A 56,232-nucleotide genomic window follows, 5' to 3' on the forward strand; every position below is an offset into this window, starting at 1 on the left:
TGCAGGCCTTGCGGGCCGAGGGCATCAAGCTGCGTGATTGCGCCAGTTTTGGCTTGCCCGGCCATGTGCGCCTGTGTGTGCATGAACCGGCCGCGCAGCAGGCCTTGCAGCAGGCCTGGCTACGCCTGCAGGAGGTATCGGCATGACGACGAAGGCATTGGCACCCTGCGTGATGGTGCTGGGCTGCACCAGCGGTGCCGGCAAGAGCTGGCTGGCCGCGGCCTTGTGCCGTTTTTATGCGCGCCAGGGCCTGAAAGTGGCGCCGTTCAAGGCGCAGAACATGAGCAACAACGCACGCGTGGTGGCTGGTGGCGAGATTGGCAGCGCGCAGTATTTCCAGGCGCTGGCTGCCGGTGCGGAGCCGGATGTGCGCATGAATCCGCTGCTGCTCAAGCCTGAGGCCGATACGCGCAGCCAGGTGGTGCTGCTCGGCCAGGTGGACCAGGCGCTGGGCGCCATGGCCTGGCATGATCGCAAGCAGCATGTCTGGCCGCCGATTGCCGCGGCGCTGCACGATTTGCGCGCCAGCCACGATCTGGTGGTGATCGAGGGTGCAGGTTCGCCGGCCGAGATCAACCTGATGGCGACCGACGTGGTGAATCTGCGCGTGGCGCGCGAGGCTGATGCCGCCTGCCTGCTGCTGGCTGATATCGACCGGGGCGGAGCGTTTGCGCATCTGTACGGCACCTGGGCGCTGTTGCCCGAAGAGGACAGGGCGCGTATTCGTGGCTTTGTGTTGAACAAGTTCCGTGGTGATGCCGCCTTGCTGGAGCCGGCGCCGCAGATGCTGCAGGAGCTGACTGGTGTACCTGTATTTGGCACGCTGCCGATGTGGCGCGACCACGGCCTGCCGGAAGAAGATGGCGTGTTTGACGACAGCAGCCGCGGCCACGCTGATGACAGTGCCGTGCGCATCGCCATCATCGCGTATCCGCGCCTGAGCAACCTGGATGAATTCGAGCCGCTGCGCCAGCTGCCGGGCGTGCACCTGCGCTGGGTGCGCGATGCCGCCGCGCTGGCCGACTGGCGCGCGCAGGACTGGATCATCCTGCCGGGTAGCAAGCACACCATGGCCGACCTGCAATGGCTGCGCGAGCAGAAGCTGGATGCGGCGATCTGCAGCCATGCGGCGCGCGGAGGCTGTGTGCTCGGTATTTGCGGCGGCCTGCAGATGCTGGGCGAAGCCGTGATCGACATGGAAGGCGTGGAAGGCCTGCAGCCGGTCGGCAGCGGCAGTGCGCCAGGGCTGGGCCTGCTGCCCTTGGTGACGGTATTTGAGTCGCAGAAGACGGTGCGCCGTTCGCAGGGGCGTTTTGCCGATGCCATGCCCGGTGCCTGGCAGCCGCTGTCCGGCCTGCCGGCGCAGGGCTACGAGATCCATATGGGGCGCACGGCCGAGCATCCGGCGATGGTGCGCGCCGGCCATGTGGCGTTGCCGGTATTGCACGATGCCGATGGTGCGGCGATCGGCTGGACTAACGGCGCCGCCACGGCGCTGACGCCGCAGCCGGGCCAGGCGCTGGGACTGTACCTGCACGGCCTGCTGGAGCAGCCGGAAGTGACACAAGCGTTGCTCGGCAGTGCGCCGCCGTCCATCAATCAGGTGCTGGATCGCATGGCCGATTTCGTCGAGCTGCACCTGGGCCGTGCCGCCTTGCTGGCGCTGGCAGGAGTAGACTGTGGGCCTGATGGCCAGTTGCATGGTGCGGCTGGCGTAGCTGTTTCCGACACCATGACCCCTGATACCGAATCCCCTGTTTTTGTGCTCGATTGCGATGGCCTGGACGATGAAAAAGCCTTCTGGCAGCGCTACCTGCAACTGACGCAGGCTGCAGATGCCGAAGAATTTGGTCGCAATCTGGATGCCTTCTGGGATGCGCTGTCGGCCCAGGGGCCAGGCTATCCTGGCCCGTGCACGCTGCGCGTGGTGAATACCGAGGCGATCAAGCACTGGCGCGCCGGCGGCTTCCTGATGGCGCTGGAAGACATGGCCGAAGAACTGCCGGCCGGCCACGAGGTGCAGCTGGAACTGGTCGCCGCCGAATGAGGATGCCGATGCAAGAAGCCGATTTTTTCCCCGATATCGCTGATCTGGACAATCCGCAGCTGCAGGCCGAGCTGCAGGCGGTCAATGATGCCAAGACCAAGCCGCTGGGCTCGCTGGGCCGGCTCGAAGAGCTGGCGCTGCAGCTGGGCCGCATCCTGGGCACGACGCGTCCGGTGCTGGTGCAGCCGCAAATGGTGGTCTGCGCCGGCGACCATGGCCTGGTGAAGCGCGGCGTCTCGGCCTACCCGCAGGACGTGACCTGGCAGATGGTGGAGAACTTTCTGGCCGATGGCGCCGCGGTGAGCGTGATGGCGCGCCAGCACGGCATCGCGCTGACCGTGGTGGATTGCGGCGTGGCGCACGATTTTGCCCCGCGCCACCGGCTGCAGGTACGCAAGATCGCCCATGGCACGCAGGACTGCCTGGACGGCCCGGCGATGACGCACGAACAATGCCTGCAGGCGATCCGCAACGGCATGGAGCTGGTGCAGGCGCTGCCCGGCAACGTGCTGATGCTGGGCGAGATGGGTATCGGCAACACCTCGGCGGCCACGCTGATCCTGACGCGCCTGCTGGGCGCGAACCTGATCAATGCGACCGGCCCCGGTACCGGGCTGGACCAGGCCGGCATGCAGCGCAAGCTGGACGTGCTGCAGCAGGTGCTGGATGCGCATCCGCAGGCGGTGCAGCCGCTGGAGGTACTGGCCGCATTTGGTGGTTTCGAGATTGCGACCATGGTCGGTGCCTTGCTGCAGGCCGCGGCCGATCGGCGCGTGATCCTGGTCGATGGCGTGATCGTCAGCTCGGCGCTGCTGGTGGCCTCGCGCCTGGAGCCGCTGGTGCTGCAGCGCTGCGTCTATGCGCATCGCTCCGGCGAGCCGGGGCACCAGCTGATCCTGGACGCGCTGCATGCGCGTCCGCTGCTGGATTGGGGCATGCGTCTGGGCGAAGGCTCGGGCGCGGTGATTGCCTGGCCGCTGCTGGAATCGGCCTGCGTGATGCTGCGCGACATGGCCAGCTTTTCCAGTGCCGGCGTGGCTGAAAAGTCGGCCTGATGTCTGGCGCTGCCGTTCGTGTAGGACGGCACGCCATCGGCAGGTGGGATGTGCGCGCGACTAGCGCGGCAGGGGCTCCGGGCAGGATGAGGCGGCCCATAATGGCTTCGTCCCTGTGCTGCAGCGGCCTGGTCTGCGGATCACGTCAGGCAGCACGACATACAACCTGAAGGAGATTCCCATGCGCAAGAGCACTATCCGATCCATCACGACCGCTGCCATGATCGCCGTCGGTGGCCTGAGCCTGGCGGCCTGTACCACGACGCAGCCGCACCAGCAGCCCACCTCCGCGACCGAGCGCGCCTCGATCGATACGGCAACGAATGCCGCGCTGACCCGCCTGTACAACACGGTGCCGGGCTCGGCTGAGCTGGTGGCCAAGTCGGCTGGCGTGCTGGTGTTCCCGTCCGTGGTGGGCGGCAGCTTTGTGGTGGGTGCCGATTACGGCAAGGGTGCACTGCTGGTGGGTGGCAAGAATGCCGGCTACTACAGCACCAGCTCCGCTTCCATCGGCCTGCAGGCAGGTGCCCATTCCAAGAGCGTGATCTACGTGTTCAACACGGCCGAGTCGCTGGCCAAGTTCCGCGCCAGCAATGGCTGGACCGTGGGCGCTGACGCCAACGTGGCGGTCGCCACCCTGGGCGCCAATGGTTCCGTCGACACCCAGACGATCCAGGCACCGGTGGTGAGCTTTGTCATGAACAACGCGGGCGTGGATGCCGGCGTGTCGCTGCAAGGTTCCAAGATCACTCGCATCAACCCCTGATGCTGCCTGATCATCCGGTCTGAGTGACCGTCAGGGCCGGTGCCGCAAGGTGCCGGCCCTGTTCATTTCTTGGCCAGCGTCTTGGGCTTGAAGTCGCAGAACGGCGCCACGCTGCAGCGCCAGCATTCCGGCGTGCGCGCCTTGCAGACATAGCGCCCCTGCAGGATCAGCCAGTGGTGGGCGTGCAGCAGGAACTCTTTCGGGATGCGCCTGAGCAGCTTTTTCTCAACCTCGAGCACGGTCTTGCCCGGTGCCAGGCCGGTGCGGTTGCTGACGCGGAAGATATGCGTATCGACGGCCATGGTGGGTTCGCCAAAGGCGACGTTGAGTACCACGTTGGCGGTCTTGCGGCCTACGCCGGGCAGTTTTTCCAGCGCCTCGCGCGTGCGCGGTACCTCACCGGCGTGTTCATCCAGCAGGATGCGGCAGGTCTGCAGGATGTGCTTGGCCTTGCTGCGGTACAGGCCGATGGTCTTGATGTAGCTCTCCAGCCCCTCCAGGCCCAGGTCCAGGATCGCCTGCGGCGTGTTGGCGACTGGGTAGAGCAGGCGCGTGGCCTTGTTGACGCCGACGTCGGTGGCCTGCGCACTCAGCAGCACGGCAATCAGCAGCTCGAACGGCGTGTCGTATTCGAGTTCGGTTTCCGGCTCCGGGTTGGCGGCTTGCAGGGTGCTGAAGAAGGAGACGATGGCTTCTTTTTTCATGGGGGATACGGGGGCTGGCGTATAGTTGTTCTTTTCAGAATCACCGATTGTGGCATGGTCGTCCAAGTCTGCGCGCCGTGCTGTTTCAAGGAGAACCCCGTGCAATTCGCCCAACGCCTGCAACACTGTGAAACCTCGGCCATCCGCGAGCTGTTCAAGCTGCTCGGCAAGCCGGGCATCATCAGCTTTGCCGGCGGTTTTCCCGATCCGGCGCTGTTCGATGTCGATGGCCTACGCGCGGCCAGCGTCGATGCGCTGGCGCAGTGGCCGGGCACGGCGCTGCAGTATGGCGCCACCGAAGGCTTTGGCCCGCTGAAAGAGCAGATTGCGCTCTACAGCGCCAACAAGAGCGCGCCGCTGCAGGAACAGGATTTCATCGTCACCACCGGCAGCCAGCAGGCGCTGGACCTGATCGGCAAGTGCATGATCTCGCCCGGCGACAAGGTGATTGTCGAAGGTCCGACCTTTCTCGCCACCATCCAGTGCTTCCGCCTCTACGGCGCCGAAGTGATCAGCGCGCCCATCGATGCCGATGGCGTGCAGGTGGATGCGCTGGAGCAGCTGATCCGCGAACACCAGCCGAAACTGGTCTACCTGATCCCGACGTTTGGCAACCCGAGCGGCGCGCTGCTGTCGCTGGAGCGCCGCAAGCGCGTGCTGGAACTGGCGGCACAGTACCAGGTGTTGGTGGTGGAAGACGATCCTTATGGCGACCTCTACTTCGATGCGCCGCCGCCGCCCAGCCTGCTGGCGCTGAGCAAGGACGTGCCGGGCAGCCGTGACTGGCTGGCGCACTGCGGTAGCCTGAGCAAGATCATGTCGCCGGGTCTGCGCCTGGGCTGGCTGGCCGGTCCGCCGGCGCTGCTGGCCAATGCGGTGATGTGCAAGCAGTTCAGCGATGCCAATACCAGCACCTATGCCCAGGCCACGGCTGCGGCCTACCTGCAGAGCAACCGCCTGCCGCAGGCGGTCAACCAGGTGCGCCGTGTCTATGCCGAACGCGCTGCCTGCATGGCGCAGCAGTTACGCGCCCAATTGGGCGATGCCGTCAGCTTTACCCAGCCGGGCGGTGGCATGTTCTTCTGGGTGCGCCTGACCGGTGCCAACGGCGGCGAGCGCGATGCCGGCGCCTTCTCGAAGCGCGCCGTGGAACAGCTGGTGGCCTTTGTGCCCGGTGCGCCGTTCTTCGCTGAAAATGCCGACGCCAGTTGCTTCCGCATGAGCTTTGCCACCTCGGATTTGACCCGCATCCAGGAAGGGGTGGAGCGCATGGCACGCGCGCTGTAATTGGCATGTGCTAAGGTCGCGTTTCGGTCAAGAACTATATAGTTCTTGGCTGCGATGGATAAGAGTACAAAAAATACACAGGAGATATCTGCATGCATGCTGACGATGGCGTAGCCAGCAAGGAACAACCATTGATCGAGGACATCCGGCTGCTGGGCAAGCTGCTGGGTGACGTGATCCGCGAACAGGAAGGCGAGGCCACTTTCGAGCTGGTCGAGAACATCCGCCAGCTGTCGGTGGCCTACCGGCTGAAGCACGATGCCGGCGCCGGCGCACAGATGGACAGCCTGCTCAAGGGCCTGTCGCTGGAGCAGACGGTGCAGGTGGTGCGCGCCTTCAGCTACTTCTCGCACCTGGCGAATATTGCCGAGGACAACCACTACATCCGCCGCCGCGTCTACCACGAGCGTCGTGGCGATGTGCAGGCGGGATCGCTGCAGGGCACGCTGGAGCGGCTGCAGCAGCAGGGCGTGTCGGCGCAGCGCATTGCCGGCCTGCTGCAGACGGCGCATGTGTCGCCGGTGCTCACCGCGCACCCGACCGAGGTGCAGCGCACCATCATCCTGACGGCTGAGCGCGCGATTGCGCAGCTGGTCGCCGAGCGCGACCAGGGCCTGACGCCGCGCGAGCAGGAGCGCAACACGCTGCTGCTGAAAGCGCGCATCACCCAGCTGTGGCAGACGCGCATGCTGCGCGACGAAAAACTCAGCGTGGCCGACGAGATCCGCAACGCGCTGGCCTACTACCACAACACCTTTCTGCGCCAGCTGCCGCGCATGTACCAGGAGCTGGAGCAGGCGCTGCCGGGGCAGGCGATTGCGCCGTTCTTCCGCATGGGCCACTGGATGGGCGGTGACCGCGATGGCAACCCCTTTGTCGGCGCCGACACGATGGCACTGGCATTCCGGCTGCAGTGCGAGACGGCGCTGCTGCACTATCTGCATGAGCTGAATGCACTGGGGCTGGAGCTGTCCATGTCCACCGGGCTGGCGGGCGTGAGTCCCGAGTTGCAGCAGCTGGCCGATGCCGCTGGCGACACCAATCCGCACCGCAAGGACGAGCCTTATCGCCGTGCCGCGATCGGCATGTATGCGCGCGTCGCCGCGACGCTGAAGCAGCGCACCGGCATCGACGCGCCGCAGATTCCGGTGGTGTCCGGCCAGCCCTATGCCAGCGCCGACGAGCTGCTGGCCGATCTGCGCGTGCTGGAGCAGTCACTGCGCGCCCACCATGGCGTGCCGATGCTGGCACTGCGTCTGGGCGAGCTGCTGCGTGCGGTCGAGGTATTCGGCTTCCATCTGGCGACACTGGACCTGCGCCAGAACTCGGAGGAGCACGAGGCGGTCGTCGCCGAGTTGCTGCGCGTGGCACGCATGCAGGACGACTACAGCGCACTCGATGAAGCCGGCAAGCGAGACTGCCTGCTGGCCGTGCTGAACGATGTGCGCCCGCTACGCGTGCCGCATGCCGCCTATAGCGACAAGCTGCAGGCCGAGCTGGCGGTGTTCAGCACCGCGCTACAGCACCTGGAGCAGTACGGCCGCCATGCGCTGCGCCACTACATCATCTCGCACACGGAAGAGGTGAGCGACCTGCTGGAAGTGATGGTGCTGATGAAGGAAACCGGCCTGCTGCGCGACTTCGGTACGCCGCAGGTGCAGAACCGGCTGATCGTGTCGCCGCTGTTCGAGACGATTGGCGACCTGCAGGCGGCCACGCGCATCATGCGCGAGTGGTATGCGCTGCCGGGCGTGTTCGACATGGTTCTGGCCAGCGGCCGCGAGCAGGACATCATGCTCGGCTACAGCGACAGCAACAAGGACGGTGGCATGTTCACCAGCAACTGGAGCCTGTACCAGGCCGAGCAGGAACTGCTGACGCTGTTCGGGCCGCTGCGCGAGCAGCACGGCCTGCAGTTGCGCCTGTTCCATGGTCGTGGCGGCACGGTAGGTCGTGGTGGCGGCCCGAGCTACCAGGCGATCCTGGCACAGCCGCCGGGTACCGTGCATGGCCAGCTGCGCCTGACCGAGCAGGGCGAGGTGATCGCTTCCAAGTACGCGCATCCGGAGATTGGCCGACGCAACCTGGAAACCCTGGTCGCGGCCACGCTGGAAGCCAGCCTGCTGCCGCCTGACCATGCCTTGCCCGAGGCCTATCTGCAGGCGGCAGAACAGATCAGCGAGGCCAGCTTTCGCGCCTATCGCGCGCTGGTCTACGAATCGCCCGGTTTTGCCGATTACTTCTTTGCCGCCACGCCGCTGCGCGAGATTGCCGAGCTGAATATCGGTTCCCGCCCGGCCAGCCGCAAGGCGACGCGCAGCATTGATGACTTGCGCGCGATTCCCTGGAGCTTCAGCTGGGGCCAGGCGCGCGTGGCGCTGCCGGGCTGGGCCGGTTTTGGCAGCGGCGTGCGCCACTGGCTGCAGGACGATGCGCAACGCCTGCAGCTGCTGCAACAGATGTACCGCGACTGGCCGTTCTTTGCCATGCTGCTGTCCAACCTGGACATGGTGCTGTCCAAGACCGATCTGGGCCTGGCCGAGCGCTACGTGGAGCTGGTGGAAGACCGCGAACTGGGCCAGCGCATCTTTGGCGCCATCCGGGACGAATGGCAGGCGACGCAGGACATGCTGGCGCTGATTACCGGCGAGTCTGACCGGCTGGCTGCCAACCCGGCGCTGGCACGATCGATCGCGCACCGCTTCCCGTATATCGATCCGCTCAACCACTTGCAGGTCGAGCTGATGCGGCGTTACCGTGTCTGCAGCCAGGATCTGGCGGCGATGCAGCAAGAGGAGGAAGCGGCGCCGACCGATTGGCACCGCCAGTCCTCACGCCTGAAGCGTGGCATCCACCTGTCGGTCAACGGCATTGCCGCTGGCCTGCGCAACACCGGCTGAGCCAAGAAGGGACGACTGGCGGCTCAGCCCGCCAGCCGGGCGCGCCACAGGCGCAGGCGCAAGCCCCAGGGGCTGGTCAGGCCGACGGTGCTGCTGCTGATATTGCCCTGCGCATCGAGCACGACAAAGCTGGGCGTGGCGCTGATGCCGAAATGGCGCGCGATGCCGCCGTCGGGATCGACCACGCTGTTCCAGGCCAGGCCGTGCTGGCGCTCGTAAGCGAGCACGCTGGCGGCCGGGCCGGACTGCATGGCGATCGGCAGCACTGGCTGGCTCTGGATCAGGCCGTTGATCATCGGCTGCTCGATGCGGCAGATGGTGCACCAGGTGGCCCAGAAGTAGAGCACCACCGGTTCGCCGGCATGCTGCTGGCGCCAGCTGGCCAGGCTTTGCTGCTGCTGTGGCGTCAGGGCGCGCTGGAGGGTGACATCGGGTGCCTGGCCGCTGGCCATATGGCGCGTCTGCCAGGCCTGGATACCAAAGGCCACCGCCAGAAATACCGCCAGGTTGAGCAGCAGCGACTTGCGATGGCGCTGCCACCAGCCCGGCTGGTTCGATGCCGTCATGCCGGCAGTACTTCCAGCAGGCGATCCAGTCCGCCGGCGTTGATCGCTACCATGGCCTGGCGGCGCACTGTCGGCTTGGCGTGGTAGGCCACCGAGACACCGGCTTCGGCCATCATCTTCAGATCATTGGCACCATCGCCTACGGCGATGCAGCGCTGCGGGGCTATGCCCATCAGCGTGGCGACTTCGAGCAGGGTACGCGCCTTTTCCTGGCCGTCACAGATATCGCCCCAGGGCTGTTCCAGGATGCGGCCGGTGAGCTTGCCATCCTGCACCTCGAGCTGGTTGGAGCGGGTGAAATCCAGCCCCAGGCGTTCACGGATGCGCTCGGTGAAGAAGGTGAAACCGCCGGACACCAGCAGCGTCTTCAGGCCGGCCTGCTGGCAGGCGCGCACCAGGGTCTCGGCGCCAGGGTTGAGTTGCAGGCGCTGGTCATAAATCTGCTGCAGCGCGCTTTCCGGCACGCCTTCGAGCAGGGCGACGCGCTGGCGCAGGCTGTCCTTGAAGTCGGTGATGATGCCCTGCATGGCGGCTTCGGTGATGGCCGCGACTTCGGCCTTCTTGCCGACGGCATCGGCGATTTCGTCCACGCACTCGATATTGATCAGGGTCGAGTCCATGTCAAAGGCGATCAGGCGGTAATCGGCCAGGCGGGGAAAGGGCGGCTGTTCCTGGATGACCAGGCTGTCTTCTGTACTCATGATGGGTGCGTGGTGGGTGTTCAGTCTTGCCGGTCATTGTAGGGGCTCAGGCCTGCTACCGCAGCCGCGCCGGGCCGAGCAGGGCTTCGTTCAGGCCTTCCTGCAGCAGCAAGTCCGGCAGCGGCTGGCGGCGCAACAGTGCGGCGCTGGCCTGGCCCATGGCCGCACTGGTCTGGATGCCATAGCCACCTTGCGCGGCAAGCCAGAAAAAGTCCGGTACATCGGGGTCGTAACCGGCCACCAGGCCCCCATCGGCGACAAAGCTGCGCAACCCGGCCCAGGCATGGAACGGTCGCAGTACCTGCAGCGTGGTCTGCTCCTCCACATGCCAGATGCCGGTGGCGATATCGATTTCTTCCGGCTGCACATCCTGCGGCGGCACCGGATCGGCATTGGCGGGAGAGGCCAGCAGCTGGCCGGCATCGGGCTTGAAATACCACTGCTCGTGGATGTTCTCGACCATCGGCCAGTGGTGGAAATCCAGTCCGGGCGGCGCGGCAAAGGTGAAGGCGGTGCGGCGGCGGGGCTCCAGCCCGATGCGCGGCACGCCGGCCAGATCGGCGATGTCGTCGACCCAGGCACCGGCGGCGTTGACCAGCACGCTGGCGCTCCAGTCCTGGCCGCCCGCTGTCACCAGCCAGCGCCCGTCCACGCGCCGGATCGCACTGACCTCGGCATCGGTGCTGACACGGCCACCGGCCTGGTGCAGGCCGTGCAGATAGCCCTGGTGCAGCGCATGGGCATCGATATCGGCGGCATCGGGATCGAGAATGCCGCCCAGCACCCGCTCTGGCCGCAGCACCGGCACCAGCGCGCAGACTTCGGCCGCGCTCAGCAATTGCAGCTGCGGCGAGCGTTCGCGCAGGGTTTGCCACTCCTGTGCCAGCTTGTCTTCGTCGCCGGGGGCGGCCACCAGCACGCTGCCGCGCGGCTGCAGCAGCGGATGTTCGGCAAAGCCGGCTGGCGGCTGTTGCAGGAACGGCCGGCTGGCACGCGTCAGTGCGCGCACCTGGGCATTGCCGTAGCACTCCATGAACATGGCGGCGGAGCGACCGGTGGAATGGTATCCGGCTTGTGATTCGCGCTCCAGCAGCTGCACGCGGCCATGCGGTGCCAGCCAGTAGCCAGCAGAGGCACCGGCAATGCCGGCTCCGATGATCAGGTAATCGACATGTGGTGTGCCCATGTGTGGCTCCTGGTGATGCTGACAGGCACGATAGCACAGCGTTTGGCCCCTTGCCGGTGGGATTTTTCCGCAGGACAGACGCAAAAAAGCCCGGCAGGGCCGGGCTGTCAAGTGAGGTGAACGGTAGCGGTGGACTTACTGGCCGAAGACGCGGAAGCGTTCGGCATCATCCATATAGGTCTTGGCGCCGGCCGGGGCTTCGATGCTGCCAAACGGCATCTGCGCGCGCAGCGTCCAGCTGGCTGGCAGCTGCCAGCGGGCCTGGATCTGGGCATCGATCAGCGGGTTGTAGTGCTGCAGCGTGGCGCCGATGCCGCTGCTGGCCAGCGCGGTCCAGACCGCCAGCTGGGCCATGCCGGCGCTGTGTTCGGCAAAGGTCGGGAAGTTGTCTGCGTAGAGCGGGAACTGCTGTTGCAGGCCCTGGATCACGGCCTGGTCTTCAAAAAACAGCACGCTGCCAAAGCCGGCCTTGAAGCCGTTGATCTTCTTCTCGGTGGTTGGGAAGTTTTCTGCCGGTGTCACGGCGCGCAGCGCCTCCAGCACGATCTCGCCCCACAGTGCCTCATGTTCGGCACCGAACAGGATCACGGCACGCGAGCTTTGCGAGTTGAAGGAGGAGGGCGCCTGGCGCACCGCTTCCTGGATCAGCGCCGTCAGTTCGGCCGGGGACTGCTGGACCTGGCGGCCAATGGTGTAGATGCTGCGACGTTGTTGCAGGGCGCTGATGACGGGATGGCTCACGAAGAATCCTGATAGATGAAGAAGCACGCACGATGCGAAGGGTGTGCGCAAACTGGTTTCCTCACGCAACTTTAATGCATGGTGGATGGGAGGGTGATGGGAGCGATTTTTCCCTTGTGCTGCTCAGGGCTTTGCCTCGGTCTGCTGCAGAAACCAGGCGCGCAGACCCTCGTCATCCAGCGCGCAGAGCGCATCGACTGCATCGGGATCGAGATGGGTCAGAGCCTGGATCTCGCCATGGGCATCCAGGCCGACAATCGCTTCGCCGTCCTGGCTGCCGGCCCAGCAGCGTTCCACGGAACTGCACATGGCCTGCAGCACGCGCGTGGCGCGCTCGGCCAGGGCTTCGCGTGCGGCGATATAGGCATCGGCCTGATCGGCCGGAATCAGATAGGCATCGACCAGCACCATGCCGGCGACCGGGCTGCGCGTGAAAGCTTGTTCCATGGCGGACTTCTCCTGTGAAAGCTGGCAGGCAGTCTGGTGTCAGGCCGGCGCTTCGCCAGCCAGGGTGATGCAGATGCGCGTCCCCGTGCTGCCCGAGACAATATCCCATTGTCCACCGATACGCTCGATGCGGGCGCGCATGCTTTGCAGGCCGACGCCGGTACCAGACTGTTCCATGGCCACGACATCAAAGCCGCGCCCGTTGTCACTCACGCACAGCTGCAGGCCATGGGGATCGCTGAGTGGAATCATCGCGACTTCCACCTGGCTGGCCTGGCTGTGCTTGACGATATTTGTCAGCGCTTCTTCCAGTACCCGCGCGAGTGCCATGCAGGTACGTGCCTGTGGCTGGATCGGCCAGGCAGGAGGCATCTGCCAGCGGATGTCGATGCCGATCTCGTCGAACAGCATGCCAAAGCGGTGCCGGATCGGGGCCAGCCATAGTGCTGGCGTGGCAGCCGGCTTGCTGGTGGAGCTGGCTTCGGCATCGAGGATCTGGCGCAGGTCATCGCGCAGGACCTTGAGATAGCCGAGGAAGGCCTGGTTGCTCATCGGGCCCATGGCATGCTCCACGCTGCCGATGGCGCGTACCAGCGAACTGCCCAGACCATCGTGCAGGTCGTGCGTCAGGTCCATGCGCGCCTGCAGGCGGGAGCGCTCGCGCTCCATCACGATCTGGCGCTCGGTGACTGCCAGCAGCTCCTGGCGTGCTTCTTCCACGCGCTGCTTCAGTTGATGGTTGAAGTGCCGCACGCGTCGCATGTCGCGCGCCACGCGCGAGGCCATCAGCAGCCCCATGCACAGCAGCGTGATGATGCCCGAGTACGGGGTCAGCACGTTGTGCACGTGCGGGAAAAACACGATCACGATGAGGTCATAGATACCGATAAACAGCACGGCCAGCAGCCAGAGTGCCAGCAGCACATGGGGCAGTGAGCGCGGCTGCTTGCGCCAGAGCGGCCACTGCAGCAGCAGGCAGTTGAGCAGGACCAGGCAGGCACTCAGCAGGAACACGACCAGCGTGGCATAGCCCAGGTGGGACAGGGGCGTCAGCCAGAGCAGCAGGATCAGCAAGCCAGCCATGATCAGGGCGGCACGGCGCACGCGCGGCCAGATCAGATCGGCAAATGACCAGCTGAACAGGGCGAAGCAGACGCAATAGATGACCAGCGCGCTCAGGCTGAAGCGTTCCAGCGCAGCGGTATCGGGCAAGGGCCATGGGTCGGTCAGCAGCAGGGTGCCGGCAAAGATCACCCAGGAGCCGGTCAGCAGGCCGAACCAGCCAAACACCGTGGCACGCCGGTAGGACAGCCAGACCAGCAGGCTCAGGATGCTGAGGGTGAAGGAGAGCGCGATATCGGCCTGCAGCCAGGTGCGTTGCAGCACGATCTGGTCCTGGTGCAGCGCATATTGCGCTCCTGGTTCGCCCAGGCTGACACGTCCCAGGCCGGCTTGCTGGTAGTGCGCTCCGGTAACGCGGAACCACAAGGTGTTTTCGCCGATCTGCAGCGAACTGGCCGGCAGTATCCAGTAGTGCGGCAGGTTCCAGTTGCGTGGCAGCGGTTCGGTGAACCGTTGGTCGCTCCAGATCAGCTCCTCATTCAGGTAGAGCGCACCAGCCTGGCTGAGTGCATTGAGCGTGACGCCCACCGGCGTGGCACAGGCGTGCTGCCACTGGATGCGGTACCAGACGGTGCCGCTGTAGCCGATCCAGCGCTGCGTCCAGTGGTCGGGCAGGGTCACGCTTTCCCAGCCGCTGGTCGGACGCTGGTCAGGATGTTCGGGAGCACGCGCCGCCGCTACCGACAGGATCTGCGGGTCGCAGTGTGCGGTGCCCTGGTGTTCAGTCGCGGCAGGAATCGGAATCGTGAAGGCCGCTGCAGCCGGCTGCGGCAGCAGGAGCAGCAGCCAGCCGACGATCAGGACAGCAAGCCACGCGCACGCGCTTCGTAGACAGCACGTGTGCGTCCGGAAACGGCCAGCTTGCGGTAGATGTGCTTGATATGGCATTCGATCGTATGACGGGAGAGGAACAGGCGTTCGGCGATTTCGCGGTTGCTCAGGCCTTCGGCCACCAGTTGCAGGATGCCATATTCCCGCTTGGTCAGGGCCTCTTCGTCCGGATTCTGCCGGCTGCGCAGCGGTGGCGGGCTGGTTTTCTCGGGTTTCGGCGCATCTGTCAGCTGCTCCAGGATGCGTCTGGCGATGAAGGGATCGATCGGGGCACCGCCGCGCAGCACGCTGCGGATCGACAGCGCGATCTCCATATCGTCACGCTCCTTCAGCACATAGCCGGTGGCGCCGCACTTGAGCGCCTGCATGATGATGTCCTCGGTGCTCCAGGATGACACCACCAGGATGCTCAGTGCCGGATCCTGCTCGCGCATTTCGGTGATCAGATCCAGGCCGCTGCCATCCGGCAGGCCGAGATCGACCAGCGCCATGGCGGCCGGGTTCTGCGCCAGCCAGCGGCGTGCTTCGGCCAGGTTGGTGACAAATACCAGCGCCTCCTGGGTGTAGCCCAGCTGCAGCAACAGGCGCAGCAGCTTCTCGCGCATCAGCGACTCATCCTCCACGATCAGCACCGGGGCGGGCAGATAGTCAGTGGGCGTCAGGTTGAAGGGGGGCATGGGACTCTCGCAGGCAGAACAGACTTTGGACGGCATGGATGGCGCTCTGCAAGCGAGGACATCCATGCTGTTCACCATAGGTGATCGCCATGACGCATGCAATCCCCATAAACCGTGTATTCGGTCAGGCGGGGTTGGCCTCCTGCAGCGGCTGGCCCAGGCTCTTGAGGATGTCGCGCACCAGCAGGGCCCGGTCCAGCGGTTTTTCCAGCGCACGCTCGATGCGCAGCTTCTCGTTGCCGGCCAGCTTGATGTGCTTGTTCTTCTGGATCAGCTGGATGATAGCCATCGGGTCTACCGGCGGATTCGGCTTGAAGGTGATGGTGATCACGGTCGGCGCCGCCTCTACCTTGAGCACGCCGTAGGGCTGGCTCATCACGCGCAGCTTGTGTACGTAGACCAGGGTTTCGGCCTGCTGCGGCAGCTTGCCGAAGCGGTCCACCAGCTCTTCCAGCAGGCGATCGACCTGATCGGTGGTCTTGGCCGTGGCCAGCTTCTTGTAGAAGCTCAGGCGCAGGTGCACGTCTCCGCAGTAGTCATCCGGCAGCAGCGCCGGCGCATGCAGGTTGATCTCGGTCACGGCCTGCAGCGGCGACAGCAGATCCGGCTCCTTGCCGGCCTTGAGCTGTTCCACCGCCTCGGACAGCATCTCGTTGTAGAGCTGGAAGCCGATTTCCATCATGTTGCCGCTCTGGTTGTCACCCAGCACCTCGCCGGCACCGCGGATTTCCAGGTCGTGCATCGCCAGGTAGAAGCCGCTGCCCAGCTCCTCCATCTGCTGGATCGCTTCCAGCCGCTGCTGTGCCTGCTTGGTCAGGCTGTCGAGATCGGGCACCATCAGGTAGGCATAGGCCTGGTGGTGGCTGCGGCCGACTCGGCCACGCAGCTGGTGCAGCTGCGCCAGGCCGAACTTGTCGGCGCGGCTGATCAGGATGGTGTTGGCGCTCGGCACGTCGATGCCGGTCTCGATAATGGTCGAGCACAGCAGGATGTTGTGGCGTTGCGCCACGAATTCGCGCATCACGCGTTCCAGCTCACGCTCCGGCATCTGGCCGTGCGCCACCGCGATGCGTGCTTCGGGCAGGATTTCCTGCAGCCGCTGGCGCCGGTTTTCGATGGTATCGACCTCGTTGTGCAGGAAATAGACCTGGCCGCCGCGCATCAGTTCGCGCAGCACCGCTTCACGGATCACGCCGCTGCTTTCGCTGCGCACAAAGGTCTTGATCGCCAGCCGGCGCTGCGGCGCCGTGGCAATCACGCTCAGGTCGCGCAGGCCTTCCAGCGCCATGCCCATGGTGCGCGGGATCGGCGTCGCGGTCAGCGTCAGCACATCGACCTCGGCGCGCATCTGCTTCATCTGCTCCTTGTGGCGCACGCCAAAGCGGTGCTCTTCGTCGATGATCAGCAGGCCCAGGTTCTTGAAGCTGACCTCGCTCGACAGCAGCTTGTGCGTGCCGACCACGATATCGACCGTGCCATCGGCGATACCCTTGATGGCCGCTGTCACCTCCTTGCTGGAACGGAAGCGAGAAATTTCGGCAATGCGGATCGGCCACTTGGCGAAGCGGTCCTTCAGCGTCTGGAAATGCTGTTCCGCCAGCAGCGTGGTTGGCGCCAGGAAGGCGACCTGCTTGCCGCCGGTGACGGCAACAAAGGCGGCGCGCAACGCGACTTCGGTCTTGCCAAAGCCGACATCGCCGCAGACCAGCCGGTCCATCGGGCGCGGGCTGACCATGTCCTGGATCACGGCGTGGATAGCGGCCAGCTGGTCGGCAGTTTCGTCAAAGCCGAAATCGTTGGCAAACACCTCGTAGTCGGCGGCGCTGAAACGGAACGGGTAGCCTTCGCGCGCGGCACGGCGGGCATAGATATTGAGCAGTTCGGCAGCGGTATCGCGCACCTGTTCGGCGGCCTTGCGCTTGGCTTTCTCCCACTGCGTGCCGCCCAGCTTGTGCAGCGGCGCATCTTCCGCACTGACGCCGGAGTAGCGGCTGATCAGGTGCAGCTGGCTGACCGGCACGTAGAGCGTGGCATCGCCGGCGTATTCGAGGTGCAGGAATTCTTGCAATGCCGCCGAACCGTCCGGGTTCTTCTGGCCCACATCCATATTGATCAGGCCCTGGTAACGGCCAATGCCGTGCGCGCTGTGCACCACCGGGTCGCCAACCTTGAGCTCACTCAGGTCCTTGATCAGGGTATCGATATCGCTGACCTGCTCCTGGCGACGGCGGCGGCGATGCTGGATGCCGCCACTGCCGGCAAACAGCTCGGCTTCGGTAATCAGGTCAATGCCAAGCTCGTTCCAGGCAAAGCCTTCCATCAGCGGCGATGCTGCCAGGCCGACCTTCTCGCCGTTGTCGAGGAACTCCTGCAGGCTGTCGATCGCCACTGGCTGCAGATGGCTGGCGCGCAGGAAATCGAGCAGGCTTTCGCGGCGACCGGCACTTTCGGCCAGCAGCAGCACGCGGTGCGGACTGGCCTGCACATGGCCCTGCAGGCGCAGCAGCGGATCCTCGCTGCCACGCGCGGCCGATACGTCAGGCAGCGGGGCAAACTCGGGGTAGAGGCCAGTATCGCCGCCATGCGGGCGCAGCGACAGCTGCGGAAAGCGCCTGGCCGCGCCAAAGAACTGCTCCTCGCTCAGGAACAGTGCTTCCGGCGGCAGCGCTGGGCGCTCCGGATCGCCGGCCATCAGGCGATAGCGCTCGCGCGTGTCCTGCCAGAAGCGCTGGAACGGTTCCTCCAGTGCATCGTGCAGCACCAGCGTGCTGCCTTCGGGCAGGTAGTCGAACACGGTCGCGGTCTCGTCAAAGAACAGCGGCAGGTAGTACTCGATACCGGCGGTGGCCAGGCCTTCGCCCATATCCTTGTAGATGCGGCTGCGCGTCGGGTCGCCCTCCATCAGCTCGCGCCACTTGCTGCGAAAGCGCGAGCGTGCCGCATCGTCCATCGGGAACTCGCGCCCCGGCAGCAGGCGCACTTCCTGCACCGGCTCCAGGCTGCGCTGGCTGTCCGGGTCAAAGGTGCGGATGCTGTCAATCTCGTCATCGAACAGGTCGACGCGATACGGCTGTGCGGCACCCATCGGGTACAGGTCGATCAGGCTGCCGCGCACCGCGTATTCGCCGGGGCTGACCACCTGGCTCACATGGGCGTAGCCGGCCATGCCGAGCTGGCGCCGCAGCGCGGCCTCATCGAGCTGTTGGCCGGTCTTGAAATGGAAGGTGTAGCCGGCCAGGAAGGCAGGTGGACCCAGCCGGTACAGCGCCGTGCTGGCCGGGATCAGCACCACATCGGCGCCGTCATGCCTGTCATGCTGGCTGATGCGCCACAGCGTTGCCAGGCGCTCGCTGATCAGGTCCTGGTGCGGCGAAAAATGGTCGTAGGGCAGGGTTTCCCAGTCCGGAAACAGCACGCAGCGCAGCGCTGGATCAAAAAACGGCAGTTCGTCCAGCAGGCGCTGCGCATCGGCCGCGTCCGAGGTGACGATGGCCATGCAGCGGCCTTCGGCCTTGTCGCGCGCGGCGAATCGGGCCAGCAGGGCGGCATCGGCCGACGCCAGCGGGCGCGGCATGGCGTGGCGCTGGCCAGGAGTGAGCTTGGGGAGTTTCATGAGCGGTGCAGTACAAACAAGACTACCCATCGGCCTGGGCAGGGCGATGGGGAATCGTGCCATTTTAAAAGAGCCGCAGGGCAGCCGCATGACGTTCTGCGCAAGGCACAATGCAGGGCATGGACACCCCTCGCATGCATGCCCTGATTCCTTGTGCCGGCACCGGCAGTCGTTCCGGTGCCAGCATTCCCAAGCAATATGTCGTCGTGGCCGGCCAGCCCATGCTCTGGCACACCGTGGCCGCCTTCGATGCCTGCCCGCAGATTGATGCCATCCTGCTGGTACTGGCTCCGGACGATGCCCATGGTGACGCCGTGCCATTGCCGGCTGGCAAGCTGCAGCGTGCCCGTGTTGGCGGCAACAGCCGTGCCGAAAGTGTGCGCAACGGCCTGCGCCATTTGCGTGCCCAGGGCGTGCCCGATCACGACTGGGTGCTGGTACACGATGCGGCGCGCTGCCTGCTGACGCCGGCGCAGATCAGCCAGCTGATCACGGCCTGTGCCGATGATGCCGTGGGCGGCCTGCTGGCACTACCGCTGCCCGATACCCTCAAGCAGCAGGACGAGGCAGCCCGCGTGCAGGCCACCATCCCGCGCAGCGACAAGTGGCTGGCGCAGACGCCGCAGATGTTTCGCCTAGGCCTGCTGCTGCAGGCGCTTGAAGACAGCCTGCAGCGCGATCCGGACGCCATCACCGATGAATCCAGCGCGATCGAACTGGCCGGCCTGCAACCGCTGCTGGTGCAGGGCAGTGCCTGGAACTTCAAGGTCACCTATCCCGATGATTTTGCGCTGGCTGAAGCCGTGCTGCAGGCACGCGCCGCTGCCAGCCATGGGACAATCCAGCCATGACAACTGCCATTTTTCCTCCATTCCGTATCGGTGAAGGCTGGGACACGCACCAGCTGGTCGCCGGCCGCGAGCTCTGGCTCGGTGGCGTGCTGGTGCCGCATGACAAGGGTCTGCTCGGCCATTCCGATGCCGATGTGCTGCTGCATGCCATCACCGATGCGCTGCTTGGTGCTGCCGGCATGGCCGATATCGGCACGCTGTTTCCCGATACCGATGTCGCTTTCCAAGGCGCCGATTCGCGCGTGCTGCTGCGCGAGGCCATGCGCCGCGTGCGCGAGGCCGGCTGGCAGGTCGGCAACGTGGACTGCACCGTCATCGCGCAAAAGCCCAAGCTGGCGGCCTACAAGCCGGCAATCGCCGAAAGCATTGCCGCCTGTCTTGGCATCACGCGTGAGCAGGTCAACGTCAAGGCCAAGACGGCGGAGAAACTCGGTCCGGTCGGGCTGGAGCAGAGCATGGAAGCCCGCGCCGTGCTGCTGCTGTTTCCGCTGGCCTGATCGACCGGCTTACTTGGCCTTGGGCATGCGCAGGTCGGCGCGCAGGCCGCCGTCCTTGCCATTGCTGAGCTGCAGCGAGCCGCCCATGTGCTCCACCACCTTCTTCACGATGGCCAGGCCCAGGCCGCTGCCCACCGCCGAGGTACGCGCCTCGTCGGCGCGGTAGAAGGGCTGCGTCAGCCGGTCCAGCATGTCCGGCGGTACGCCATTGCCCTGATCGGCAAACTCCAGGTGCACAAAATTGCCTTCGGCGCGTGCCTTCATGCTGACCTCGGTCAGCTCCTTGCCCGGTGTCTTGCCGTAGCGACGCGCATTCTCCAGCAGGTTGGAAATCACGCGCGCCAGCTCGATCTCGTCGGCCTTGACCTTGAGGTTCTCCGGCACATCGATGTCGAGCACCATCTCGTCCTGGTTCTGGTAGGGGTAGGCGCTGGTGCGTACCACGTCGGCCAGTGCCACCGCGGCCAGCTCGCGGCCGTCCGGACGCGCGTAGTCCATGAACTTGGTGATGATGCCGTCCACCTGCTCGATATCGGCCGCCATGTACTTGCGCGACTCCTCATCGTCCACGCTCATTTCCACTTCCAGCCGCAGGCGCGCCAGCGGCGTGCGCAGGTCGTGCGAGATGCCGGCCAGCATCACCACGCGCTCCTGTTCCACCGCGGACAGCTGCTCCACCATGCGGTTGAAGCCGATGTTCACCTCGCGCAGCTCGCGCGCCGGTACTTCCTCGTCCAGATGGGCATCGGTGTAATTGCCAAGCCGTACCTTGCCGATGGCGACCGAGAGCTGCTTGAGCGGCCGGTTGACCAGCCCGGCGATCACCGCCGCGCCCAGCAGCGACAGGCCGGCTGCCATCAGCAGCCAGATCAGCCAGGTCGTTCCCCCCAGCGAGGTGATGCGCGATTCGTCGGTCAGCAGCCAGTAGGCATCGCTGTCGATGTCAAAGCCGATCCACAGACCTTTCTCGCCGTTGACCTGGCTTGCCAGCACCGTGTCCGGACCCAGCCGGTATTGCAGTTCGCGCGCCACCTGGTCATTGAACGGGGTGCTGGCCATGGGCAGGATGGCATCATCCGGCTCGCGCAGCAGGATGCGCACGCTTTCCTCTTCGGCCAGCTCGCGGATCAGCGAGAAGCGCGTGATGGCATCGGAGTAGATCAGCGCCGTGCGGCTCAGGTTCACCAGCGAGGCGATCTGCTGCGCCGTCTGCATCGCACGCGGTTCCATGTTGGCGGTACGTATCGTCACCAGCCAGCCGATCGTGCTAACCAGCAGCATCACGGCAATCATGATGAAGGTGCGCCAGAACAGGTTCAGACCCCAGCGTGTCGGTACCGCTGAGCCCAGCAGCGCCGATGTCGCCTCGACCCCCTTGCGCAGCATCGGTCGCGCACCGGTGGCGGACTCGGGGCTGGCGGGCGTGGGCGTCGTGGTGGCGGTGGAATCTTCTGGGAGCATGCGGAATCGGCAGGGGGAGCAGCGGCCGGCCAGGCCAGCGCTGCGGCGTGACAATCGTCATGGAAGCGGATGCGGACAGAGACAGGGATGCCAGCACACGGCTGGCATCGACCGGATCTGCAGCCGCAGCATCAGTTGTTGTTGCCGTCCGGCACGAAGACGTAACCCACGCCCCAGACCGTCTGGATGTAGCGCGGCGAAGCCGGATCGGTCTCGATCAGCTTGCGCAGGCGAGATACCTGCACGTCCAGGCTGCGGTCAAACGGTTCGAACTCGCGGCCACGTGCCAGCTGGGCCAGCTTTTCGCGCGACAGCGGCTGGCGCGGGTGGCGTACCAGGGCCTTCAGCATGGCGAATTCACCGGTTGTCAGCGGCAGATCCTCGCCGTCCTTCTTCAGCGTGCGTGCGCTCAGGTCGAACACGAAATTGCCGAAGTGCACGATTTCGGTTTCGGTGGCGGGCGCACCGGGGGCCTCGACAGCCGGGCGGCGACGCAGCACGGCGTGCACGCGGGCCAGCAGCTCGCGCGGGTTGAACGGCTTGCCCAGGTAGTCGTCGGCGCCGATTTCCAGACCGACGATGCGGTCCACGTCTTCGCCCTTGGCAGTCAGCATGATGATCGGCGTGCGGTCATTGGCGGCGCGCAGGCGGCGGCAGATGGACAGGCCATCTTCGCCCGGCAGCATCAGGTCCAGCACGATCAGGTCTACCGTTTCGCGCAGCAGGATGCGGTTGAGGTTCTTGCCGTCCTCCGCCACCATGACTTCAAAACCTTCCTGGCTCAGGTAGCGGCGCAGCAGGTCGCGGATACGGGCGTCGTCATCGACAATCACGATCTTGTCGGGTCGGGCGTTCGCCTGGTTCATGCTTGTCCTCCGAAAATTTGTAACATGCCAAGGATGGTAGGCTGCAATCCCGCGAAAACTGGTAATAAATGGTGACTTTTCACACTGTTACAAGTTTTGCCCTGATCTTGCCAATCTGACCTGTGCAGGGCTTTTTTTCCTGCGTGGTAGCGGTAACCTTGGGGCATGTCGCATGGTGACCATGTGCCCTGTACCAAGGCGCATGGTTTTCAGGAAGAGGTGAATGAAGAAGTCTGGTTTTTTTGATCCGGTTCGCGCAAGCCGTCAGCGCGTGCTGATGCGTCTATTGCCTTTCGGTCTGGTGTTGTCCGGAGTTTCCGGAATGGCCATGGCACAGCCGGCTTGTCCGAGTCCGGCCAACGAAGTCGGTGTCCAGTTCCCCGGTCAATCGGCCCAGGACCTGCGTGAAAGCGTCAGCATGCAAAAGCAGTGCATGAACGGTGCCAAACCGCGCCGCCTGAGCAAGAAGGAATTGCAAGAGCTGCGTCGTGCCGTACGCGAACATTCCCGCACCATCCACATCAATGGCAAGAACCGTCGCTGATCCGCAAGGATCAGCCCGTCCCGCTAGGAGTCCCATGACCTATCAACCCGTTTCCCTGTTGCGCGCCGCCGTCTTGACTGCCGCCTGTGGCTGGCTTGCCAGCACCCCGGCGCTGGCGCAGAATGCCCCGATGACGTCCTACCAACCCTCCAATGTGGCGCAGCTGTCCGCCGAAGGCAGTGTCGATGTACAGCAGGACATGCTGCGCATCACCATGTCCACCAGCCGCCAGGGCAAGGATGCCCAGGCGGTGCAGACCCAGCTCAAGCAGGCACTCGATGCCGCCCTGCAGGTAGCGCGCGGCCAGCAGCGTGATGAGGCGATGGAAGTGCAGACCGGCAACTTCAGCCTCTACCCGAGCCGCGACCAGAATGGCCGTATCACGCAGTGGCAAGGCAGCACCGAGCTGATCCTGAGCGGCAAGGACATTGACCGCGTCAGCCGCACTGCTGACCGCATCAGTACCTTGACGATTGCCGATGTCGGCTTCGATATCAGCAAGGAGCTACGCCAGCGCACCGAGGCCCAGGCGCAGGAGCGCGCCATTGCCGCCTTCCGCGACAAGGCCAATACCATCACGCGCAGCTTCGGCTTCAACAGCTACAGCCTGCGCGAAGTCTCTGTCAATGCAGAAGGCTTTTACGGCGGCGCGCCCAAGATGATGGCGGCGCGCGCCATGGCCGCGGATTCGGCCGCCGAGCTGGCGGTGCAGCCCGGCAAGTCCACCGTGCGTGTCATGGTCAACGGCTCGGTGCAGATGTCGCGCTGATCGCCATCTGCCCGCTAAGGCAGCAAGACAAAACCCCATCACGGCAACGCGATGGGGTTTGTTTTTGGGGAGCTCGGCAGGGTTTACAGTTCTTCGACGCGGCGCGGCGGGTAGCTGTCCCAGCTCTGGCAGCCAGGACAGTGCCAGTAGTGCTGCTGTGCCTCGAAACCGCAGGCGGCGCAGCGGTAGCGCCCCAGTGGGCGGATCGCCTTGTCCAGCGCGCGATCCACCACTTCGCGGTGCGGGTCCTGCTGCAGTTTTTCCAGATCCAGCCAGCGGGTGGCGGCAATCAGGGAAGGGCTTTGCTCCAGGTGGCCCAGGTAGCGGCCGGCCGTTGAGGCCGCCGGATCCAGCTGCTGGTCCAGCCGGGCCAGCGCTTCCACCAGATCAATCGAGGGCGATTGCTGTTGCAGGCGCTCCAGCAGGGCATGGGCTTCCAGTGTGCGGCCGGTATCGAGGGCGGCCTGGGCCAGCGGTGCCGCCAGCAGGGGGGCAAATGCCGGAATGTCGCGCATCGCCTGTTGCAGCAATTCGAAGGCCTTGGCGTGTTCGCCGCCAGCCTGCAACAGCAGGGCCTGCTGCAGGCGTGGTCGGGCGGCTTGTGGCGCGATCTGCATCGCCTGCTGCAGCAGCTCCATGGCCTGTTGTGGTTCGCCCTGCTTGTGGGCCTCCTGGGCGCGTTCGCACAGGTAGTGGGCACGCTGACGGGCAAAATCCTGCTGGCCGGCGGCCTCCAGGGCGTGTGCCGATTCGCCGGCAGGCACCCAGTCGCGTGAGCGTTCGTAAATGCCGAGCAGCGCCAGTTGTGCCTGTGCTTCGTAGCTGCTGTCCTTGAGGGCACGCAGGGCTTCTTCGGCATGGTCCAGCAGGCCGGCCTTCAGGAAGTCCTGTGCCAGCGCGTGCTGGGCGCGGTCGCGGTCAGCTGCGGACAGGTCGTTGCGCGACAGCAGGTGGCGGTGTACGCGCACGGCTCGCTCGTATTCGCCACGGCGGCGGAACAGGTTGCCGAGGGCGAAGTGCAACTCGGTGGTGTCAGGATCCTTTTGCACCGCCTCGATGAAGGCGTCAATCGCCTTGTCCTGCTGCTCGTTGAGCAGGTAGTTCAGACCCATGAAGTAGGCCTTGGGCGCGCTGCGGTTGGCGGTGCGCAGCTGGCGCAGGTCCAGCCGCGAGGCCATCCAGCCCAGGCCAAACACCACGGGCAGGGCCAGCAGCAGCCAGATGAAAGAATCGTTTTCCATGCGAAATCCGGAAAAGGTCAGGCCTTACTGGCCGTCGGTGATGGGCAGGGAGGGATCGGTCATGTGGCGTTGCTGATCCGGATCCGGGGTGCGACTGGCAGGTGTGCCGGCCGGTGGCTGGCTGGCCGCCGCCTGTTGTGCCTGCAGGGCTTCCAGCTGCTGGCGTGCCTGCTGTGCCTTGCGGCGATGCTGCCACCAGCGCGGCAGCATCACCAGGATACCGAGCACGATGCCGAGCGCAAAGCTGCCCAGCACCACCACGATCATTGGCAGCGTGATCGCGTAGTCGAACAGGAAATTCAGCGTGGCGTTCTGGCGGTTGTTCAGGGCAAAGCCGAACAGCAGGATAAAGATGACTGCCTTGAGCAGTCCGATGGCATATTTCATCCGGAAACTCCCGTCGGATGCGGCGTGCTGTCACATCAGGTGGCAGCCGGCATCCGGATCTTGCAGGCCATTGTATGCGGGGAAGGCCTGTCTGCGGCAGCCGGCAATCAGGCCTGGCTGTCGTCGGGCTGATGGTCCACGGCTTCGCGCAGGGCCTTGCCGGGCTTGAAGTGCGGAACGCGCTTTTCGGGGATTTCCACGCTCTCGCCGGTACGCGGGTTGCGGCCGGTACGCGCCGGACGGTGGTTGACGGTAAAGCTGCCAAAACCCCGCACTTCAATGCGATGGCCACGGGCCAGGGCGTCGGCCATGCTGTCGAGCACGGACTTGACGGCCATTTCGGCGTCGCGGTGGGTGAGCTGGCTGAAGCGTGCCGCCAATTCGTCAACGAGGTCGGAGCGTGTCATGGAAATGGGAAATGTCAAAGGCTTGCACAACCGGACTTGCGGGGCAGGGCGGTTGTGCAAGCCCTCGGAAAACAGAAAGATCTGCGGGAGAGGGCCTGGCTGGCAGCCAGCTGGCCGACCCGGCGGACCGGATCGGCACCACGGCAGCGGACTGCCGTGGCATCGTCACGTGGACGATCAGTTGTTGCTGTTGTCCAGCTTGGCGCGCAGCAGGGCGCCCAGGCTGGTCGTGCCGGCGTGGTCGCGGGCAGATGCCTGGTTCAGGTCGCTCATGGCCTGTTGCTGGTCGGCAGAATCCTTGGCCTTGATGGACAGGGAGATGCCGCGGTTCTTGCGGTCGATGTTGGTGATCACGGCGGTCACTTCGTCGCCGACCTTCAGCACCTGGCTGGCGTCTTCCACGCGGTCCTGGCTGATTTCGCTGGCGCGCAGGTAGCCGATGACTTCCTCGCCCAGATCGATTTCGGCGCCCTTGGCGTCGACGCTCTTGACGGTACCGGTCACGGACTGGCCCTTGTCATTCACGGACGCGAAGGTCGTGAACGGGTCGGAATCCAGCTGCTTGATGCCCAGGGAGATGCGCTCGCGCTCGACGTCCACGCCCAGCACCACGGCTTCCACGTCCTGGCCCTTCTTGTAGTTGCGCACGGCAGCTTCGCCCGGCTCGTTCCAGGACAGGTCGGACAGGTGCACCAGGCCGTCGATACCGGAGGCCAGGCCCACGAAGATGCCGAAGTCGGTGATGGACTTGATCGGGCCGGAAACCTTGTCGCCACGCTTGGTGTTGGCGGCAAAATCCTGCCACGGGTTGGCCTTGCACTGCTTCATGCCCAGGCTGATGCGACGCTTGTCTTCGTCGATGTCCAGCACCATGATCTCGACTTCGTCGCCCATGGAGACGATCTTGTTCGGGGCAGCGTTCTTGTTGGTCCAGTCCATTTCGGAGACGTGCACCAGACCTTCAATGCCGGGCTCCAGCTCGACGAAGGCGCCGTAGTCGGCAATGTTGGTGACCTTGCCGAACAGGCGGGTGCCTTGCGGGTAGCGGCGGGACACGCCCAGCCAGGGATCTTCGCCCAGCTGCTTCAGGCCCAGGGACACGCGGTTCTTCTCGGCGTCGAACTTCAGGACCTTGGCGTCCAGTTCCTGGCCAGCCTGCACCACCTCGGAGGGGTGACGCACGCGGCGCCATGCCATGTCGGTGATGTGCAGCAGGCCGTCGATGCCGCCCAGGTCCACGAACGCACCGTATTCGGTGATGTTCTTGACCACGCCATGCACGATGGCGCCTTCCTTCAGGGTTTCCAGCAGCTTGGCGCGCTCTTCGCCCATGGACGCTTCCAGCACGGCGCGGCGGCTCAGCACCACGTTGTTGCGCTTGCGGTCCAGCTTGATGACCTTGAACTCCATGGTCTTGTTTTCGTAGGGAGTCAGGTCCTTGGTCGGACGGGTGTCAACCAGGGAGCCGGGCAGGAAGGCGCGGATGCCGTTGACCAGCACGGTCAGGCCACCCTTGACCTTGCCGCTGGTGGTACCGGTGACGAAGTCGCCGGATTCCAGGGCCTTTTCCAGCTGCAGCCAGGACGCCAGGCGCTTGGCGGTGTCGCGGGACAGGATGGTCTCGCCAAAGCCGTTTTCGGCGCTGGTGATGGCCACGGAGACGAAATCACCGGCTTGCACCTCGATCTCGCCCTGGTCGTTCTTGAACTCTTCGATCGGCACGTAGGCTTCGGACTTGAGGCCTGCGTTCACTACCACGTGGTTGTGTTCGACGCGGACCACCTCGGCGGTGATGACTTCACCGGAGCGCATTTCCGCGCGCTTGAGGGATTCTTCAAAGAGTTCAGCAAAAGATTCAGACATGAATGTTCCTAGTCTGCCGGAGGGAACGCGGAGCGCATCATTGCGGTCCACCTGTCGCCGGCAGGGGGGTTATGCGATGCAGGCATCGCGGGGTTATGGGTGAAACACGATCCGCTGCCCGGGCAGCGGCGCGACAACAGCCTGCCTGCACAAAGGCAACAGGGCTGCCGATAGGCAGCCCTGTGGTCAGAAAGCGACAGATGCGGATCAGTCCGTACCGGTTGCCTGCGTTCCGAAAGGCTGTTTGCCTTGCCACCACGCCAGCACCTGGTTGACGGACGTAGGAATGTCCATCTCGGAGTTGTCGAGCAGCACGGCATCTTCGGCTGGTTTCAGGGGCGCAGCGGCGCGGGAACGGTCCCGCGCATCGCGCGCTTCCAGGTCAGCACGAAGGTCATCTATTTTAGCGTCAATTCCTTTGGAAATCAATTGCTTATGGCGGCGTTCGGCGCGTTTTTCGGCGCTGGCGGTCAAAAACACCTTGAGCGGGGCCTGCGGGAAGATCACCGTGCCCATGTCGCGGCCGTCGGCGACCAGCCCCGGCAGGCGGCGGAAGCCGTGCTGCAGGCCAACCAGCGCCTCGCGTACCGAGGGCAGGGCGGAGACGGCGGAGGCGTCCATGCCGCCCTGTTCGCTGCGGATATCCTCGGTGATGTCCTCGCCGCCCAGCAGGCACTGGCCATCGCCGAAACAGATGTCGAGTTCGCTGGCCAAGCTGGCAATCGCTGCTTCGTTGGTCGCCGGGTCACCATCCAGCAGGCCGGCACGGCGTGCGGCCAGGCCGACGATGCGGTAGAGCGAACCGGAATCGAGCAGGGCGTAGCCCAGCTGTGCCGCCACCGCGGCTGACAGCGTGCCCTTGCCGCTGGCGCTCGGACCGTCGATGCACAGCACCGGGATGCTGGCGGCGTCCGCCTGGCACAGCGCCAGGTAGTCGGTGAAATACTCGGGGAAAGTCTTGGCGACGCAGGAAGGATCATCGATGCGTACCGGCAGGCCGGCCGGGTTGAAGGCGGCGAGCGAGCCGCACATGGCCATGCGGTGGTCGTCGTAGGTGTGCAGGCTGGCACTGCGCCACTGGCCGGCGGCCGGCGGCGTGACGCGGATATAGTCCTGGCCTTCCTCCACCGTGGCACCGAGCTTGCGCAGCTCGGTTGCCATGGCGGCAATGCGGTCGGTTTCCTTGACGCGCCAGCTGGCGATATTGCGCAGCGTGGTCGTGCCGTCGGCGTACAGCGCCATCACGGCCAGCGTCATGGCGGCATCGGGTATGTGGTTGCAGTCCAGGTCGATTGCCTGCAGCGGCCAGCGGCCACGTTGCACGCGGATGCTGTCGGGGGTGCTGCTGATGCTGGCACCCATGGCGCGCGCCGCCTCGATGAAGCGGATATCGCCCTGGATCGAATCGGCACCCACGCCTTCGATGGTGATGCTGTGGCCTTGCACCGGATCGGCGGCAATCGCGCCGAGGGCGATGAAATAGCTGGCCGACGAGGCATCGGCCTCGACATGCAGCTCGCCAGGTGACTGGTAGGCGGCATCGGCCGGCACGGTAAAGGCCTGCCAGCCGGTTTCACTGTCGCGCTCGACCTGCACGCCGTAGCGGCGCATCAGGTTCAGCGTGATCTCGATATAGGGCTTGGAAATCAGTTCGCCCTGGATGCGGAAGGTGGTGGCATGGCGTGCCAGCGGTGCCGCCATCAGCAGCGCGGTCAGGAACTGGCTGGAGACATCGCCGCGCACACGGATTTCCACCGGCTCCTGTGCCTGGCTCTGGCGCGGGCCGATACGCAGCGGCGGGTAGCCGGGGTTCGCCAGGTAGCGCACATCGCAGTCGAGTTGCAGCAGGCCGTCCACCAGGTCACCGATTGGGCGCTCGTACATGCGCGGGATGCCGGTCATCTCGAAGTGGCCATCCAGCATGGCGAGCGCGGCGGTGAGCGGGCGCATGGCGGTGCCAGCATTGCCGAGGAACAGGGTCAGCGGGGCATCGGCCTGGCGTGCGCTGTCGGGTAGCCGGCCGCCATTGCCGGTGATGCGCGCGGTGGTGCCATCACGCTCTACCTGGCAGCCGAGCTGCTGCAGCGCAGCCAGCATCACGCGGGTGTCGTCGGAATCCAGCAGGCCGTGCAGTACGGTGGTGCCGGCGCACAGGCCGGACAGCAGCAGCACGCGGTTGCTGATGCTCTTGGAGCCGGGCAGGCGAACCGTGCCGTGGGCGGCGGTCAGGGGAGGAAGGTCCAGGAAAGGGGGCTTGCTCATCAGATTCAGGGCAGGGAATTGTTGTCCATGGTGCTCATGCGCCATTGGCTGCGGGCGTTGCTGGCCTCGGTGATCAGGGCCGTCAGACGCTCGGCGTCGTTATCGGCAATCGCCTGGGCAAAGGTTTGCAGCGAGGCGATCAGGGCATCGGTCTGGCGCAGCATTTCCTCGCGGTTGCAGAGGAAGATATCGCGCCAGATGTCCGGATTGCTGGCGGCAATGCGGGTGAAATCACGAAAGCCGGAGCCGGCCAGCGCCAGCGTGTCGGCGGCATCGTCCTGGTGCAGGATGCTGTGCATCAGCGCATAGGCCGTCATGTGCGGCAGGTGGCTGACGGCGGCGAAGGCGGCATCGTGCGCCTGCGGATCCATGGTGATGACGCGGCAGCCCAGCGCTTCCCACAGGCTGGTGGCCTGCTGCAGCGGGCCGATGCGGGTGCTGCGCGCCGGCGTCAGGATCACCTGGCGGCCGCGGTACAGGTCCGGATCGGCATGGGCGATACCGGCCACTTCCTTGCCGGCGATCGGGTGTGCCGGCACGAACTGGCCGGCGTGCGGGCCGAGCGCCTGCTGGGCGGCGGCAATCACGTTCTGCTTGGTCGAGCCGACGTCCATGATGATGGCGTCCGGGCGCAGCGACGGTGCGATGTCTTTCAGCACCTGTTCCGTCACCGCTACCGGCACGGCCAGCACGACGAAATCGGCACGCTGCACGGCATCGCCGATGCTGCTGGTGGCGGCATCGATCACGCCACGGTCGAGGGCAAGGCGCAGGTCATCGGTACGCGGGCTGTAGCCCACGACCTGTTGTACCAGGCGTGCGCGGCGCATTGCCAGGGCGAGCGAGCCGCCCATCATGCCGCATCCGATCAGGGCCATGCGCAGGAACATCGCTTGCCTCCTGCCTCAGCCGTTGATGGCGTAAGAGCCCAGCACCTTGTAGTAGGCACAGATCGGGCGCAGGTCGGCCAGCGCAGCCGCCATGGCGGGATCGCTGATATGGCCTTGCAGGTCGATGTAGAAGAAGTACTCCCACTGCTGGCCGCTGCGGGCCGGACGCGATTCGAAGCGCGACATGGACACGCCGTGGCGCTTGAGCGGTTCCAGCAGCTCGTAGACGGCGCCGGGGCGGTTGACTACCGATACCACCAGGCTGGTGCAGTCGTGGCCGGAGGATTCCGGCATGGCCAGTGTTTCCGGCAGGCAGATCACGGCAAAGCGAGTGCGGTTGTAGGCATCGTCCTGGATCGAGGGCGAGACCACGTGCAGGCCGAACTGGCTGGCGGCGCGCAGGCTGGCAATCGCCGCCCACTTGGGGTTGCTGGCGGCGATGCGGGCGCCCTCGGCATTGCTGTCTGCGGCGTGGCGCTCGGCGTTGGGCAGGTGGGCATTGAGCCAGTTCTGGCACTGCGCCAGCGCCTGCGGGTGCGCGTAGACGGCCTCGATGTCATCCAGGCTGTTGTCCTTGCGCAGCAGGTTGTGGCGTACCAGCAGGCTGGTTTCGCCAATGATGTGCAGCGGCGAAGTCAGGAACAGGTCCAGCGTGCGCGTCACCACGCCTTCGGTGGAGTTTTCTACCGGCACCACGCCAAAGGCAGCACGGCCGCCGGCGGTGGCCTGGAACACCTCGTCCATGCTGGTGCAGGGGATGTGCTCGATGCTGACGCCGAAAAAGGCTTCGGCCGCCTGTTCGCTGAAGGTGCCGGCCGGGCCCAGGTAGGCGACGCGCTGCGGCGCTTCCAGCGCACGACAGGCGGACATGATTTCGCGCCAGATGTTGGCGATGCTGGTTTCCTTGAGCGGGCCCAGGTTGTCCTGCTGCAGGGTGTGGATCACCTGTGCCTCGCGCTCGGGGCGGAATACCTGCGAGCCTTCCAGGCGCTTGATGTCGCCTACTTCGTTGGCCAGTGCAGCGCGTTCGTTGAGCAGCTTCAGCAGGTGTTGGTCTACCGCGTCGATGGCGACGCGCAAGTCGGCAATGGTCCGGGTCATGGCAGGATCAGAAAAACGGTCAGGGGGAATCAGGCCTGCTGGGCCTCGAAATCGCGCAGGTAGTCGACCAGCGCCTGGACGCCCGCCAGCGGCATGGCGTTGTAGATGCTGGCACGCATGCCGCCCACGGACTTGTGGCCCTTGAGTTGCAGCAGGCCGCGTTCGCGTGCGCCCTCCAGGAAGGCGGCGTTGCGGCTTTCATCGGCCAGGAAGAAGGGCACGTTCATGCGGGAACGCGCAGCGGGATCGACCTCGTTGCGGTAGAACGCCGACTGGTCGATGAAGTTGTACAGCAGTTCGGCCTTGGCGATGTTCTGCGCCTCCAGCGCAGCCACGCCGCCTTGTTCCAGCAGCCACTGGAAGATCAGGCCGGCCATGTAGATGCCATAGGTCGGCGGCGTGTTGAACATGGAGTCGTTCTTCGCCACCAGCTCGTAGTTGAAGGCACTCGGGCAGATCGGCAGCGCATGGCCGATCAGGTCCTCGCGGATCACCACCAGCGTCAGGCCGGCCGGACCGATGTTCTTTTGCGCGCCACCATAGGCCAGGCCGACGTGGCTCCAGTCGATGCTGCGCGACAGCACGTGCGAGGAGAAGTCGATCACCAGCGGGGCGTCACAACCCAGCGCTGCCAGGTCCGGCAGCGTGTGGAATTCCACGCCATGGATGGTCTCGTTGCTGCAGATATGCACGTAGCGGCTACCCGGCGAGATCTGCCAGCTGGCCGGATCGGGAATGCGGGTGAACGGATCGGCCTGGGCCGCCAGCTGCACCTGGCAGTACCTGCCGGCTTCCACCTGGCTTTTCTGGCTCCAGCTGCCGGTCACCACGTAGCTGGCGCTTTCGCCGCGGCTCAGGTTCAGCGGCACGATGGCGTTTTCGGCAATCGCTCCACCCTGCATGAACAGGATCTGGAAGTTGTCCGGAATCGCCAGCAGGGTGCGCAGATTGGCCTTGGCCTGTTCCAGGATGATGCCGAAAGGCTCGCTGCGGTGGCTCATCTCCAGCACGCCCATGCCGGCACGACGTCCGTCCGGGTAGGGCCAGTCCAGCAATTCGCTGGCGGCGCGTTGCAGTACGGCCGCCGGCATGGTGGCCGGGCCGGCCGAGAAGTTGTAGGGGCGGTGCAGGACGTCAGGCATGATGGCAGTCAGGGCTTACTTGTTGCTGTTGATGATCTGGTTGGCGCGGCTGTCGAAGGTCTTGATGCGGGCTTCCACATCCTTGCGCGTGGCTTCCACCAGTTTCTGGGCCAGCATGTTCGCCATCTGCGGGTTGGCTGCGTAGTACTTCTTGATCACGGGCGATTCCATGAAGGCCACCAGCTGGCGCAGTTCGTCAGCGGTAAAGCGCTCGGCATAGGCCGGTACCAGCACGTCCAGGCTGATGCGCTCATTGCGGCTCTTGATCAGGCGCACGTTGTCCTGGTTGAACTTCTTCAGTTCGGCATCCAGCTGGTCGGCGGCGGCACGCTGCTTGGAGCGCGGCAGCTGGTCCAGCTTGGGCAGCCAGGTCGATACCACGGTCTGCGAGGCGGTACCGGCCAGTTGCGCGATCAGCGCATCCATGTCGTTCGCCTTCTGCAGGTTCACGATACGTGTGGCCAGTTGCTTGCGTGCAGCGGCATCGGACTGGGCGTGGGCGGGAGCGGCAGCCAGGCCCACGGACAGGGCGATGGCAGCAATAACAGGGGTGGCAAAGCGCATGGTCATCTCGGTACTACCTGAAAAGGGAAAACAGAAATCGGAACGTGCCGCCACCGTTGGCAGCGGCACGATTCAGGCATTGTGCATCATTCGGCTGCTGGAGCCGTATCGTCTGCTGCCGTGTCGTTGTCGGCGGCGTCCTCGCTGGCATCGTTCTCGACGATGCGTTGCAGGCCGATCAGTTCGGCGCCGTCATCCAGCGCAATCAGCGTCACGCCCTGCGTGGCACGGCCCATCTCGCGGATTTCGGCCACGCGCGTACGCACCAGCACGCCGCGATCTGTGATCAGCATGATCTCGTCATCCTCATGCACCAGCGTGGCGGCGACGACCTTGCCGTTGCGCTCGCTCTGCTGGATCGCAATCATGCCCTTGGTGCCACGGCCATGGCGCGTGTACTCGGCAATATTGGTGCGCTTGCCAAAGCCGTTGACGGTGGCGGTCAGCACGCTTTGCGACTCGTCGCCGGCCACCAGCAGGGAAATCACCTGCTGGCCGTCTTCCAGCTGCATGCCGCGCACGCCGCGCGCCTGGCGGCCCATCGGGCGCACATCGTTCTCGTCAAAGCGCACCGCCTTGCCACCATCGCTGAACAGCATCACGTCATGTGCGCCATCGGTCAGGGCGGCGCCGATCAGGTAGTCGCCTTCATCCAGGCCCACGGCGATGATGCCGGCCTTGCGCGGGTTGCTGAATTCGTCCAGCGCGGTCTTCTTGACCGTGCCCTGGGAGGTGGCCATGAACACGTAGTGATCGCTCGGGAAGGTGCGCATGTCGCCGGTCAGCGGCAGCACCACGGTGATCTTCTCGGCATCTTCCAGCGGGAACATGTTGACGATCGGACGGCCGCGCGAGCCACGGCTGCCGGTGGGCACTTCCCAGACCTTGAGCCAGTAGAGGCGGCCGCGGTTGCTGAAGCACAGCAGGTAGTCATGCGTGTTGGCAATGAACAGCTGCTCGATCCAGTCGTCGTCCTTGGTGGTGGTGGCCTGCTTGCCACGGCCACCGCGCTTCTGCGAGCGGTACTCGGACAGTGGCTGGCTCTTGACATAGCCGGTATGCGACAGCGTCACCACCATGTCGGTCGGCGTGATCAGGTCTTCCGTGCCCAGTTCCAGAGCGTTGTGCTCGATCTCGCTGCGGCGTGCGCCCAGCTTGGTCTGCCCAAACTCGCTCTTGAGCGCGTTCAGCTCTTCGCCGATGATGGTGGAGACACGCTCGGGCTTGGCCAGGATATCCAGCAGATCCTCGATCTCGGCCATCACGTCCTTGTACTCGGCCACGATCTTGTCCTGCTCCAGGCCGGTCAGGCGCTGCAGGCGCATTTGCAGGATTTCCTGCGCCTGCACATCGCTCAGGCGGTACAGGCCGTCCTGGCCCAGACCGTACTGGCGGCCCAGGCCTTCGGGGCGGTAGTCGTCGGCGTTGACGACGCTGCCGTCCTCGCGCGCACGCGTCAGCATCTCGCGCACCAGGCTGCTGTCCCAGCTGCGCGCCATCAGCTCGGCCTTGGCCACCGGCGGGGTGGGGGACTCGCGGATGATGCGGATGAACTCGTCGATGTTGGCCAGCGCCACCGCCAGGCCTTCCAGCACGTGGCCGCGATCGCGTGCCTTGCGCAAGTTGAAGATGGTCCTGCGCGTTACCACCTCGCGGCGGTGCTGCAGGAACACGCTGATCAGGTCCTTGATATTGCACAGGCGCGGCTGGCCATCGATCAGCGCCACCATGTTGATGCCGAAGGTGTCCTGCAGCTGGGTGTGCTTGTACAGGTTGTTCAGCACCACCTCGGGCAGTTCGCCGCGCTTGAGCTCGATCACCAGGCGCATGCCCGACTTGTCGGATTCGTCCTGGATATGGCTGATGCCCTCGATGCGCTTCTCGTGCACCAGTTCGGCAATGCGTTCCTGCAGCGTCTTCTTGTTGACCTGGTAGGGCAGCTCGTCCACGATGATCGCCTGGCGCTGGCCCCGGTCGATATCCTCGAAGTGCACCTTGGCGCGCATCACCACGCGGCCACGGCCGGTGCGATAACCTTCGCGCACGCCGGAAATGCCATAAATGATGCCGCCCGTCGGGAAGTCCGGCGCCGGGATGATCTCGATCAGGTCATCGATGCTGGCATCGGGATGCGCCAGCAGGTGCAGGCAGGCGTTCACCACCTCGTTCAGGTTGTGCGGCGGGATGTTGGTGGCCATGCCCACGGCAATGCCGGAGGAACCGTTCACCAGCAGGCTTGGCAGGCGCGTCGGCAGCACCAGCGGCTCCTGCTCGCTGCCATCGTAGTTGGGACCAAAGTCGACCGTCTCCTTGTCGATATCGGCCAGCATCTCGTGCGCGATCTTGGACAGCCGGATCTCGGTATAACGCATGGCGGCGGCGCTGTCGCCGTCCACCGAGCCGAAGTTGCCCTGGCCATCCACCAGCATGTGGCGCATGCTGAAGTCCTGCGCCAGTCGCACGATGGTGTCGTAGACGGCGCTGTCGCCGTGCGGGTGGTACTTACCGATCACGTCACCGACGATACGCGCCGACTTCTTGTAAGGGCGGTTCCAGTCGTTATTGAGCACGTGCATGGCATACAGCACGCGGCGGTGCACCGGCTTGAGGCCGTCACGGGCATCGGGCAGGGCACGGCCCACGATCACGCTCATGGCGTAATCGAGGTAGCTGCGGCGCATCTCTTCTTCTAGACTGATGGGCAGCGTTTCTTTGGCAAATTCTGTCATGCTGGCGGAGACTCTTCCTGTATATGAATAGCCACCATTCTACCGGGTCAGGTCAAGTGTCCGGTCAGGCAGTCGCCCCGCTGGCTGTGTGGCAAGCGCGCAACAAAGCGCCAGATTTCCCACGGGCTGACGTGCAGAGGCCTTGTGGAGCGGTTAAAGTGAATGCGTGCTGTGGCACAATCGGTTCGACGGGTTACGCTCAAGGGCATCCGAAACTCGCATAATCGTGCAGCTCCTGCTGTGGTATTAAATCAAGAGGATAAACATGAAGAAACTGAATAAAGTGGCTGTGTTGTTCGCAACTGTCGCTATGGCAGGCAGTGCTATGGCTGCATCCACCACCCTGAAGGGTGACAACTGGGTTAACAACCACGGTAACCTGGTGTGGATGAACGGCACGAACGAACTGTGCTGGCAAGATAACTACTGGACTCCGGCTACCGCTGCCACCCCGGCTTGCGGCCTGCCCGTTGCCCAGGCAGCTCCGGCTCCTGCTGCTCCGGTTGCCAGCAAGGTGACCTACGCTGCTGACGCCTTCTTCGACTTCGACAAGTCCGTGCTGAAGCCGGCTGGCCGCGCTACCCTGGACGACCTGGTCAGCAAGATCCAGGGCCTGAACCTGGAAGCCGTGATCAGCACTGGTCACACCGACTCCATCGGCTCTGACGCCTACAACCAGGCTCTGTCTGTTCGTCGCGCCAACGCCGTGAAGAACTACCTGGTGTCCAAGGGCATCCCCGCTGAGCGCATCTACGTGGAAGGCAAGGGCGAAAGCCAGCCGGTCGCTACCAACGCTACCCGCGAAGGCCGCGCCCAGAACCGTCGCGTGGAAATCGAAGTGGTTGGCACCCGCTAATCCTTCTGCTCACGCAGACCCAAAAAGCCCCGCCCTGCGGGGCTTTTTGTCGTCTGGAGGGTGGATACGCGGCATCTGATTTTTGAGGCACAATCAGCCTATGGAAAATACCAATACCCAGCAATCCGTGCCGGCGGAGAACGTTGATCCGGCGGAAGTGGCCAAGTTTTCTGACCTGGCGCACCAGTGGTGGGACGAGACTGGCGTACTGCATACGCTGCACGCCATCAACCCTTTGCGTCTGGGCTGGATCCAGGAAGTGGCTGGCCCGCTGCGCGAACGGCAGGTGCTGGATGTAGGCTGCGGTGGCGGTATCCTGTCCGAATCCATGGCGCAGGCCGGTGCCCAGGTGACGGGTATCGACCTGGCGGAAGAATCGCTGCGCGTGGCACAGTTGCACGCGCTGGAAGCTGGCGTCAACAACGTGCGCTACCAGAAGGTCAGCGTGGAGCAGTTTGCAGCCGAACATCCGGGCGAATTTGATGTCGTCACTTGCATGGAAATGCTGGAGCACGTGCCTGATCCGGCCTCGGTGGTGCGTGCCTGTGCGCAGGCGGTCAAGCCGGGCGGCTGGGTGCTGCTGTCCACCATCAACCGCAATCCCAAGTCCTTCCTGTTTGCGATCCTGGGTGCGGAATACCTGCTGAATCTGGTGCCGCGTGGTACCCACGAATACGCCAAGATGATCACCCCGGCCGAGCTGATGCGCGAATGCCGTGAATCTGGCCTGGCGATTGATTCCACGCGTGGCCTGCATTACAACCCGCTGACGCAGCGCTATTGGCTCGATGCCAATGTGGACGTCAATTACATGGTGGCTTGCCGCAAGCCGGACTGAACGGGTTTCATATGGCATTCTCGAATATCCAGGCGGTGCTGTTCGATCTGGACGGCACACTGATTGACAGCGCCCCGGATCTGGGCGCAGCCGTGGACCGCATGCGCGTGGCGCGTGGACTGCCGTCGCTGCCGCTGGAACACTATCGGCCCATGGCCGGTGCCGGCGCGCGCGGCATGCTCGGTCTGGCGTTTGGCATGGCGCCGGAGCATCCGGATTTTCCGGACTACCGCGAGGAATTTTTCCGAAACTATGAATCCAGCCTGACCGAGCTGACACACGCTTTTGATGGCGTACCGGAGCTGTTGCGTGCGCTGGAGTCGGCTGGCCTGCGCTGGGGCATCGTCACCAACAAGACTGAGCGCTTCACGCTGCCACTGACACGTACCATGCCGGTGCTGCAAGGCGCTGCCGTGGTGGTGGCGGGGGATACCACGCCGCACCCCAAGCCGCATCCGGAGCCGTTGCTGGAGGCGGCACGCCGCCTGCAGCTGCCGCCGTCGGCCTGCCTGTACGTGGGGGATGACAAACGCGATATTGATGCGGCACGCGCTGCCGGCATGCCGGATGTGGCCGCGCTCTGGGGCTATCTGGGCGAGCACGATGTGGCGGCCTGGGGTGCCCAGGCCGAAGCGGCGCAGCCGGCCGAGGTGCTGGCGCTGATCGGGCTGCAATAAGACCATGCGCTGGCAGAGTCGGTTGGGACTGATGCTGCTGGTACTGGCAGGGGCTGCCCAGGCGCAGCAACCCTGTTTTTCCGATACCGACTGGCAGGCCTTGCAGCGCAGCACGGCGGCAGATGGTGCAGCGCGTCCGGTGCTGCTCTATGTCTGGTCGCCACGCATGGTGCTGTCGGCGCGGCATGCCGCCGAGGTGCAGCAGGTGGCGACGGATCTGGCGATTGACTGGCTGGTGGTGCACGATGGCCGTGTGCCCGATAGTGAAATACAAGAGGCGCGGCAGACGCTGGACGCAGACGCCCAGCAGGTGTTGGCATACAGTCAGCCCTTGTGTGCGCAGGAGCTGATTGAGGCCGATGCCTACCGGCACTTTCCCAGCGCCTGGCTGGTGCAGCAAGGCCGGGCTGCCACGCGGCCTCTGGTATCGGCCATGCCGCCAGCGTATTGGCGCCTGGGTATTGAAGAGCGCCTGCACAGCGGGGAGAAATAGCGATGAATCTGCTGGATAGGGCGACAAAAGGGGTCGCTGCACTGATACTGCTGGGCTCCAGCGGACTGGCGCTGGCCCAGGCACCGCAAGCCTGTATCGCGCCGACTACCTTTATCGAACTGACTGCCGATGTCGCTGGCAGCAGCCAGGACGCTGCCGGCAAGCCACTGGTGCCACTGGGCAGCTATGAGCGCTTCAGTCCGGATGGCCGCTTTGTGCTGCGCTCGTTTTCTGGTGCAAAGCTGGGGCAGGTGAGCCTGATGGAGTTGCCGGAGTTGGGTGGCACGGTGGTGCGCGCCTACGCCACGCCGTTGCAGAACGAGGCGTTTCCGGTGCAGGGCAGCTGGCGCTGGCTGGTGAATGTGAATGGCGACCATTACCGCCTGCAGGATGTGTTGCAGCAACAGACCAGTGCCCGACCGCAGTTCCGTGGTGGCATGACTGGCTTTTATGCGGCGGCATCCGAACTGCCGGGTGATCAGCCAGGGCAGGTGAAGATCCGTTCGCTGAGCTGGCCGAATGCCGATGGCGAGGAGAGCATGGGTCTGGGCGCGCTGTCCAGTCGTACGCTGACGGTGGATTTGGCGCAGCAGCGCATCGTGGCCGATTCCGGTCGGGTCTACCACTGCCGGGATCGCGCGCGGGAAGATGGTGCCATGTACGCCTTGCCGATGATCTCGGTGGACGGCACCGAGTATGCCGCCATGCCGCAGAACCCGGTGCAGGGGCAGCCGACCATGCGCATCTACGGATTTGGGGACGATGGCAAGGGCTGCGAGCTGCGTGACACCTTTGCCCATGCCAGCGGCAAGACGATTTTCGGTTTTTCGCAGGGGCAGCCGGGTGGCGATCTGGCGTATGAGTATCGCGGTCAGGCCTGGTGGTACAGCCGCACGCTGCAGCAGGCCTTCAATCTGGCCACGCCGCCTGCGCACGCCGGCGAGACACTGACCGCCAGCGCCTTTCCCGGGCTGACGCGTGATGGCCGGGTGATCTATGCCAGTACCTTGCGCCAGTGTGATGCGCAGGGGCAGAACTGTCGCCAGCGTGTCGGTTATACGGTGGCGGATCCGTACCAGAGCGCTGCGGTGCGGGCCTGGCGGCAGCGCCATCCGGCACAGGCGAAGCTGTTGCCAGCCTGCATCACGCAAGAGCAGGTGCGCCAGCTGCGTGCCGGCTTTGCCGCCGAACACGGCCTGCGACCCTGAACGTAGCCAGATGCAAGAGCTGCAAGCGCTTGTAATGGGTGGCGTGACAGCGGCAGGGCAGGCGGCTATAATAAGGATCCCTCTGGGGCTGCACTGGTTTCGACATGGGTTCGGACGCGTTGCGGGGCATGTCGAGCTTGGGTCACGCTCGTAAATCTCGATTCAAAAAAGTAACTGCAAACGACGAACGTTTCGCACTCGCTGCTTAATCCAGCGAGCCTTGCAACAGTCGGTCAATGGGCTGGGCAAGGGATGGTTGGCGCAAGCTGACCAGTCCAGGCTGCAAGGTTAATTCACATTGACTGGCTGCGCGTCGTGTTCCTTGGCGCGTAGCAAGACTTAAGGGGACTGGCCTGTTGTGCAGCGTGCCACTGCGCGGCATGACGGGCGAGATCAAATCAGCTGGCTACGCATGTAGAACCGGACGAAAAAGGCTTGTGGACGCGGGTTCAATTCCCGCCAGCTCCACCAATACCTAAAATCCCAACCCTTATCGGTTGGGATTTTTTTTGCCCGTTCCCCCAGCGTTGGCGCGGCTCCCGGGCTTGGTCTCGCGAGCGCCACCCCTGCGAAGGCGGCGTTTTCGCCCCCGCTGACGCCTCTCTGTTCTCCGTTTTCTCCGGTGGTCACGCGAGCGTTCTCGAGGCCATTTCCTTTGCTGGCGCGGGTTTAGAGGCGGTCGGTTGTGGTTGGCAACTCCTGTAGCGGTGGCGACCGAGTGCCGAGCAGCCACAAAAAAACCGCCCGCAGGCGGTTGCTGGCGTTGGGCGCGACGCGCTCACGCGGGCGGCGCGAGCACCCGCATCTGGTCGCTCCAGCTGTTGGGCCAGGGGCGGCGCATCACTTTTTCCAGCACGGCGTCGGGCGAACCCACCAGCCGTTCCACGACCTCCGGTGCCAGGAGTGTCAGCCGCATGACCCGGCGCACCTGCGTCACGTCCATGCCTTCGGCCTCGGCGATTTCGGCCACCGACGCCGCCCGCTGCTCATCCAGCAGGCGTTGCCAGTGGTGCGCCAGTCCAAGCGCCCGCATCAACGCGGTATCCTGAGCCGCCGATCGTGCTTCTCGCTCCCGAGTGGCCTCGGACAGGAATTCCTGCGGCGCATCCAAGGGCGTGATGACCTGCTTCTTCAGCCCCCGTTTCACCAGCGTCCAGTGCACAAAGGTTTCCAGTTGCACACCGCCAGCCGGGCTCGGCAGTTGATAGGTGACCGGATCACCCTTGAACCGGCCCCGGTGCTTCTTGCTCATTTCTCCTCCTCAAAGCGCTTCACGATCTGCCGCTGCACCTCCCAATCCACCGGCAGCGGGTTGCGCTGGAACCAGATCAGGTTCATCCGGCGCGGCTGCCGCCCGGCCATCAGCAGGCCGAGGATGTCGGGCGCGAGCAGGGTCAGTCGCATCAGCTCGTTGGGTACCGAGGGGTGCAGTCCTTCGGCCCGGGCAATGTCTGATCCACTCTTCATCACGCCGGTGTCCACGAGGTGCTGCCAGTAGAAACCGCGTGCCACCCCCTCCAGCAGCGTCACATCGTGAACGTGGCGGTCATCGGCCGCCACCCGCCGCGCGCCCCGGCGACGGAATGTCAGGGGCACGAAGGTTTCCAGTGTGTCGTTCATCAGGCTTCGACCTCCACCAGTTCCGCGCCGATCCCTCTTGTGGCGAACTCACCGATCAGGGCGTCCCAGCCCAGTTCCCGCCACTTCACCTTGATGCCCTGCACCTCACCAACGTGGACAAGGTCGATGCGCTCGATCATCAGGTTGGCGATACGGTGGCGCTCGACCGGGAACAACTGATCCCAGACGTCGTTGAGCCGTCCCATCGCCATTACCGTGGTGGCCTCGTCGACCTGTCCACCGTTGCGTTTGATCTGGCGCACCACCGATGCGATGGATTCCGGGCTGGTCAGCACCGTGCGGATCTGGGCCACCACCGCCGCCTCAATCTCCGGTGCGGGCAGACGTTCATAGCTCTTGCCCGGTGCGCCGAACCGGCTTTCCGACTTGGACACGTAATAGTGGTACTTGCGTCCGTTCTTGCGAGAGTACGTTGGGTACATCCGTTCGCCCGAGGGCGCGTAAAGTAGGCCGCGCAGCAGGGCGTCGGTGCGTGACCGAATCTTGGTTGCCACCCCACGGGCATGCCCATCCTGGGCCAGCACCGCGTGAACTTTGTCCCAGAGATCTCGGTCAATGATCGGCGCGTGAACGCCGGGGTACCAACTGCCTTTGAGCGACAACTCTCCGAGGTAAATGCGGTTGCGCAGCAATTTGTGCAGGTACTTTTTGTCGATGCGCGTGCCCATGCGCGTGTTGCCATCCTGTGTCGTCCAGGCCTTGGTCGTGATTCCTTCTTCAGTAAGACGGGCTGCAATCTGCGTCGGAGAGCCGATGGTCAGCATCTCCTCGAAGATACGGCGCACCACCGCCGCCTCGGTTTCGTTGATGACCAGCAGGCGGTTGTCGACGTCGTAGCCCAGGGGCGGGACGCCACCCATCCACATCCCTTTGCGCTTGGCGGCGGCGATCTTGTCGCGGATGCGCTCGCCGGTAACCTCCCGCTCAAACTGGGCAAAGGACAGCAGGACGTTGAGCATCAGCCGACCCATCGAGGTGGTAGTGTTGAACTGCTGGGTGACCGAGACGAAGGACACCTCGTTGCGCTCGAACACTTCGACCATTTTGGAGAAGTCGGCCAAGCTGCGCGTCAGGCGGTCGATCTTGTAGACCACGACGATGTCGATCTGGCCGCGCTCGATGTCCGCCATCAGGCGTTTCAGCCCGGGCCGATCCGTGTTGCCGCCGGAGAAGCCAGGGTCGTCGTAGTCGTCGGCCACCGGAATCCAACCCTCGGATCGCTGGCTGGCGACGTAGGCGTGGCCCGCCTCCTTCTGGGCGTCGATGGAGTTGAACTCCTGGTCAAGCCGTTCATCCGAGGACACCCGGCAGTAGACGGCGCAACGCTTGCGGGCCTTGGTGCTGGCGATCTCGTTCATTGCGCACCTCCCTCGTCCAGGCCAAAGAAGAACGGTCCCGACCAATGTGCGCCCGTGATGTGCCGGGCTACCGCCGTCAGGCTCTTGAAGGTGCTGCCTTGGTACTCGAACAGTCCCTCGGCGGTGACGGTCACCCGGTGTTCGTGCTCACCCCATTCACGCAGCAGAACGGTGCCGGGTGCGAATGCGAACTTGCGCGGCTTGGCCCGCAGCTTGATCTTGGAGTGCTTCGCGCCGATGGCTTCCAGGCGCTGCTTGGTCTCAGGCGCGAGGCCACCAAAAGCTTCCTCCTGCAATTTGTAGGCGATCCGGGACTCGACGTGAGCGCGGTTGGGGTATTCCGGGCGGCGCGGGAAATACCGATCCCACACCGTCCAGAGCTCGGACATCGGCAGGCAGGCCAGCTCCGCGATCTGCGCGGCGACGGATGCTTGTTTGTCGTTCATCACAATTTCTCCTCTTGATACGGAGTTGTATGAACGCGCTGGTCGGGCAGAAAGCCAAGGCCAACTTCTCTGTGCTCTGGCTTATCTGCGACAAAGGTGCGCACGATGGCGCGGGCCAGGATAGCGGCGATTTCGCCAGCACGGGCGCTGGCAGTCATCTCCGAGGGAGATGCGAGTTCGAGGTTCTTCATGACGGCTCCGAGGAATTGCAACCGTCAGGGATGATGAGTGCGAATGTCCGAAGCGGATGGCAACGCAGGGTAAACTGAACTAATTGATTGGTTTGAATACTTGGTGCAGTTTTTGTTTTAGACTTACTGGGGGTCGAGTGAGCAAGAAGTCGCAGAAAAACAGCAAGAACATCGCTGAGTTGATGAACTCGGCGACCGTTCAGGCCCTTGTTCTCCTTGCGCAGGTGGACAAGTTCACGTTCCTTGGCATGCTCGACGTGTCCAAGCCGGAAGACGTTGCTCGAGCCGAACTGCTCGAAAGCATCCTTTCGGTCAATCGCGAAGTCATCACGATTGCTGACCAAGAGGCCGTTCGGTTGCTCCAGTTGGTGCAGTTCCGTACAGAGGAGATGCTTGAGCACGCGTTCAGGGAGCTTGAATTAGAGCCGCATCCGGATATCGGCACCTTCGACAGAACGGCCGACGCAATGACCCGCCTGATTTGGTTGCGCGTGAATGCTTCTCCGATCTTCGATCAAATCGAGACGATTTACCTGACGCACCACTATCACGGGCACAAGAAGTTCCTCGGGTTCACCGTGCGGGACGGCGATGGACGAGATTTCGTATGGTCGCAAGACGTCGCTGAAAAATTGCACGTCGGCGTCGGCGAGATTCTGGGTCTGGACGATGATTCCAAACAGAGCTGCGAAGTCATCCACTTCGAGATGGACGAGGGCGATGAGGCCACGAAACGGAGGCTGCACTATCTAGTCGTCTATCACCCGGGAAAGATGAAGTTGCTGCGCCAGATGAAGGATCGGCGGCGCGACCTATTGGTGTTCACCCCCGCATTGGAAGCGACGCTGGTGTATGACCCTGTAGCGAACAAGGTGCATGTGCTCTCAGGTAAACGCACCACGGCCAAACGCCTCGCGGAACGCTTCGTTGCAATCGGCTTCGACAAGCCGCTCTCCAAGCAGCCTGTGGACACGGTCAGTTATGAACTGGCAATGTTTAAACAGGCAGTGAACCTCACGCGCGCGCGAGCCAGTGGTGCGGTGATCTTGGATGGCTGGATTTCCTCGATGACTGTGACCCTCGGCCATACGCGCCACAGCGTTACAGTTTCGTTGGCTAACAGCGACGACGTGTGGGGAGTATCCGATCAGCAATTCGGCGAGCACAACCCGATTACAAGCTGTCGTTCGGTGCTTGAGGTCAGGCTGTCATTCATAGTCCGTTTTGACGGAGAGGAGGATACACGCGCTCTCGATATGACTGTGGATCAGCGTGGATCTTGCAACCTGCACTCGCTGCCTGACCCTCGAATGCGTCGGTGCGGCGAAGACATTCTGGCCTCACTGGGTGTCATGAAGCGGGTCCAGCCGGCCAAGGTTGGTGCTGACTTGGCGCTGTTCCGTGCGGAGATGAAGCTGCTCGATCTTGCTGCTGATGAGGTTGATGGCTATCTGCTGGCAGCTCTCGATCTTCCCGCTGCCGACCTCGTCAGCAAAGGGTTACTCACGAAGAAGGCGCTTGGAAACCAGATCACGGTGCCGGTCGAGGACGAAGATGGCCAGACCGGCTTCCAACGCCTGAATGTGGAATTCAACAGTACGAGTACCTGGGCTGTGGACGAGATCACGGGTGAGCGTTATGACCTTTCCGAAGGTGACTTGTGCCGATACGCGGTCGACAAGTCCTACCTGCGTGAACGGCTGGATCAGTTACTCAACGAGCAACTGATAGACATTCCGCTAACGCTCGATGAGCAGGAGCCCTTCGTACTTGGCAACTACCGTGTGGGTGATCAGCGTCTGCCGGTCGTTCTCGTGTCGCGCCTGTGGGACCAGAAGCACGCTGACAAGATGGACACCGCATTGCGGCAGTTGAATCTGGGCTTGACTATTGTGCTGACCACCACATCAGCCGTGCCGCGTCGGTTCCTTGGCACTGGCATTGTCGTGGCGCTCGACTCGTTGGCTCAGGAAGTGAATGGTCACGTTTGCGTTGACATGGCCAGGGTCGAGGGTGATGTACATCGCTGGCAATCCGCTGCAACTGCGACAGATACGCCAACCCTGATCAAAGAAGATGCGCGAAGTGCCTTGCTCGTTGGTCCGTGGCCGGAACCGTGGTCGCTGACGACGAAGGAATGGGTCGATGTCGTCGAATTTCTGGTGAACGCTTGGACAAGCAATAAGCGCAAGTGCACCAAGCTCCAACTCGAAGATGCTGCCGGGAAAACCATCCGTTCGATGAACGAATTTTTCAGGGGCGCACCGGAATGGGCTTCCTACATTCGAGGCGCCGATGGCAACAGTAAACCGCGATTGTGGGAACTCAACATTGGCGTTCCGGACTCTCAGCTCGCCCCTGAAACGACTGAGTCAGAGGAAGAAAACTCTTAAAAATCAAATGGTTGTAATTTTTGCGTAATTTCTGCGAGAACACTGCGAAATATCGCAAGTCCTGAAATTGGACGATAGGAGTACCCCTCAACAAAAGGAGTACTCCTTATGCAAAATCAAGCCCCTCCCTATCCGATTGGTCGGCATTCTGGCCGACCCCTTGCACACGATGCTCCGCGCATCGCCCTCAACGAGCACGAACTCGCTGCGCGCTGGGGCATTTCTGTCAAGACGGTCAGGCGCTGGCGCCAGGAATCCCTGGGCCCAGTCTTCTGCAAGCTCGGCGCCCGCGTCACCTACCTGATCACCGATATCGAAGCCTTCGAGCGTCGCGTCTCGCGCCACTCGACCTCGGCTCGTGCGTACCAGTGAGGAGGGTGACTATGAGCATTATCACCATCTTCCCCGCCGACATCGCCGAGATGACCGTGAGCCAGCTGGCAGCACTGCCCACAGTGCAGAAGGCCGAAGTTTCCCGCAACCTGGACGAAGCGCTCGACTGGCTTAAGAAGGCTCGTACCAAGTTCGATGCGGCGCTGGATCAGTGCTATGGCGAGCAAGCACGCGCTGCTTTGCGCCAATCCGGCCGCGACTTCGGCACTGCGCACATCAGCGATGGCCCGCTGCATCTGAAGTTCGAGTTGCCCAAGAAGGTCAGCTGGGATCAGAAGCAGCTGTCCGAAATCGCCGAGCGCATCGTCGCCTCGGGCGAGAAGGTCGAGGGCTACCTCGACATCAAGTTGTCGGTGTCTGAATCCCGCTTCACCAACTGGCCCTCTGCCTTGCAGCAGCAATTCAGCGCAGCCCGCACCGTGGCTGCAGGCAAACCCTCTTTCACCCTGTCTCTCGATTCGGAGTAAATGATCATGAGCGCAATCATTCCCTTCCAGTTTGAAGCGCACGCCGTGCGCGTCCAAGTCGGCAACGACGGTCAACCTTGGTTTAACGCCAGTGACGTCTGTTCTGTCTTGGAGTTCGGCAATGCGCGCCAGGCGATTGAGTCGCACGTCGATTCGGATGACGTCCAGAAATTGGACACCATCGACAACCTCGGTCGTACACAGCGCGCCAACCACGTCAACGAATCCGGCCTGTATGCCCTGATCCTCGGCAGCACGAAGGACGCAGCAAAGCGCTTCAAGCGCTGGGTGACCAGTGAAGTGCTGCCGGCGATCCGTAAGACTGGTGCGTATGCCGCACCCAGCGCGTTGCCAAACTTGCCTGCGCCGACCCAAGACCGGGTGTCCGCCATCCTGCTGATTGGCGAAGCCGTGGCCAAGGTGCCGGGCGTGAAGCCGGGCATTGCGGCGGCAGCGACCCTGACCTGCATTGAGGTGAACACAGGCATTACGACTGAAGTAATGCGCCGCGCGCTGCCGTCGGCAAACGAGCCGATCTGCTCGCTCAATGCCACCGGGCTCGGTCAGTTGCTGGGTCTCAACGCCAAGAACACCAACTTGCTGTTGGCCGAATCCGGACTCCAGATCCGGAACGACCGCGGCGATTGGGAGCTGACAGAGGCTGGTGAGTCCTGGGCAGAGGCCATGCCGTATTCAAAAAGGGGGCACAGCGGCTACCAGATTCTCTGGAGTCCCGCCGTCGTTGATCTGCTCAAGGAGGCTGCGTAATGACGCTCCCCATCATCTCTGCGCAGCAACGCATGTCCGAACGCAAGGGGGTGAAGCTGCTGATGCTGGGTAAGTCTGGCATCGGCAAGACTTCCCGCCTCAAAGACCTCGATCCCGCCACCACGCTGTTCCTCGACATCGAGGCCGGTGACTTGGCGGTGGCCGACTGGCCGGGCGACACCATCCGTCCGGCTTCGTGGCCGGAGAGCCGCGACTTCTTCGTGTTCCTCGCGGGCCCGGACAAGTCGCTGCCTCCTGAGAGCACCTTCTCGCAGGCGCACTACGACCACGTCATCGAGAAGTTTGGCGAACCGGCGCAACTCGACCGCTACCAGACCTTCTTTCTCGATTCGATCACCCAGCTGTCCCGCCAGTGCTTCGCGTGGTGCAAGACGCAGCCGGGTGCCGTCAGCGACCGCTCCGGCAAGCCCGACCTGCGCGCGGCCTATGGCCTGCTCGGACAGGAGATGGTCAGCGCTCTGACCCATCTGCAGCACGCCCGGGGCAAGAACGTGGTGTTCGTCTGCATCCTGGATGAACGCCTCGACGACTTCAACCGCAAGGTGTTCATGCCGCAGATCGAAGGCAGCAAGACCAGTCTGGAGCTGCCGGGCATCGTTGATGAGGTTGTGACGCTGGCTGAGATCAAGGCCGAGGACGGCTCTGCGTATCGTGCGTTCGTCACCCACACCGTCAACCCCTATGGCTTTCCAGCCAAAGACCGCAGCGGTCGCCTTGACCTGCTGGAGCCACCGGACCTCGGTGCGCTGATCGCCAAGTGCGCTGGTACATCCACAACGCCCGCCAGCACCGCCCCCACACCCATTGAATCTCAGGAGTAATCGTCATGTCGTCCAACTATTTTGATTTCCAAGATGCCGACCCCCAACAGTCCGGTTTTGATCTGATCCCGAAAGGGACTTTGGTACCGGTTCGCATGACCATCAAGCCCGGTGGCTATGATGACGCCTCGCAGGGCTGGACTGGCGGCTACGCCACTGAGTCCTTCGAGACCGGCTCGATCTACCTCGCCGCCGAATTCGTGGTCACCGCAGGCGACCACGCCAAGCGCAAGATGTGGAGCAACATCGGTCTGCACTCCCGTAAGGGTCCAACCTGGGGCCAGATGGGGCGCAGCTTCATTCGCGCTGCGCTCAACAGCGCACGCAACGTGCACCCGAAGGACAACAGTCCCCAGGCAGCAGCCGCGCGTCGCATTCAGGGCTTCCACGAACTTGATGGCCTGGAGTTTCTGGCCCGTGTCGACATTGAAAAGGATGGTAAGGGCCAGGACCGCAACGTGGTCAAGCTCGCCATCGAACCTGATCACCCCGACTACGCCAAGTTGATGGGTGTGCCGACCAATGCTTCTGGCGCGCAAACGCTGGCTGCACCGGTTACCCAAGCACCTGCTGCGCAACGTGCACCGGTGACGGGCAAACCGTCGTGGGCACAGTAAGGAGATGGTCATGAGCACATCTACTCTCATTGCCAGCCACTTCGGCGTCGTGCATTTCGGAAACCTCGACTGCGAGGCAGTCGTGCTCACCACCGGCGAGCGCGGATATGTTCGCAAGCAAGTGGCCAAGCTGCTCGGCGTCCACGAGAACAACACGGGTCACCGTTTTCGCCAAATTCTGGCTGAATTTTCTCCTAAGTCATTGTCGGAATTGGATAAATTTGAATCACCGATTTTGCTTCCCAATGGTCGGCGTGCGCAGTTTTTCCCTGCTGGTGTGATCACTCACATTGCTTCGGGCGTGATTGATGCCGCGATCCACAACAAGCTGCATCGTGCGCGCCTGAAGCTCGTGCCCCACTGCATGACGATCATGCGCGCGCTCGCCACCACCGGCGAGGTTGCGTTGATCGACGAGGCTACTGGCTACCAGTACCATCGCGCGCCCGATGCGCTGCAAGAACTGATCTCCAAGCTGCTGCGTCAGTCCTGCGCGTCGTGGGAGCGTCGCTTCCACCCGGATTACTACCGCGCGATCTATCGATTGTTCGGCTGGAAGTACCAAGGCCACGATCAAAACCCGCCGCATGTCGTCGGACAAATCACGCTGCGCTGGGTCTACGGCCCGGTGCTGCCGGTGGATTTGATGGACGAAATCCGCAACCGCAAGGGCATCTCCGATAAGCACCACCAATGGTTGTCGGAGCAGGGCCTTGCGCACCTGGAGTCGCAGATTCATGCAGTCACGGCGATTGCGCGCAGCTCGACGAATTACCCCGACTTCAAGCGCCGCTGCGAAGCGGCCTTCGATGGGGCTGCCTTGCAGTTGGGCCTGCTGCTCGATGAGATTGAGGAGGGCCTGTGAAATGCTGGGTCTGTCACCGACAAGCACGCGGCTTTGGTCATGCCGAATGCCGTATCAGCACAGGGCGCAGTCAACGCTATCCCATCGACTGGGTGTTCTGCTCGCGGCGCTGCCAGGACGCGTTCCACAGGCTGTATGGCAACTGGCGCAGCGCGCTGGATGCCGTGCCAACCAGGGAGGGGGGGGCCATGCAGAACCTCACTGACATCGAGGCCTCGGCCATGCGCACGTGCCTGAAGGCCTTCGGCAGCGCGGCTGATGCCATCGGCTTTGCCAAACCGCTTGGCGAGTACTCGGAGGCTGAGGCACTGCAGGTGATTGATGCCATCGTCACGCAGTTCACGGACGCCATGACTGAGCACCACGAGGCCAGCAAGTATCCCCCGGTACGTGGCATGCCGGCCGTTGCCGATCCGATGGCCACACCGTTTGCCGATATGGATGACGACATTCCCTGGGACACGCCGAAGGAGGAGGGCCAGTCATGATGGACTTCAATGCTTCATCGAGCATCGCAGGGCAGGTGTCCGAGCTGATCGACGCCGGGATGCAACGCGCCCGCGCCCGCCAGGGCGAGCGCCAATACCTCGGCGCCTCGCGTCTGGGTGTCGCCTGCGAGCGTGCGCTGCAGTTCGAGTACGCCAAGGCTCCTATCGACCACGGGCGTGACATCCCGGGTCGGATGCTGCGCATCTTCGAGCGCGGTCACGTCATGGAGGACTGCATGGTCGGGTGGCTGCGGGACGCGGGGTTCGATCTGCGCACCCGCAAGGCGGACGGTGAGCAGTTTGGCTTCTCGGTGGCCGACGGTCGCCTGCAGGGCCACGTCGACGGTGTCATCGTAGCTGGCCCAGAAGGTTTTGCCTATCCGGCGCTGTGGGAGTGCAAGTGCCTGGGCAACAAGTCCTGGAGCGATCTGCAGAAGAAGGGCCTGGCCACCTCCAAGCCCATCTATGCCGCGCAGGTGGCGATCTACCAGGCCTATCTGCAACTGCACGAGCACCCGGCACTCTTCACGGCACTCAACGCTGACTCGATGGAGATCTACTCCGAACTCGTGCCTTTTGATGCAGCGTTGGCGCAGCGCATGTCGGATCGGGCGGTGAAGGTCATCACGGCGACCGAGGCAGGCGAGTTGCTGCCACGCGCATTCCATGATCCGACGCACTTCGAATGCCGGATGTGCGCCTGGCAGGACCGTTGCTGGAGGACACAAGCATGACGGACAACAACACTCTGGTCACTGGCGTCGAACCCATGATCGATGCCAAGCAGGCAGCTGCTGCACTGCGCCTGCCGTACTACTGGTTTGCCGACGCGCAGATGCGCAGCAAGTACCGGATTCCGCACTACCTGCTGGGCGGCTTGGTGCGCTATCGCTTGGGAGAACTCTCTGCTTGGGCAGCGAACAGCGGAGCCGTGCAGGAACGCGTCGCGGAAGATGAATCCGACAACGGTGTCGAGGAGGGCGCATGATCGATTTCAACGATGCTATGCCCCCTGCAGAGAACAACCGCGACTCAGAGCGGGACGAACTGCGCACCGAGCTGCTGGCACGGTTGGAGTCGGTGCTGACAGCGATGTTTCCGGCAGGCAAGACGCGTCGCGGCAGGTTCCTGGTCGGCGACGTGCTGGGCAGCCCCGGCGACAGCCTCGAGGTGGTGCTCGATGGCGAGAAGGCTGGTCTGTGGACCGATCGCGCCACAGGCGAGGGCGGGGACATCTTCGCCTTGATCGCGGCCTCGCTTGGTGCCAACGTCCACAGCGACTTTCCGCGGGTGCTTGACGAGGCAGCCGATCTGCTCGGGCGTTCGCGCTCCGTGCCGGTGCGCCGCGCCAAGAAGGAAGCTCCGGTCGATGATCTGGGGCCTGCCACCTCCAAGTGGGACTACCTCGACGCTGCGGGCAAGCTGCTCGCGGTGGTGTACCGCTACGACCCACCCGGACGCAAGAAGGAGTTCCGTCCTTGGGATGCTAAGCGGCGCAAGATGACGCCGCCTGATCCGCGTCCACTCTACAACCAGCCGGGTATGGTGAACGCTGCGCAGGTGGTGCTGGTCGAAGGAGAGAAGTGCGCGCAAGCCTTGATTGATGCGGGCATTGTGGCCACCACCGCCATGCACGGCGCGAAGGCTCCGGTCGACAAGACGGACTGGTCGCCGATGGCTGGCAAGGCGGTACTCATCTGGCCCGACCGCGACAAGCCGGGCTGGGAGTACGCCACGCAGGCAGCGCAGGCGGTTCTGGCGGCGGGAGCGAAGTCCTGCCACATCCTGTACCCGCCCGAGGAAGCAGCGGAGGGCTGGGATGCAGCCGATGCCATCGCTGAGGGCTTCGATGTCGCAACCTTCCTCACCCACGGACCGCGTCTGCAGATGCATGACCTCGGTGAAGATGATGAGCCGGTGGTCAGCAGTGACGAATCGGTCTGGGGCACGGAGGATGCGCTGGCGCTGTCCTTCACGCGCCGCTACCACCGCGACTGGCGCTACGTGGCCGGTTGGGGTAAGTGGCTCGTATGGGATGGTCAGCGTTGGCGCACCGAGGATACGCTGGCAGCCACGGACCTGATCCGCAGTGTCTGTCGTCAGACGGCGGTGCGCGCGGAGAGCCCCAAGATCGCGGCCAAGCTGGCCAGTGCCGGAACCGTGAGTGGTGTCGAGCGTTTGGCGCGTGCTGACCGCAGGCACGCGGCCACCACCGATGAGTGGGACGCCGATCCTTGGCTGCTCAACACGACCGGCGGTGTGGTCGATCTCAAGACTGGCCGGATGCGCCCGCATGAGCGATCCGACCGGATGACAAAGATCACGACGGCCACGCCCGGTGGGGAGTGTCCGCTGTGGATGGCATTCCTGCCCGATGTCACTGGTGGCGATGCAGACCTGCAGGCCTATCTGCAGCGCATGGTTGGCTACTGCCTTACGGGTGTGACCAGTGCGCATGCGCTGTTCTTCCTGTACGGGACCGGAGCCAACGGCAAGAGCGTGTTTGCAAACGTGATTAGCACCATTCTCGGCGACTACGCCTGCACCGCCTCGATGGACACCTTTGTCGAGACCAGGGGTGACCGCCATCCGACCGATCTGGCTGGACTGCGCGGGGCGCGTTTCGTGACGGCCATTGAAACCGAGCAGGGACGACGGCTGAATGAGTCCAAGATCAAGGCCATCACGGGTGGCGACAAGATCTCTGCGCGCTTCATGCGCCAGGACTTCTTCGAGTACACGCCACAGTTCAAGCCGGTGATCGTGGGCAACCACAAGCCTGCCATCCGGAACGTTGACGAAGCCATGAAGCGGCGCATGCACATGATTCCCTTCACGGTGACGATTCCACCCGAGCGACGCGACGGGCGTCTCACCGAGAAGCTGCTGGCTGAGCGTGACGGGATTCTGGCGTGGGCAGTTGCAGGGTGCCTTGCGTGGCAGCGCGAGGGCTTGAAGCCACCAGCGAGCGTGGTGTCTGCGACCGAAGAGTATTTTGAGTCGGAGGATGCACTGGGGCGGTGGATTCAGGAGCGTTGTGTGCGCGATCCCAACGCCAAGGCACTCACTGCTGAGTTGTTCAGTGACTGGAAGCATTGGGCTGAAAGCGCCGGCGAATTCGTCGGGGCGCAACGCCGTTTCTCCGATCTACTCATCACGCGCGGAGTCGAGAAATGGCGCAACGGCGCGGGTGTGCGCGGGTTTCAGGGCATAGGACTCAAGCACCCGCCGACCGTTACCTACTCCCCCTACACGGATGACTAACCCCCGAAATATGTGCTGTCTGACGCAGCTGACACGGCTCTACATTACCTTCTATACGCGTGCGCGTGCGCGCGCCTCACGGAAAGTAATGGGGAACTGTGTCCGCTGTGTCAGAACCAGCCCAAACAAGGACTGACACCACCATGACCACGACCATTCTTGCCCTCGATCTGGGCACAACCACCGGCTGGGCGCTGCGCGGCAGCGACGGCCACATCACCAGCGGCTCCGAGAGCTTCCGTCCGCAGCGTTTTGAAGGCGGCGGGATGCGCTTTCTGCGGTTCAAGCGTTGGCTCACCGAGCTCAAGGCAGTGGCCGGTGAGATCGATGAGTTGCACTTTGAGGAGGTGCGACGCCACGTATCCACCGATGCCGCCCACGCCTACGGAGGGTTCTTGGCCACGCTCACCGCGTGGTGCGAGCACCACCAGATTCCGTACCAGGGGGTGCCGGTGGGCACGATCAAGAAGCACGTCACCGGCAAGGGCAACGCCAGCAAGGACGAGATGGTGGCGGCTGCCCGTGCGCGTGGCTATGCCCCGGTCGATGACAACGAGGCCGATGCCCTGGCGTTGTTGCACTGGGCGATGGATCAGCAGGAGGTGTGAGATGCACACGCTATGGACGGTGGAGAGCGTTGCCGCACGTTTTGAAGAAGCTGCCACGACAGCGCGGCGCTTGCCGCCTGTGCGTGTGCAGGGCTACTTCAACACCTGGCCCGCCATTCGCCGCGAAGGCTGGGAGCGACTGGCACGCGACGAGGACGTGGTGTACCGGTTCCCTCCGACTCCCCAGGAGGTGGAGCGCATGCTGGAAGTGACGCGCTGGGTGTTGTGGCTGGAGGTGGAGCAGCGCCATCTGGTGTGGATGCGGGCGCAGCGGGTTGGCTGGCGGGATATCACGTTGCGCTTTGCCTGTGATCGCACGACCGCGTGGCGGCGCTGGCAGAAGGCGCTCGAAGTCGTCGCTGTAATCCTCAACGGTGAAGGCTAGTGTCAGCTTTCCAAAATCGTAGGTCAGACAGGGTAATGCTTGCCATGGTTGTCCTGAAGTTGCTTTGCTTGTCCTTTTTGAGCCTCGGAAGGGCTGCAACAAAACACCCCGTTCAGGAGTAGTATTTGAGCTATCTTCTGGACAGAGGTGGGAGCAAAGCTCTCTCGCTCCAGAATATCCTCTTTGATTAACCCGCCCGGCGGCAACGCTCGGCGGGTTTTGCTTTTGGAGCATTCCCCTTGAACACGCTCACCGTCGAGTACCGCAAGGTCGAGGCGCTGATTCCCTACGCCCGCAATCCGCGTACGCACTCTGACGCCCAAGTGTCCAAGATCGCGGGCAGCATTGTCGAGTTTGGCTGGACCAACCCGATCCTGGTTGATGGCGACAACGGCATCATCGCCGGTCATGGACGCCTGGCTGCAGCGCGCAAGCTGGGACTCGATGTAGTGCCGGTGATCGAACTGGCGCATCTGACCGCCGCCCAGAAGCGGGCGCTGGTGATCGCCGACAACCGGTTGGCGCTGGATGCTGGCTGGGACGAAGAACTGCTGACCCTGGAACTGGCAGAGTTGTCCGAGGCCGGGTACGACCTCGCATTGACCGGTTTCGAGGATACCGAGATCGAGAATTTGATCTTTGGTGACGAGTCGGGCAAGGATGCTGATGCAGAGATGGACGACGAGGAGCAAGACGCGGCTGACGATGTGCCGGATGCTCCTGTGGCTCCGGTGTCCCGAGTTGGCGATGTGTGGGCCATCGGCGCGCACCGACTGATCTGTGGCGACGCTACCGACCGTGCCGTGGTTGCTACGCTGATGCAAGGCGACACGGCACGACTGTGCTTCACGTCGCCACCCTACGGCAACCAGCGCGACTACACCTCGGGCGGTATCGCCGATTGGGACGGTCTGATGCGCGGCGTGTTCGCTCACTTGCCGATGACCGATGATGGCCAGGTGCTGGTTAACCTCGGCCTGATCCATCGCGAGTGCGAAGTCATCCCGTATTGGGATACGTGGTTGGACTGGATGCGCAGCCAAGGCTGGCGGCGCTTTGCCTGGTACGTCTGGGATCAGGGACCGGGGATGCCGGGTGACTGGGCCGGTCGGTTCGCGCCGAGCTTTGAGTTCATCTTCCACTTCAACCGCGAGAGCCGCAAGCCGAACAAGATCGTGCCGTGCAAGCACGCCGGGCAGGAGTCGCACCTGCGCGCC

General features: G+C 63.8%; 55 protein-coding genes and 1 other RNA gene (2 of these 56 cut by a window edge). 30 read left to right on the forward strand and 26 right to left on the reverse strand.

Features of this window, described 5'->3' with window-relative positions:
• From V1261_RS06450 to V1261_RS06465, 4 genes are all read left to right on the forward strand, one after another.
• Positions 1 to 146, forward strand: the final stretch of a protein-coding gene (locus V1261_RS06450) for an aminotransferase class I/II-fold pyridoxal phosphate-dependent enzyme (RefSeq protein WP_329770805.1). The gene continues 880 nt to the left of window position 1, outside the view; only the last 146 of its 1,026 coding nucleotides appear in the window; its start codon lies off the left edge, out of view; the stop codon is at positions 144 to 146.
• A complete protein-coding gene (locus tag V1261_RS06455; protein ID WP_442877948.1) occupies positions 143 to 2,047 on the forward strand; it encodes a cobyric acid synthase in 1,905 nt (634 codons plus the stop codon). The genes V1261_RS06450 and V1261_RS06455 overlap by 4 nt, the downstream gene beginning before the upstream one ends.
• 2 nt (positions 2,048 to 2,049) lie before the next feature.
• On the forward strand, positions 2,050 to 3,102 hold the full coding sequence (gene cobT, locus V1261_RS06460; protein ID WP_329770806.1) for a nicotinate-nucleotide--dimethylbenzimidazole phosphoribosyltransferase: 1,053 nt from the start codon (positions 2,050 to 2,052) through the stop codon (positions 3,100 to 3,102).
• 181 nt (positions 3,103 to 3,283) lie between these two features.
• Positions 3,284 to 3,868 carry a BPSL1445 family SYLF domain-containing lipoprotein gene (locus V1261_RS06465; RefSeq protein WP_329770807.1) on the forward strand — a complete coding sequence of 195 codons (585 nt, stop codon included), beginning with the start codon at positions 3,284 to 3,286 and terminating at the stop codon, positions 3,866 to 3,868.
• A 62-nt stretch (positions 3,869 to 3,930) separates the two neighbouring features.
• On the opposite strand, the gene nth is transcribed toward V1261_RS06465, so the two are convergent.
• The gene (nth, locus tag V1261_RS06470; protein WP_329770809.1) at positions 3,931 to 4,572 is read right to left on the reverse strand and encodes an endonuclease III; all 642 of its coding nucleotides are present in this window, start codon (positions 4,570 to 4,572) and stop codon (positions 3,931 to 3,933) included.
• A gap of 99 nt (positions 4,573 to 4,671) precedes the next feature.
• On the opposite strand from nth, the gene V1261_RS06475 reads away from it, so the two are divergent.
• Complete coding sequence (locus tag V1261_RS06475; protein WP_329770810.1) at positions 4,672 to 5,859, forward strand: aminotransferase-like domain-containing protein; 1,188 nt, start codon at positions 4,672 to 4,674, stop codon at positions 5,857 to 5,859.
• Positions 5,860 to 5,951: 92 nt separating this feature from the next.
• Entirely contained in the window at positions 5,952 to 8,759 is a 2,808-nt protein-coding gene (ppc, locus tag V1261_RS06480; RefSeq protein WP_329770811.1) for a phosphoenolpyruvate carboxylase, read from the forward strand.
• A gap of 23 nt (positions 8,760 to 8,782) precedes the next feature.
• Here ppc and V1261_RS06485 read toward each other — a convergent pair whose 3' ends face one another.
• The 8 genes from V1261_RS06485 to mfd all read right to left on the reverse strand — a co-directional run bounded on the left by V1261_RS06485 (position 8,783) and on the right by mfd (position 18,643).
• The gene (locus V1261_RS06485; protein ID WP_329770812.1) at positions 8,783 to 9,325 is read right to left on the reverse strand and encodes a redoxin domain-containing protein; all 543 of its coding nucleotides are present in this window, start codon (positions 9,323 to 9,325) and stop codon (positions 8,783 to 8,785) included.
• Positions 9,322 to 10,026 (reverse strand): phosphoserine phosphatase SerB, encoded by a 705-nt coding sequence (gene serB, locus V1261_RS06490; protein ID WP_329770813.1) that lies wholly within the window; start codon positions 10,024 to 10,026, stop codon positions 9,322 to 9,324. Before serB ends, V1261_RS06485 begins: the two co-directional genes overlap by 4 nt.
• Before the next feature lie 55 nt (positions 10,027 to 10,081).
• On the reverse strand, positions 10,082 to 11,212 hold the full coding sequence (locus tag V1261_RS06495) for an NAD(P)/FAD-dependent oxidoreductase (RefSeq protein WP_329770814.1): 1,131 nt from the start codon (positions 11,210 to 11,212) through the stop codon (positions 10,082 to 10,084).
• 135 nt (positions 11,213 to 11,347) lie between these two features.
• Positions 11,348 to 11,953, reverse strand: a complete 606-nt coding sequence (locus V1261_RS06500; protein ID WP_329770815.1) for a nitroreductase family protein — start codon at positions 11,951 to 11,953, stop codon at positions 11,348 to 11,350.
• A 123-nt stretch (positions 11,954 to 12,076) separates the two neighbouring features.
• Positions 12,077 to 12,400: a hypothetical protein gene (locus tag V1261_RS06505; protein ID WP_329770816.1), complete on the reverse strand. Its 324-nt coding sequence runs from the start codon at positions 12,398 to 12,400 to the stop codon at positions 12,077 to 12,079.
• A gap of 39 nt (positions 12,401 to 12,439) precedes the next feature.
• Entirely contained in the window at positions 12,440 to 14,143 is a 1,704-nt protein-coding gene (locus V1261_RS06510) for a sensor histidine kinase (RefSeq protein ID WP_329770817.1), read from the reverse strand.
• A gap of 176 nt (positions 14,144 to 14,319) precedes the next feature.
• Complete coding sequence (locus tag V1261_RS06515) at positions 14,320 to 15,030, reverse strand: response regulator transcription factor (protein WP_329770818.1); 711 nt, start codon at positions 15,028 to 15,030, stop codon at positions 14,320 to 14,322.
• A gap of 124 nt (positions 15,031 to 15,154) precedes the next feature.
• Positions 15,155 to 18,643, reverse strand: coding sequence for a transcription-repair coupling factor (mfd, locus tag V1261_RS06520; RefSeq protein WP_329770819.1), 3,489 nt, complete (start codon positions 18,641 to 18,643; stop codon positions 15,155 to 15,157).
• 110 nt (positions 18,644 to 18,753) lie between these two features.
• Here mfd and ispD point away from each other — a divergent pair, with 110 nt between their 5' ends.
• Both ispD and ispF read left to right on the forward strand, forming a co-directional pair.
• On the forward strand, positions 18,754 to 19,494 hold the full coding sequence (ispD, locus tag V1261_RS06525; RefSeq protein WP_329770820.1) for a 2-C-methyl-D-erythritol 4-phosphate cytidylyltransferase: 741 nt from the start codon (positions 18,754 to 18,756) through the stop codon (positions 19,492 to 19,494).
• Positions 19,491 to 19,991 carry a 2-C-methyl-D-erythritol 2,4-cyclodiphosphate synthase gene (gene ispF, locus V1261_RS06530; RefSeq protein WP_329770821.1) on the forward strand — a complete coding sequence of 167 codons (501 nt, stop codon included), beginning with the start codon at positions 19,491 to 19,493 and terminating at the stop codon, positions 19,989 to 19,991. Before ispD ends, ispF begins: the two co-directional genes overlap by 4 nt.
• Positions 19,992 to 20,000: 9 nt before the next feature.
• Here ispF and V1261_RS06535 read toward each other — a convergent pair whose 3' ends face one another.
• Positions 20,001 to 21,452, reverse strand: coding sequence for an ATP-binding protein (locus V1261_RS06535; RefSeq protein ID WP_329770822.1), 1,452 nt, complete (start codon positions 21,450 to 21,452; stop codon positions 20,001 to 20,003).
• Between the two features lie 131 nt (positions 21,453 to 21,583).
• Positions 21,584 to 22,318, reverse strand: coding sequence for an osmolarity response regulator transcription factor OmpR (gene ompR, locus V1261_RS06540; RefSeq protein ID WP_329770823.1), 735 nt, complete (start codon positions 22,316 to 22,318; stop codon positions 21,584 to 21,586).
• A gap of 328 nt (positions 22,319 to 22,646) precedes the next feature.
• Here ompR and V1261_RS06545 point away from each other — a divergent pair, with 328 nt between their 5' ends.
• Complete coding sequence (locus tag V1261_RS06545; protein ID WP_329770824.1) at positions 22,647 to 22,862, forward strand: hypothetical protein; 216 nt, start codon at positions 22,647 to 22,649, stop codon at positions 22,860 to 22,862.
• Between the two features lie 34 nt (positions 22,863 to 22,896).
• Complete coding sequence (locus V1261_RS06550; protein ID WP_329770825.1) at positions 22,897 to 23,631, forward strand: SIMPL domain-containing protein; 735 nt, start codon at positions 22,897 to 22,899, stop codon at positions 23,629 to 23,631.
• Positions 23,632 to 23,714: 83 nt separating this feature from the next.
• Here the strand turns inward: V1261_RS06550 and lapB are convergent, their stop codons facing one another.
• From lapB to gyrA, 10 genes are all read right to left on the reverse strand, one after another.
• A complete protein-coding gene (gene lapB, locus V1261_RS06555; RefSeq protein WP_329770826.1) occupies positions 23,715 to 24,872 on the reverse strand; it encodes a lipopolysaccharide assembly protein LapB in 1,158 nt (385 codons plus the stop codon).
• A gap of 24 nt (positions 24,873 to 24,896) precedes the next feature.
• Entirely contained in the window at positions 24,897 to 25,259 is a 363-nt protein-coding gene (locus V1261_RS06560) for a LapA family protein (RefSeq protein WP_329770828.1), read from the reverse strand.
• Positions 25,260 to 25,366: 107 nt separating this feature from the next.
• Positions 25,367 to 25,666 (reverse strand): integration host factor subunit beta, encoded by a 300-nt coding sequence (locus V1261_RS06565; RefSeq protein ID WP_329770829.1) that lies wholly within the window; start codon positions 25,664 to 25,666, stop codon positions 25,367 to 25,369.
• A gap of 177 nt (positions 25,667 to 25,843) precedes the next feature.
• Positions 25,844 to 27,529, reverse strand: coding sequence for a 30S ribosomal protein S1 (gene rpsA, locus V1261_RS06570; RefSeq protein ID WP_329770830.1), 1,686 nt, complete (start codon positions 27,527 to 27,529; stop codon positions 25,844 to 25,846).
• A gap of 207 nt (positions 27,530 to 27,736) precedes the next feature.
• Entirely contained in the window at positions 27,737 to 29,791 is a 2,055-nt protein-coding gene (locus tag V1261_RS06575) for a bifunctional 3-phosphoshikimate 1-carboxyvinyltransferase/cytidylate kinase (RefSeq protein WP_329770831.1), read from the reverse strand.
• 5 nt (positions 29,792 to 29,796) lie between these two features.
• Entirely contained in the window at positions 29,797 to 30,681 is an 885-nt protein-coding gene (locus V1261_RS06580; RefSeq protein ID WP_329770832.1) for a prephenate dehydrogenase, read from the reverse strand.
• Between the two features lie 15 nt (positions 30,682 to 30,696).
• Positions 30,697 to 31,782, reverse strand: coding sequence for a prephenate dehydratase (gene pheA, locus V1261_RS06585; RefSeq protein WP_329770833.1), 1,086 nt, complete (start codon positions 31,780 to 31,782; stop codon positions 30,697 to 30,699).
• A 29-nt stretch (positions 31,783 to 31,811) separates the two neighbouring features.
• Complete coding sequence (gene serC / locus V1261_RS06590; RefSeq protein ID WP_329770834.1) at positions 31,812 to 32,924, reverse strand: 3-phosphoserine/phosphohydroxythreonine transaminase; 1,113 nt, start codon at positions 32,922 to 32,924, stop codon at positions 31,812 to 31,814.
• Between the two features lie 15 nt (positions 32,925 to 32,939).
• On the reverse strand, positions 32,940 to 33,488 hold the full coding sequence (locus V1261_RS06595) for a DUF2059 domain-containing protein (RefSeq protein ID WP_329770835.1): 549 nt from the start codon (positions 33,486 to 33,488) through the stop codon (positions 32,940 to 32,942).
• An 86-nt stretch (positions 33,489 to 33,574) separates the two neighbouring features.
• The gene (gene gyrA, locus V1261_RS06600) at positions 33,575 to 36,217 is read right to left on the reverse strand and encodes a DNA gyrase subunit A (RefSeq protein ID WP_329770836.1); all 2,643 of its coding nucleotides are present in this window, start codon (positions 36,215 to 36,217) and stop codon (positions 33,575 to 33,577) included.
• Positions 36,218 to 36,482: 265 nt separating this feature from the next.
• On the opposite strand from gyrA, the gene ompA reads away from it, so the two are divergent.
• The 6 genes from ompA to ssrA all read left to right on the forward strand — a co-directional run bounded on the left by ompA (position 36,483) and on the right by ssrA (position 40,760).
• Entirely contained in the window at positions 36,483 to 37,073 is a 591-nt protein-coding gene (gene ompA / locus V1261_RS06605; protein ID WP_329770837.1) for an outer membrane protein OmpA, read from the forward strand.
• Between the two features lie 100 nt (positions 37,074 to 37,173).
• Positions 37,174 to 37,911 (forward strand): bifunctional 2-polyprenyl-6-hydroxyphenol methylase/3-demethylubiquinol 3-O-methyltransferase UbiG, encoded by a 738-nt coding sequence (gene ubiG / locus V1261_RS06610; RefSeq protein WP_329770838.1) that lies wholly within the window; start codon positions 37,174 to 37,176, stop codon positions 37,909 to 37,911.
• 11 nt (positions 37,912 to 37,922) lie between these two features.
• Positions 37,923 to 38,588, forward strand: coding sequence for a phosphoglycolate phosphatase (gph, locus tag V1261_RS06615; protein WP_329770839.1), 666 nt, complete (start codon positions 37,923 to 37,925; stop codon positions 38,586 to 38,588).
• A gap of 4 nt (positions 38,589 to 38,592) precedes the next feature.
• Positions 38,593 to 39,081 carry a hypothetical protein gene (locus V1261_RS06620; protein ID WP_329770840.1) on the forward strand — a complete coding sequence of 163 codons (489 nt, stop codon included), beginning with the start codon at positions 38,593 to 38,595 and terminating at the stop codon, positions 39,079 to 39,081.
• Positions 39,082 to 39,083: 2 nt separating this feature from the next.
• Positions 39,084 to 40,289, forward strand: a complete 1,206-nt coding sequence (locus tag V1261_RS06625; RefSeq protein ID WP_329770841.1) for a hypothetical protein — start codon at positions 39,084 to 39,086, stop codon at positions 40,287 to 40,289.
• Between the two features lie 84 nt (positions 40,290 to 40,373).
• Positions 40,374 to 40,760: a transfer-messenger RNA gene (gene ssrA, locus V1261_RS06630) on the forward strand.
• Positions 40,761 to 41,067: 307 nt separating this feature from the next.
• Here the strand turns inward: ssrA and V1261_RS06635 are convergent.
• From V1261_RS06635 to V1261_RS06655, 5 genes are read right to left on the reverse strand one after another with little or no spacing between them, the layout of a single operon-like run.
• Positions 41,068 to 41,541, reverse strand: a complete 474-nt coding sequence (locus V1261_RS06635) for a hypothetical protein (protein ID WP_329770842.1) — start codon at positions 41,539 to 41,541, stop codon at positions 41,068 to 41,070.
• Positions 41,538 to 41,909, reverse strand: a complete 372-nt coding sequence (locus V1261_RS06640; RefSeq protein ID WP_329770843.1) for a site-specific recombinase resolvase — start codon at positions 41,907 to 41,909, stop codon at positions 41,538 to 41,540. Before V1261_RS06640 ends, V1261_RS06635 begins: the two co-directional genes overlap by 4 nt.
• Complete coding sequence (locus V1261_RS06645; protein WP_329770844.1) at positions 41,909 to 43,288, reverse strand: recombinase family protein; 1,380 nt, start codon at positions 43,286 to 43,288, stop codon at positions 41,909 to 41,911. Before V1261_RS06645 ends, V1261_RS06640 begins: the two co-directional genes overlap by 1 nt.
• Positions 43,285 to 43,734: a DUF2924 domain-containing protein gene (locus V1261_RS06650; RefSeq protein ID WP_329770845.1), complete on the reverse strand. Its 450-nt coding sequence runs from the start codon at positions 43,732 to 43,734 to the stop codon at positions 43,285 to 43,287. Before V1261_RS06650 ends, V1261_RS06645 begins: the two co-directional genes overlap by 4 nt.
• Entirely contained in the window at positions 43,734 to 43,925 is a 192-nt protein-coding gene (locus V1261_RS06655; RefSeq protein ID WP_329770846.1) for a hypothetical protein, read from the reverse strand. The genes V1261_RS06650 and V1261_RS06655 overlap by 1 nt, the downstream gene beginning before the upstream one ends.
• 137 nt (positions 43,926 to 44,062) lie before the next feature.
• Between V1261_RS06655 and V1261_RS06660 the strand changes: the two genes are divergently transcribed.
• The 14 genes from V1261_RS06660 to V1261_RS06725 form a co-directional block, all read left to right on the forward strand.
• Positions 44,063 to 46,318 carry a hypothetical protein gene (locus tag V1261_RS06660; protein WP_329770847.1) on the forward strand — a complete coding sequence of 752 codons (2,256 nt, stop codon included), beginning with the start codon at positions 44,063 to 44,065 and terminating at the stop codon, positions 46,316 to 46,318.
• A 108-nt stretch (positions 46,319 to 46,426) separates the two neighbouring features.
• Complete coding sequence (locus V1261_RS06665; protein ID WP_329770848.1) at positions 46,427 to 46,690, forward strand: helix-turn-helix transcriptional regulator; 264 nt, start codon at positions 46,427 to 46,429, stop codon at positions 46,688 to 46,690.
• Positions 46,691 to 46,701: 11 nt separating this feature from the next.
• A complete protein-coding gene (locus tag V1261_RS06670) occupies positions 46,702 to 47,178 on the forward strand; it encodes a hypothetical protein (protein ID WP_329770849.1) in 477 nt (158 codons plus the stop codon).
• Positions 47,179 to 47,184: 6 nt separating this feature from the next.
• Positions 47,185 to 47,946 (forward strand): BRO-N domain-containing protein, encoded by a 762-nt coding sequence (locus tag V1261_RS06675; protein ID WP_329770850.1) that lies wholly within the window; start codon positions 47,185 to 47,187, stop codon positions 47,944 to 47,946.
• Complete coding sequence (locus V1261_RS06680) at positions 47,946 to 48,788, forward strand: ATP-binding protein (RefSeq protein ID WP_329770851.1); 843 nt, start codon at positions 47,946 to 47,948, stop codon at positions 48,786 to 48,788. The genes V1261_RS06675 and V1261_RS06680 overlap by 1 nt, the downstream gene beginning before the upstream one ends.
• A 5-nt stretch (positions 48,789 to 48,793) precedes the next feature.
• Complete coding sequence (locus V1261_RS06685; protein ID WP_329770852.1) at positions 48,794 to 49,405, forward strand: hypothetical protein; 612 nt, start codon at positions 48,794 to 48,796, stop codon at positions 49,403 to 49,405.
• 10 nt (positions 49,406 to 49,415) lie between these two features.
• Positions 49,416 to 50,270, forward strand: a complete 855-nt coding sequence (locus tag V1261_RS06690) for a P63C domain-containing protein (protein ID WP_329770853.1) — start codon at positions 49,416 to 49,418, stop codon at positions 50,268 to 50,270.
• Positions 50,267 to 50,758, forward strand: a complete 492-nt coding sequence (locus V1261_RS06695) for a DUF6511 domain-containing protein (RefSeq protein WP_329770854.1) — start codon at positions 50,267 to 50,269, stop codon at positions 50,756 to 50,758. The genes V1261_RS06690 and V1261_RS06695 overlap by 4 nt, the downstream gene beginning before the upstream one ends.
• Positions 50,755 to 51,492 (forward strand): hypothetical protein, encoded by a 738-nt coding sequence (locus V1261_RS06700; protein ID WP_329770855.1) that lies wholly within the window; start codon positions 50,755 to 50,757, stop codon positions 51,490 to 51,492. Before V1261_RS06695 ends, V1261_RS06700 begins: the two co-directional genes overlap by 4 nt.
• Positions 51,489 to 51,746, forward strand: coding sequence for a hypothetical protein (locus V1261_RS06705; RefSeq protein ID WP_329770856.1), 258 nt, complete (start codon positions 51,489 to 51,491; stop codon positions 51,744 to 51,746). The genes V1261_RS06700 and V1261_RS06705 overlap by 4 nt, the downstream gene beginning before the upstream one ends.
• Positions 51,743 to 54,022 (forward strand): phage/plasmid primase, P4 family, encoded by a 2,280-nt coding sequence (locus tag V1261_RS06710; protein WP_329770857.1) that lies wholly within the window; start codon positions 51,743 to 51,745, stop codon positions 54,020 to 54,022. Before V1261_RS06705 ends, V1261_RS06710 begins: the two co-directional genes overlap by 4 nt.
• A gap of 143 nt (positions 54,023 to 54,165) precedes the next feature.
• A complete protein-coding gene (locus V1261_RS06715) occupies positions 54,166 to 54,630 on the forward strand; it encodes a crossover junction endodeoxyribonuclease RuvC (protein ID WP_329770858.1) in 465 nt (154 codons plus the stop codon).
• Position 54,631: 1 nt separating this feature from the next.
• Complete coding sequence (locus V1261_RS06720) at positions 54,632 to 55,015, forward strand: DUF6362 family protein (protein ID WP_329770859.1); 384 nt, start codon at positions 54,632 to 54,634, stop codon at positions 55,013 to 55,015.
• A gap of 239 nt (positions 55,016 to 55,254) precedes the next feature.
• Positions 55,255 to 56,232: the 5' portion of a site-specific DNA-methyltransferase gene (locus tag V1261_RS06725; RefSeq protein WP_329770860.1), read on the forward strand. It continues 438 nt past the right edge of the window; the window shows 978 of its 1,416 coding nt (coding positions 1-978); it begins with the start codon at positions 55,255 to 55,257; the stop codon falls past the right edge of the window.

Source organism: Brachymonas sp. J145, from assembly GCF_036312245.1.
GTDB classification, from domain to species: domain Bacteria; phylum Pseudomonadota; class Gammaproteobacteria; order Burkholderiales; family Burkholderiaceae_C; genus Brachymonas; species Brachymonas wangyanguii.

Excerpts from the sequence above, each read along its gene's own strand:
- V1261_RS06455 (WP_442877948.1), top strand. The coding sequence starts at position 143 with ATGACGACGAAGGCATTGGCACCCTGCGTGATGGTGCTGGGCTGCACC.
- cobT (WP_329770806.1), top strand. The coding sequence starts at position 2,050 with ATGCCGATGCAAGAAGCCGATTTTTTCCCCGATATCGCTGATCTGGAC.
- V1261_RS06465 (WP_329770807.1), top strand. The coding sequence starts at position 3,284 with ATGCGCAAGAGCACTATCCGATCCATCACGACCGCTGCCATGATCGCC.
- nth (WP_329770809.1), bottom strand. The coding sequence starts at position 4,572 with ATGAAAAAAGAAGCCATCGTCTCCTTCTTCAGCACCCTGCAAGCCGCC.
- ppc (WP_329770811.1), top strand. The coding sequence starts at position 5,952 with ATGCATGCTGACGATGGCGTAGCCAGCAAGGAACAACCATTGATCGAG.
- V1261_RS06485 (WP_329770812.1), bottom strand. The coding sequence starts at position 9,325 with ATGACGGCATCGAACCAGCCGGGCTGGTGGCAGCGCCATCGCAAGTCG.
- serB (WP_329770813.1), bottom strand. The coding sequence starts at position 10,026 with ATGAGTACAGAAGACAGCCTGGTCATCCAGGAACAGCCGCCCTTTCCC.
- V1261_RS06495 (WP_329770814.1), bottom strand. The coding sequence starts at position 11,212 with ATGGGCACACCACATGTCGATTACCTGATCATCGGAGCCGGCATTGCC.
- V1261_RS06505 (WP_329770816.1), bottom strand. The coding sequence starts at position 12,400 with ATGGAACAAGCTTTCACGCGCAGCCCGGTCGCCGGCATGGTGCTGGTC.
- V1261_RS06515 (WP_329770818.1), bottom strand. The coding sequence starts at position 15,030 with ATGCCCCCCTTCAACCTGACGCCCACTGACTATCTGCCCGCCCCGGTG.
- mfd (WP_329770819.1), bottom strand. The coding sequence starts at position 18,643 with ATGAAACTCCCCAAGCTCACTCCTGGCCAGCGCCACGCCATGCCGCGC.
- ispD (WP_329770820.1), top strand. The coding sequence starts at position 18,754 with ATGCAGGGCATGGACACCCCTCGCATGCATGCCCTGATTCCTTGTGCC.
- ispF (WP_329770821.1), top strand. The coding sequence starts at position 19,491 with ATGACAACTGCCATTTTTCCTCCATTCCGTATCGGTGAAGGCTGGGAC.
- V1261_RS06535 (WP_329770822.1), bottom strand. The coding sequence starts at position 21,452 with ATGCTCCCAGAAGATTCCACCGCCACCACGACGCCCACGCCCGCCAGC.
- ompR (WP_329770823.1), bottom strand. The coding sequence starts at position 22,318 with ATGAACCAGGCGAACGCCCGACCCGACAAGATCGTGATTGTCGATGAC.
- V1261_RS06545 (WP_329770824.1), top strand. The coding sequence starts at position 22,647 with ATGGCACAGCCGGCTTGTCCGAGTCCGGCCAACGAAGTCGGTGTCCAG.
- V1261_RS06550 (WP_329770825.1), top strand. The coding sequence starts at position 22,897 with ATGACCTATCAACCCGTTTCCCTGTTGCGCGCCGCCGTCTTGACTGCC.
- lapB (WP_329770826.1), bottom strand. The coding sequence starts at position 24,872 with ATGGAAAACGATTCTTTCATCTGGCTGCTGCTGGCCCTGCCCGTGGTG.
- V1261_RS06560 (WP_329770828.1), bottom strand. The coding sequence starts at position 25,259 with ATGAAATATGCCATCGGACTGCTCAAGGCAGTCATCTTTATCCTGCTG.
- V1261_RS06565 (WP_329770829.1), bottom strand. The coding sequence starts at position 25,666 with ATGACACGCTCCGACCTCGTTGACGAATTGGCGGCACGCTTCAGCCAG.
- rpsA (WP_329770830.1), bottom strand. The coding sequence starts at position 27,529 with ATGTCTGAATCTTTTGCTGAACTCTTTGAAGAATCCCTCAAGCGCGCG.
- V1261_RS06575 (WP_329770831.1), bottom strand. The coding sequence starts at position 29,791 with ATGAGCAAGCCCCCTTTCCTGGACCTTCCTCCCCTGACCGCCGCCCAC.
- V1261_RS06580 (WP_329770832.1), bottom strand. The coding sequence starts at position 30,681 with ATGTTCCTGCGCATGGCCCTGATCGGATGCGGCATGATGGGCGGCTCG.
- pheA (WP_329770833.1), bottom strand. The coding sequence starts at position 31,782 with ATGACCCGGACCATTGCCGACTTGCGCGTCGCCATCGACGCGGTAGAC.
- serC (WP_329770834.1), bottom strand. The coding sequence starts at position 32,924 with ATGCCTGACGTCCTGCACCGCCCCTACAACTTCTCGGCCGGCCCGGCC.
- V1261_RS06595 (WP_329770835.1), bottom strand. The coding sequence starts at position 33,488 with ATGCGCTTTGCCACCCCTGTTATTGCTGCCATCGCCCTGTCCGTGGGC.
- gyrA (WP_329770836.1), bottom strand. The coding sequence starts at position 36,217 with ATGACAGAATTTGCCAAAGAAACGCTGCCCATCAGTCTAGAAGAAGAG.
- ompA (WP_329770837.1), top strand. The coding sequence starts at position 36,483 with ATGAAGAAACTGAATAAAGTGGCTGTGTTGTTCGCAACTGTCGCTATG.
- ubiG (WP_329770838.1), top strand. The coding sequence starts at position 37,174 with ATGGAAAATACCAATACCCAGCAATCCGTGCCGGCGGAGAACGTTGAT.
- gph (WP_329770839.1), top strand. The coding sequence starts at position 37,923 with ATGGCATTCTCGAATATCCAGGCGGTGCTGTTCGATCTGGACGGCACA.
- V1261_RS06620 (WP_329770840.1), top strand. The coding sequence starts at position 38,593 with ATGCGCTGGCAGAGTCGGTTGGGACTGATGCTGCTGGTACTGGCAGGG.
- V1261_RS06625 (WP_329770841.1), top strand. The coding sequence starts at position 39,084 with ATGAATCTGCTGGATAGGGCGACAAAAGGGGTCGCTGCACTGATACTG.
- V1261_RS06635 (WP_329770842.1), bottom strand. The coding sequence starts at position 41,541 with ATGAGCAAGAAGCACCGGGGCCGGTTCAAGGGTGATCCGGTCACCTAT.
- V1261_RS06640 (WP_329770843.1), bottom strand. The coding sequence starts at position 41,909 with ATGAACGACACACTGGAAACCTTCGTGCCCCTGACATTCCGTCGCCGG.
- V1261_RS06645 (WP_329770844.1), bottom strand. The coding sequence starts at position 43,288 with ATGAACGAGATCGCCAGCACCAAGGCCCGCAAGCGTTGCGCCGTCTAC.
- V1261_RS06650 (WP_329770845.1), bottom strand. The coding sequence starts at position 43,734 with ATGAACGACAAACAAGCATCCGTCGCCGCGCAGATCGCGGAGCTGGCC.
- V1261_RS06655 (WP_329770846.1), bottom strand. The coding sequence starts at position 43,925 with ATGAAGAACCTCGAACTCGCATCTCCCTCGGAGATGACTGCCAGCGCC.
- V1261_RS06665 (WP_329770848.1), top strand. The coding sequence starts at position 46,427 with ATGCAAAATCAAGCCCCTCCCTATCCGATTGGTCGGCATTCTGGCCGA.
- V1261_RS06670 (WP_329770849.1), top strand. The coding sequence starts at position 46,702 with ATGAGCATTATCACCATCTTCCCCGCCGACATCGCCGAGATGACCGTG.
- V1261_RS06675 (WP_329770850.1), top strand. The coding sequence starts at position 47,185 with ATGAGCGCAATCATTCCCTTCCAGTTTGAAGCGCACGCCGTGCGCGTC.
- V1261_RS06680 (WP_329770851.1), top strand. The coding sequence starts at position 47,946 with ATGACGCTCCCCATCATCTCTGCGCAGCAACGCATGTCCGAACGCAAG.
- V1261_RS06685 (WP_329770852.1), top strand. The coding sequence starts at position 48,794 with ATGTCGTCCAACTATTTTGATTTCCAAGATGCCGACCCCCAACAGTCC.
- V1261_RS06690 (WP_329770853.1), top strand. The coding sequence starts at position 49,416 with ATGAGCACATCTACTCTCATTGCCAGCCACTTCGGCGTCGTGCATTTC.
- V1261_RS06700 (WP_329770855.1), top strand. The coding sequence starts at position 50,755 with ATGATGGACTTCAATGCTTCATCGAGCATCGCAGGGCAGGTGTCCGAG.
- V1261_RS06705 (WP_329770856.1), top strand. The coding sequence starts at position 51,489 with ATGACGGACAACAACACTCTGGTCACTGGCGTCGAACCCATGATCGAT.
- V1261_RS06710 (WP_329770857.1), top strand. The coding sequence starts at position 51,743 with ATGATCGATTTCAACGATGCTATGCCCCCTGCAGAGAACAACCGCGAC.
- V1261_RS06715 (WP_329770858.1), top strand. The coding sequence starts at position 54,166 with ATGACCACGACCATTCTTGCCCTCGATCTGGGCACAACCACCGGCTGG.
- V1261_RS06720 (WP_329770859.1), top strand. The coding sequence starts at position 54,632 with ATGCACACGCTATGGACGGTGGAGAGCGTTGCCGCACGTTTTGAAGAA.